Below are 54,747 nucleotides of genomic sequence, written 5' to 3'. Positions count from 1 at the left end.
AAATTGCCAAATTGACTATAAAAAATAACCTCTATATGCATCTAAAGAGAATGCTTAAACCAAAACAAAAAGATGCACATTTTGAAATCGTTTAAGCATTGGCCGTTTATTTGTATCTGTAGGAAATAAAACTTTTCTTTCTTTTATGAGTTGTTCCATGCTCTCAGGAATATAGGCCCAAACCCTGTTTGGATTATAGGGAAAGACATTACCAGTGCTAGGATCAATAAGATCATAGGCTTGATTAGGACGCATTGAGGCATTCATGCCAACGGTTAAATCACCGGTAATCCACGGACCTCTCAGATCATTGTCAGGATTTTGATATTTATCAAAATGTTTTTTTCTTCCCATAAATTCAGAAATTCCGCTACGCTGATAACAAAGTACATATTCATGATCTATGGAAATGTTATTTTCTGACATGCCTGATGATGCACGGCGACACCAAATGAGCTGCGCAATAAAATTCTCTTCACCAAAGACCTCATTACAAAGTTTTTTAAGATTACCCTGTTCATTATCATCAATAGAGATAAAAATGACACCATCATCGCGGAGCAGATTGCGCGCGAGTTTGAGGCGTGGATACATCATATTCAGCCAGTTGGTATGGTAGCAACCTGCACTGCTGGAATTTGTTCCTATTCTTTTGCCTTCATTACCAGTTGTCCTGTCATTTCAAGATAGTTCTGTACGCCATCTTTAAAATCATCTTTATAAACAAAATTATTCCCCGTATTATAGGGAGGGTCAATGCAAATCATTTTTATTTGACGGTGATAGGATTTTTGCAAAAGTTTTAAAACTTCAAGATTGTCACCTTCAATAAACAGATTTTGTGTGGTGTCCCAATCTAGACTTTCTTATTTGCAAGGGCGTAGTGCTCCTGTACTTGGTGTTTGAGCAAGACGACTTGCCGCACATTTCCCATGCCATGTGAAATTATAGTGCTCTTCATTCTTAACTAGGTAATTTCCTAAAAGCTCTTGAAGGGAGTCAAATTTAATTTTTCCCTCTGAAAATACTTCGGGGAACAGTTGTTTCAACTGTTTAATATTTTGTTCCACGATATCTATGTTTTTGTCGTCTAGCTTTTCCATATTGCTCACGTGTTTTTATTGCCTTTTAAGGTTGTGCTGGGTGCTTTGTGGTTTTTTGCACTTTCTTTCATAAAATAATTTGTTTTTACATTTATTAAAATGCATTTCCTATTTTACTTTTTTATATAGATTAACAAGTGAAGTTTTGTTCTAGTATTGCAATTTATAAAAGACTATTTTGGTCATTTCATGTGGGATTCCTTATGTCTGTATAATAAGCACAAAAGATTTACAAAAAATATTTTTTAAAATAACGTATGACTATAGAATTTTTTATATTTTGTCTGAGATATGAGAATTAGTCGCATTATTTTTTCAATAGTGGTAAATACTGTATAATTTTATCACCATTGCAAATGTTATAGTGTTTCAATAAAATATCTCATAAACTTGTGTTTTTCTCTTTACGCGAGAAGGAGAGTACGAGGCAAAACAGTAAAAATGCAGCAATAGAGAAGAGGAAAAATATGAGATATGTTTGGTTGAGGGAAAGAGCTCCTTTTGTTAGCGTATGGAGCAAATAGCCAGCAAATACACCGCCCAAAGCCCCACCTATTTGCTGTAATATGCGTGTGATAACCGCTGTATCTTTAACGTATAGACGATCGACATATTGAATGGGGGCGGATAGGCATACAATGGTGGCAATACCAAGCCCTATACCCCTTAGTAAGAAACCCAGCCCATCCATGCTTATTGTATAGCCAAAGCATAATAAGCCAAAGCTTGAGATCAACAAACCAATTCCTATCATGAAAAAGGGAGATTTTTCTTTCCATTTCTGGTAAATAAATTTTCTACCAATCCATGCACCTACCCCTTGTAGAGCAAGGAGGGCACCGATGATGAGAAGGCTTGTTTCATGGGGGGCTTTTAAGGCGATTGCTAGGGGGAAATAAACAAGAAAACTGTAAAAAAGAAAGGAGGCAATCAGCCCCATGATCATGAGCAATGTGTAGCGTACATTTGTAAATCCGCTAAAGACAATTAATTTGTTTTTTGCTTTCTGATTAGAAACAATGAAGAATATGAGAGAGATGACCGCTATCAATGCTATGAGAGAGAGAATGTTGTTGTTATTGAACTTTATGGCTTCTGTGAGGTAAAAAAATGAAATAAGGGATAGCGAAAAGGCTAAAAATGCCAGCACGTTAAATTTTGTTTTTACTGTTTCATTAGTTTTTAAATGTTTTATTCCAATGGTGAGTGCTAATAAAATGAGCGGAATATTGATAAAAAATAACAATCGCCAAGAGACATATTGAGCAATGGAAGCACCAACAAGCGGTCCAAAGGCCGGAGCGAAAACCGTTGGTACGGCGATTGTCCCCATGGCTTGGCGAACGCGGTCTTGTCCAAATTGTAAGGCAACAATGGTTTGGCTTAAGGGTAATAAAAGACCTGTTCCAAAACCTTGAACGATACGGGCTGAGATAATGCTGTGAAAATCATAGCTTAATCCAACCCCCAGTGATCCAAGCATAAAAATGCCGTTTGCAAGCAGCCAAGTCTTTTTAACGCCTATTCTCCCCTGCAGAAAAGCGGCTATCAAAAGTCCTGGAACGGTGGCGAGGAAATAGGAGGTTACAACCCATTGTATATTATTTTTACCGACTGAAAAATAATTGCTAAGATCAGGGAGGATGACATTCACAATGCTACCGTCTAACAAGGGCAGTATGCTGGAGATGATGACGGTATAGATGACGGACTTTTCTGATTTTGTATAGGAATCTCTTTTTTGCATTCTTATGCTCCTTGCTGATAGTCTTTGACAATATTGGGCACGCCCATAAATCGCAGGTTTTGAGAATAACCCTCTGTTTGTGAGGACTGTGCTATTGGCATGAATGTAATTGGGAGTGCTGATGGCCCCCTTGTGTACAATCCTTCTTCTTCTAAAAGAAAACCATCGGTTAAACAGATCTCAATGAGTTTATCGAGGAGTTTATTCGCTGTTAGCTCTATTTGCATGAGAGCAAAAGCAGAACCTACACAAATGTGCATGCCTGCTCCAAAGGCCAGATGGTTCGCGGTTTTTATAAGATCTGGCCTGGCTTTACGGATCCGTTTGCGTTCAGGGATAAAATGATTGGGGTTCATAAAAACATCAGGATCGCGATTTGCTGCTCCAATCATGCAAAAGACGAGAGAATTGGCTGGTAAAGAGATCCCTGCAAACTCCATTGCTTGATTGGTTTGGCGCGGTATAAGTTGAACGGGAGAAGTGAGGCGTAATGTTTCTGCGATCGCATCGCTAAGAAGTGTCTTATCTTTTTGGATTTTTTCTAATTCGTTTGGGTTTGTGAGTAAGTGATAAAAAAGATAAGCTAAAGTTTTATCGGCAGGCTCTATAGCAGCCAATAACATGTTGAGGACGAGCGCGACTATTTCAGAAGTTGTCATATGATTGCCATCATCTGTTTTCTGACATAAAACAGAGATTAAATCTTCAGATGAATTTTTATTCCATTCTTCTATCAGTGGTGTGAGATAAGAAATGATATTTTTGCTGCATGATAAGCTGAATTCTTTTTCTTCATCTGATTGGTTAAGGCTGGTGACAAAAGATGAGACTCTGGTGTGCCACAGCGATATATCCTTATAGCGATCTATCGGTAGACCTAAGACCATTAATGTAACAAGCACGCTATAATCTTTACCGAACTCGTTCATAATATCTATTCGTCCCTTAGTAAGATATGGCATGAGAAGTCGATCTATTGTTTCTTCAATAAGGGCAGCATAGCGCGTGCGAAACATTTTTCCAGTAAGTTTTGACAAGACAGTGTGTCGCTTGTTATGGTGTTCTTCTCCTTCCATTTGTGCTAAAACGCGATCGCCCATGACCGGCTCTGCTCGAACAGCTAAGGGAGCTGTTGTAAAGCGGACATCTTTCAAAATTGCGTTGACATCTTCATATCGGCCAAAAAAATAAGCCTTAAGATTTTCATCCCAAAGAACAGAGTTAGAAGAATGGAGTGCTTGGTATGTGTTATATGGATTTTTTTGAAAATTCTTGTCCATAACGTTGAATTGAATAATATGACGCATCATTTTCCCCCTTGATTTTTTTAATTATAAATTGGCTCTTTATTATAAGTCTGTGTACAGATTGAAACAATTCCGTGACCTTGCTGCTTATCAACACAAAGAGGCGATTTGCCTCTGAGTAATAATTCTCCTACTGGCCATTCACAATGATAGGCTAAAACTGAGCTCTCTATATTTAGTAAAGATGGCGTGTTGACGTAGAATGGTATTTCATCAAAAATATATTCAATAGAAATATCTGTTGTTTCCAAATTATTTATTTCGCCAGCTGATAACCCTACGCTTTTTGCCCGATTACCAACAGCTTGGATTGACATTTTTTTACATAATTCAATAAAATTCAGATTTTTTTTTGTATAGATCTATCGCTTTTGATTTGAGTATTTTGTAACTTTTATTTTCTTTGTATTGAGAGAAATCAAGAATACGAAATGACTTTTCTAAATTACTAAAATCTTGAATATTATATAATATACGTCTTATGCGATTGAGTTCCTTTTTTGTTTTTCTCTCTGCCTTAGCTTTAGTCGCTCCAGATGCTAATACAAGGAGCATTGCCGATTCTAGATCTGGGAGCAATACGTCAATACTATTGAATTTTTTTGCACTCCAATATATGAGTTCAGTGATATATTTTTCTGAAAACCTTGAGTTGAATGGGCTTATACCGATCATAAGATGCTGTTTCATTGCAATCAAACGAGAACAATTTTCTGATTGTCCCCTAATAGAAAATGAAAAATGATCGTTGGCATCTATTTTTTGTGAATCCACACTTCCCCCTACATCCGCGTTATACCACGACAAATGATTTTCATTTATTAAAATGAATAAATGACTAGTTATCTTATTGCATATCCTATAAAATAAATAAATTATTTTGTAAAGGTAGGTCGTTGATTGGTTAAGTTACCATAAGATATACAATACATAGGGATTTGTATCATTTTAGCCATGAATATGAACGTGTTTCCAAACTTAACAGCTTGGGGCTAATGTTTATCTCGTGCAGGAAGGTTTAAGAGAATGTTGGATACGCATCAAATTGAGGCTTCGGTAAATGGTCTGCTCGTATGGAAAAATATTTATTGAGAGTAAAAAGGTATAGCAAGAGCCTTTTATTGATAGAATTTTGACTTTTGACAAGGATATGTAATATTTATGAGCTTTGCGTAATATGCGTAATACTAGGAGAGAAAACTCTCAGTGATCATGAGAATAAATGAGACCATCATATTATATCATAGATTTTAGAGCTTATGAAATTTGAAGAAACGTATAATATCTATAGTAGTCTTATTCTAAAATTGACGAGAGAGCTTTTTCAGTTAAGGTTGTACGGATGCTTTGAGATTTTTCTCATGTTTTTAAAAGCTTAAAATTGGCTTTTAAAAAATTTTTGCTGCGTTGAAAAGAATAAAAAAATATCGCAAGAAAAAGCTGCACAGATAGTGCAGCTTTTTTTATGCTTGTTTTGCTTTAGAGGCACAAGTTTGTTAAATTTTTAAAATATCCTTACGGCTTCTGTAACCATAATAGCCACAAACACTGGAAATTATGGCGCCAATCAGACTGCCTAAAAAGCCCCACCATCCCATGTGTGATGCTGTGTTCGTGACTTTATCAGCCATGTGAAGAGCATCTTTTGTCCGAGCATCAAGCTTTTGAGATAAGGTATCAGCTTGTTTTTCTAGAGCTTTGAGGGCTTGCCCTGTTTTTTCCTCTGCACTTTGATAAAGTTGAACAGCGCGGGTGGTGGCTGTTTGTGCATCTGCACGGCTCATGCCATTGTTCATCAGGGCTTTGATGATATCGCTTTGATTAAATTTTTCTGTCAGAGCTTCTAGGCGATTGGAAAGGCGATCTCCTAGATTTTTCAAAGTGGCGCGATAATGTGAAGGATCATTTTTGAAAGCGGTTATCGCAGAACCAATATCATTGAGTGCTGCCTGATAAGTTTGTTTTAAGCGATCTAGATTGAGAGCTGGAATATCGCTTTTATTGAGAAGGGTGCGCAACTCATTGCCCAGTTGGTCAAAATTAATGTCATTGTCATTATTTGTTGCAAAAAACTTTTCAAAATTTTCGCTGTTAATTTTTGAAAATAGGGAGGGGAGGTTGTCGACGGTTTGTTGGATTATAGAAGTACTGTTTCCAACCGCTTTAGCTCCTATTTTTGCTGTACTTGAAACCACGTGGATGGCTTGGAGTGCCATTAGCAATGTTATGAGAGCCCAAGTGAGAAAGCCATGAAGAGCCCCAGCGGTTTCAGCAAAACGCCCAGCCACAAAGCCGCCTAAAGCAAGGCTTATCAGCATAACGATAAGAGAGCCAATGCCCATTGAGAGAAAAGAACCTCTAAAAGGGGAGGATGAAGTAAAGTCCATTTGGCTCAATCCTAAAGCTGCAATGAGAAAAGAGAGGCAGATTGAGACGGCAAGAGCCGTGACCAGTCCAGCAAAAATGGCTGACCATGAAATAGGGGTATGAAAGAATGAATATTTTGTTTCTTGAGATGTCTCTCCTAGAAAATTTGTATCAAAAGGTGTGTTTTCAGGAATGCGAGTTTCCATGTTTTATCTCCTTGAATATGCTGGAGATACAATGTTTTTTTGCCAATTATGTTCCAAAATTTATGCCTTATCATGGATAATTTAGCTGCTGCAAGGTGAATAGGAAAGATCTAAAGTTGAAGATTGGGAACATTATGGTGGAGCATTTTTTTACTTTTTTTTAAAACGTATTTATCAAGATTTTTTTTGATCAGCGATCAAGAGGCGTGAAAGAGATAAGGTATGTATGTTTGGCTTCACGAGGTTATTGACCGGAATCATATGGAATGTTTTTTGTTCGAATTTTATTGTAAGGCTTGAACTTTTATTTAATGAAAACGTCTTGGTTGATAAATATGCGATAAGCATTGCAAATGGGAATATCTTTCATAAGTTAAGAGCAAAATTTTTCTATGAGAGCAATAGTATGAGATCGCTTTCTGTGTGTGTTGAGGATTGTATTTTTTTGACAAATGTTTTTCTTTTTGATTGTATCGAAAAGTTTAAAGAGAGACCGTGTTAGGATATAAAATGTTTTGTTCAGTTTTTTTTAAAAATAGTGAAAAATATGGCCCCCTTTGTGTTGGTTTTGATCCGAGCCATAAAGTTTTACAATCATGGAATTTAAGCCCGGATTATAAGGGACTAAAAGATTTTTGTGATATCCTCTTAACAGCGGTTGTAGGGAAGGTGGGGATTATAAAGCCGCAGGTTGCGTTTTTTGAATTGTATGGTGTGGAGGGGCTTCAAGTTCTCAAAGAACTCATTGAAAATGCACAAAAACAAGGTTTGTTGGTCATTGCTGATGCAAAAAGAGGGGATATTGGCTCTACCGCTGAGGCTTATGGACAAGCTTGGCTTGGCGCTAATAGTCCTTTTAAAGCTGATGCTATAACAGTTAATCCTTTTTTAGGGTTTGATGCTCTCATTCCTTTGATAAAAATTGCAGAAGAAACAGAAACGGCGATTTTTATGGTTGTTCAATCGTCTAATCCAGAGGGAAGACACATTCGAAATGCCAGCATTGGCAATCAAACGGTTTCTGTTCATTTGGCGCAGCGTATTTTTGCATATAATAGCCAATCTTCAAGCCAATATCGTCATGTTGGCCCTATCGGGGCGGTGATTGGCGCAACATTAGGCAGTGAAGCAAAAGAGACAATTGAATCGTTAGAAAATAGCTTGTTTCTTGTTCCGGGCATTGGGGCTCAAGGGGGAACAATAACACAATTAACTCAGCAGTTTCCGCAAAGGCTATGGCAGAATATTATTCCTTCAATTTCAAGATCAATTACAGAGGTTGGTCGAAAGAGCGTTGATTTAAAAAATGTCATTCATAATTTTGCTGAGCAATCTAAAAACACGCTTCTCTCTTAAATTTTTGGCTCTTGCTCTTAGTGGTTTTATGGCGTTGTTTTCTGGAGAGAGCGTGTGCTTTTTCTCTTTCTGGAAAATTAATACCCAAATCTAACGTCGCTACATGTTGGAGACAAAAATTAAGGCAGATGAGGGCTCTATTGACTGTTGCGGCTTTTGTATAGCCAATGGAAGAAAGCTTATCAGCATATCTTTACGTCTGTATCATTTTTTTAACAGGCTGACAGTTTAATTTTAGAAGAATATGGCGTTTTAAAGGTGATAACACATCACTCGCCTTACCTTCTCTTTTAATTTTGCCTTACCGCTTGCAAAAGCGTTGAGAGTAATATCTTTTACATCATGAAGATTGCTTATCGCGTTCTTTAATGGGGGCATCGACCATCATATAATACAAAGTCGATATTGGGTTGTATATTCACGGGCTTGTTTAAAAAAATACCTCTCAAGGGTACGTTACATCCATTTTGCGACGGCGGTTTGTGAAGAGTATAACGATAAATCCATTGAGTATTGCTGTCATTATGCTTTATGAAGGAGTAAGCCAGTGTCATCACATGACTTTTCCAGCTTCCAAGGTTGCAGATCAATCCTTGGGATACTGGAAGCAATTCATGAAGAGGCATTTTTAGTCCTTATCTTTTCTCATTTTTATCTCCATGGCTCTCTTTATCTTTACCCTTATAAGAGATATGGTTTTGGTTGTTTCAACGGGCAGAGCTTTGAAATGAGAGAATCTTACGGTATTGAAAGTTCTAATTCCAGTTGAATAATGATAATTTATCATTATAAATCAATATATTACGATACGGTGGAGGGCTTCTCATTATAAAGAGGGATGCTTTTTATTCAGTTTTAAATATCCTTAAGAATTTTTAAGTTTATCCAAAAACAAATGTTCTTCGTGAGCTTTTTAAAGAAGCAGGTGTTTTTTTATTTGATGTTGCTATAGGGGGCGTTCTGCAAGTAAGTATTTGAAAAGACAATAATTTGAAAAAAGGGGAGCAGAAAAATACAGAGATATTGGAAAAGATTCATGCGAAGCGTTCTTTTAAAGGCGATGAGATAAGGGAAAATGTGCAAAAGGAAGGTTCAAAGGGCTCACAAGTGAGGCATAAGAATATTGGGGAATTATAAAACTTTTGATTGAGTGCATGCATACTTTCAATCAAATAAAAGGAGGGAGGGGAAGGCTGAGAGTGTCTATACAAATACATGGATTTTTGATTTTCCTTAAAAGTTAAAAATTTTGAATCCATGTTGATTTATCAATCATCTGGTTTTTTCTTAAAAAAGATTCCACCTTCTGACTTCGCAGGGGATCTCTATTTGCTCAATGTTGATGTTTTAATGGGATAGCAGAATAATCATTAGTCTGGAGCTTGCATGAGGGACAAAACAAAGGCTGTTTTGTATGGGGTAAGGATGCTGTCTAGGGGAAGAATGAAGGTGAGATTTTTTCATAAAACGCGGGGGGTGTGATTTTGATGCATGTGTGTTTAAGAATTTGAGAAGCCGATAACTTCTCATTAAAAATAAACTTTGAAAATTTTTTGAAAAACTATTTTTCTTGCAAAAATCCTGAAATTATTTTACACATTAAAAGATGTTTTGGGTCGCATACGCAACGACCAAGTGAGTCTTGAAAACCCTAGACCTTAGCGTGGAAATAACCCCACTGTTGTGGGTATCCTGGAATTCCGGGAGATTTTGCGTTGTCCAGGTGCATCTTACACACTAAAAGCAAAATGCTGGCTCGGATTCAGTTTTTTCAAGCTCCCGGAATACGCATAAGAGGCGCTCGCACTAGGTGGGGGCTTAAAGTGCAAACTCAGAACCTTAAACTTGATCTTTTTGTTGGAAAAAAATTTGCTTGAGGCGAAAAGTTTTGAGAATGTCTCAAAAAACATTAGGACACACCATTTAGGTGTAAGTTTCCAACAAATTCAAAAGTATGAAAACAGCTTAAACCGTGTGAGTGCAGAACGCTTAAAGGAAATTTCCGATATTTTGAATGTTCCTGTTGCCTTTTTTTACTGATATCGTCACAAAAGAAAACGCCCCGTACCATCATGATGAAATTGCATCAAGCAAAGAAGAATATTTGCTTTTAAAAAGTTTTAGAGTTCTGACCTCTGTCAAACAAAAAGCCATTTTAAAGTTGATTTCTGATCAAAATTAAAATGTTTTAAAGGATCTATGATGCCCCATTCTTTCATGGTTATTTTCAAAGACGAAGATTTTTAATCCATGCTGACTTTTAAAAAAATCATCTGTAAACAATACGGTATCTTTTTTAATGCATTCCATTTGGCTGATATTCATATGAATATACGAGTCACTTTTCTTTATAAGTGTTCATAAAAATGTTTAGCAACGTCTTATGGGGATAATGCTTCCATTTTCTCATGATGAAAGCGATTAATCGTTATGAGATGAGCTTTAAGCTGTGCTTCTTTTGACTGTTTTAGTTTCATAAAGCCCTTTCTTTTTTATTGTTTTGCTTTGTATTTAACAGTGCTAATCTGTCAAAAACTGTTTGTAAACTGTTTGCTGCCTTGTTTAGCTTATGCTTTTCTCTCTTCGTCTGAATATGTTGAGCTATGCTTTTTATAAAGATTTATGAAAGTGTCTCGAAATGTCTTTATGGCGATAATGCGCTTGTTTCGCTTAGACCTTTTAACGAGGAAAGGAGAAAGATTCTGAAAGTTCCACCAATCCGTAGACAATGGATTGTAAACAGTTGGGGGATATGAACAGTTCGGTTTTTCTTAAGCAGGTCTTAGAGGTTTACTTCGTATCACGATATTTCAAATGGTCATGTTTTACAATGCAATAGGATCAGCGTTCATTGTTTTGCTGGTTTTGTGAAAGCCACCCTTCATGGTATAAAATTTTCCTCATTGTAAAGTTTTTATGGTCAATCAAGATTATTTTTCTGCTCGTAATAAGGAGGGCTTGGGGGGGCGTAAAATACTTCAAGATAAAAATAAAAATGCTTTTTATGTCCTCTTTCACGTGCTAAAACCTTTTGCAACATTGAAGGATTCTATAAGCGTATGAGCGGCTGGCCGCTTTTATTGGGGGTGTTGAGAGGGATGGAGGTATCATGGACTTTATTCTTTTCATGAAGATTTGATCTTACACTCAGAGAAGTTTATGTAAATATCATGGTACGATTCATAAGGTTATTTTTGAAATGAATGTGAGGGTATAGAGAGCTATTTTTTTAACAAAGGGAGCAATTGGCAATATTTGGCAATATAATGATGTTCTTTATTGCGGGTATTTTTTTGTGTGTGGGCGTGATCTTATGAAGGGTAAAAATTTTTTAAAGATTGCTTTAAGGCGGATGGCTTTTGTCAAATAAAAGCTTCTAACATGTTGTTAAAAGCTTTGAGGGTGATAAAGTCATTGCAGCGTTTGTTTCTATGAGATAATGGTTATCCGTAAACACATATTGTTGCTAGAGAATAACATGTCATTGAAACAAGAAAAAACCAAAGCCCGGCTACCTCGTGGTTTTGTGGATCGTACAAGTGCACAATTATATGCCACTGAAACCATGATTGCACAAATTCGTGAAGTTTATGAACTTTACGGTTTTGAAGCACTTGAAACACCCATTTTTGAATATACGGATGTATTGGGGAAGTTTTTACCAGATTCAGATCGGCCCAATGCAGGGGTTTTTTCACTCCAAGATGATGATGAACAATGGATGTCGTTGCGTTATGATTTAACAGCGCCTCTGGCGCGTTATTTTGCCGAAAACTTTGAAACATTGCCAAAACCGTATCGTAGTTATCGGTTGGGGTTTGTTTTTCGCAATGAAAAGCCTGGACCAGGGCGGTTTCGGCAATTTATGCAATTTGATGCGGATATTGTTGGAACACCAACTGTTGCAGCAGATGCTGAAATTTGCATGATGGCAGCCGATAGTTTGGAAAAATTAGGTATTCAACCGCATGATTATGCTATTCGTTTGAATAACCGAAAAATTCTAGAAGGTGTTTTGCAGTTGATTGGCTTAGGGGAAACGGAACAGCTTGAAAAGCGCTTAACTGTTCTTCGAGCAATGGATAAATTGGATAAATTTGGTCCTGAAGGGGTGCGTTTGCTTTTAGGCAAGGGGCGTTTGGATGAAAGTGGTGATTTTACAAAAGGAGCGGAGCTTCAAGATAAAGAGATTGAATGTATTCTTTCCTTACTGACCGTTGAGGCAAAAACGGCAGAAGAAACGCTTGATGCTTTGAGAAAAGTCGTTGGTCAGAGTGTGCAAGGGCTTGAAGGGGTTCGTGAGCTTGAGGAAATGCAAACAATCTTTGCGGTTAATGGGTATCACAATCGCATTAAAATTGACCCTTCGGTGGTGCGTGGATTGGAATATTATACGGGACCTGTTTTTGAGGCGGCATTGCTTTTTGATGTTCTCAATGATGAGGGGCAAAAAGTTGTCTTTGGTTCTATTGGGGGGGGGGGCGTTATGATGGATTAGTTGCGCGTTTTCGCGGGGAAAATATTCCGGCAACAGGTTTTTCCATAGGGGTTTCACGGTTGATTGCTGCTTTGCAAAACCTTGAAAAATTATCCGTGAAAAATGCACTTGGACCCGTTGTGGTGCTGATGATGGACAAAGAGCCAGAAGCGGTTGCGCGCTATCAGAAAATGGTAATGCAATTGCGAAATGCGGGAATTTGTGCGGAACTTTATTTAGGGGCCGCGGGAATGAAAGCGCAGATGAAATATGCTGATCGACGTAAAGCGCCTTGTGTGGTCATTCAAGGGTCTCAAGAACGTGAGAGTGGGAAAATACAGATTAAAGATTTAATTGAAGGGGCACGTTTGTCTCATGAAATTAAGGATAATCAAACATGGCGTGAAAGCCGTCCTGCACAAGTAATGGTTGATGAAGAGCAATTGGTGCAGACAGTACAGGATATTTTGGCAGCCCAAAGGCGGTAATGGTTTAAGCAATTGGCTGCGACAGTGCAGGATAAGTTTTTGACTTTATGGCGTTGTTTTTCTTAAGAGAGCTTTTGTTATTGCTTTTCAATCAACGGCCAATCTCAAGGTAGCTCTCATGTTTTGAGACAAAGATTAAACCAGATTAAGAACTCTCTGAGCTATCTCAGCTTTTGTATACCAGATGGAAGCAGGGGTATTGGGTTTCTTTAGTTTGTATAGTCTCTGAAACAGGTAAACAATCTCATTTAGGGCAAATATAAAGACGTAATGGTAAAAAACAATGTCCATCTTTACTGTCCTTCTTTGGTTCTACTTTATGGCTTTCAAAAGCATTTAAAGCAGTATCTTTTTAATAATGAAGATGATGTATTGCCTTTAGTTTATTGCGTCTCTTTCATGGGGGTACGACCTTCATGTAAAACAGAACACCCTAAATGGAATATAATATAGGTATGTTTCATATTCACGAGCTTGTTTTTAAGAGACATCTCTCAAAGCGCACATCACGTCTATTTCATGGGCTGTACCCATGAATGCTATAACGATAAAGCTCCCATGGAATAATATACCCCCCTCATGAAATAATATAGAAGCCATTGAGCCCCTATCTTTACGCTTGTGAGGGAGCAAGCTGGCACCATTGCATTATTTTCCAGCTCTCAAATGTTTCTACAAACCTTGGCATTTCTCGACAATTTCATGAAAAGGCATTTTTATTGTACGAATCTTAGTTCTCATGGCTCCCCCACTTTTGGCATGCAAGCAAGTGATTTTGATTGATGCAACATAAACAGATTTGAAATGAGAGAATCTTACGATATTCGAGACTCTTCTTTAATATGAATAATGCTAAATTATCATTACTAATCAAATTATTATTACAAATAGATATTTTAAAAAATACAAACGACACAAATTCCCTTTTCTAGAGAAATTTGTGTCGTAAAACTTCAATCAACGATTTTGGGTTGGAATTAGTTTTTCAAGGCTTTTAAAATATTTTGTGGTGAAGAAACTTCATAAGGATCCGTTGCACAATTGTCTGAAAAACCTGCTTCTTCAAACCATTTTTCAATCACACCATCATTAATAACAGCCGCATAGCGCCATGATCGCATACCAAAACCAACATTGTCTTTGGAAACCAGCATACCCATTTTGCGTGTAAATTCACCAGAACCATCGGGAATTAATTTTACGTTTTTGATGTTTTGTGTTTTTCCCCAAGCATTCATGACAAAAGCATCATTGACGGAAAGGCAATAAATTTCATCAATGCCGACTTTTTTAAATTCATCATAGAGTTTTTCAAAATCAGGTAGCTGAAAGGTTGAGCATGTGGGGGTAAAAGCACCAGGAAGCGAAAAAAGAATAACACGCTTTCCTTTAAAGTAAGCATCGCTTTTCACTTCTTGCCATCGATAAGGATTATCGCCCCCCACTGATTCATCGCGGACACGTGTATGAAATGTGACATTGGGAACTGTTTTTTTCATCATATGGATGCTCCTGTATTTTTTACAAAAATTGTGTTTTAAAATAGCCTTCATCTTTAAAAGCGTATGGAAAGGAGCGTTTTAAATCAAAGGGCTTCTTTAAAAATTCTTAATCTTTAATAAGTGTGCAAATATTTCACACGTGCGTCAAGTGGAATTAATGGTCGACTTTGAATACGCTTCATCTTAAACTTAAAAGAAAGAATATGAAGGTATTACCATGACCATAAAGACAGTTTTGACCACGGCTTTTGAAGGGCAAAAACCGGGAACTTCTGGTTTGCGTAAAAAGGTATCTGTTTTTCAGCAACCCCATTATGTGGAAAATTTTATACAGTCTCTTTTTGATAACATTGGACCTCTTGAAGGAAAAATGTTGATTTTTGGGGGCGATGGGCGCACTTTTAATCGGACTCTTCTTCAGATTGTCTTGAAGATGGCAGCAGCACATGGTGTTTCTCGTATTAAAGTAGGAAAGGGTGGTATTCTTTCGACACCTGCTGTTTCGCATCTTATTCGTAAATACCATGCGCATGGTGGAATTATTCTTTCTGCAAGCCATAATCCTGGAGGGGTAGATGGAGATTGTGGAATCAAATACAATATTTCCAACGGTGGACCAGCACCTAATGCTTTATGTGAAGCTATTTTTGCTACATCGCAACGTCTTTCCTTTTATAAAATTTTTGAAGCTCCAGATGTGGATTTAGATCGGCAAGGGATGACCTTTATGGGAGCCATGCAGATCGAGATTATTGATCCTGTTGCTGATTATGTTGCTTTGATGCAGGAGATTTTTGATTTTGATTGTATTGCCAAAGCCGTGGCGGGCGGTCTTACTTTACGGTTTGATGCCATGCATGCGGTAACAGGGCCTTATGCTCATGAAATTTTTGAAAAATGCTTAGGATTTTCTAAAGGGACGGTGGTCAATGGTCTTCCTTTACCAGATTTTGGAGGCGGTCATCCAGATCCCAATTTAGTTTATGCTAAGCCTCTTTATGATTTATTGATGTCAGAGCGAGGACCAGATCTTGGCGCTGCATCTGATGGTGATGGCGATCGTAATCTTATTATTGGACGTGGGCAATTTGTCTCGCCTTCGGATTCTTTGGCGATTATGGTTGAGCATGCTCATCTCATTAAAGGATATCGAAAAGGCGTTGTGGGGGTTGCTCGCTCTATGCCGACGGGGCGTGCGGTTGATCTGGTTGCTGAAAAACACAGATTAAACTTTTTTGAAACACCAACGGGATGGAAGTTTTTTGGAACGCTTTTGGATGCGGGAAAAGTAACTTTTTGTGGTGAAGAAAGCTTTGGAACTGGCTCTCAGCATATCCGCGAAAAAGATGGTTTATGGGCTATCTTATTTTGGTTAAATCTTTTAGCGGTAACAGGAAAAACGGTTGCACAAATTGTTCAACAACATTGGCACAGCTATGGGCGCTTTTATGCACTGCGTCATGATTATGAAGAAGTTGAAGAAGACAAAGCTTTGGCACTCCTAGAGCACTTGCGGGAACACTTACCACACGCCGGAACAGAAATTGCTGGATTTTGGGTCAAAAAAGCAGACGATTTTACGTATCATGATCCTATTGATCAAAGTGTGAGCACACGGCAAGGTATCCGTATTTTTTTTGAAAATGGTGCGCGGTTGGTGGTTCGCTTATCGGGAACAGGGACGCTTGGCGCAACCTTACGGCTTTATTTTGAACAATATGAAGGTGATCCGCGCAAACATAATTTAAATCCGCAAGAAGTTCTTCAACCTTTGCAACAGGTAGCCCTAAAATTATTAAACATACAACAAGAATTGGGACGAGATCACCCTGATATTATCACATGAGATTATTGAAATATTTCTGTTTCTTGCACAGATATCATGATTGATCACATTCATGATTTTAAGGGAGGCATGATTTTAGGTGGGGGGATGAGCCATAAGAGAGGTTTCCATTGTTGCGGCGTTTTATTTTTCCACCTTTATATATCGATTGGGTTTCTAAAATTACTGGATTCTTAAAAATGGATGCGGTAGATGATGATCCATTGGAGCTTTTATGTCCAATGATTTCTGGTGGTTTGATAAGAATATTTATTTGATAGGAGGAGCATTCTTACGTCAAACAAAACATGATTGTTGTTGCAACTGCATATGTTTGTTTTTAAGAAGATTCTCTTAAATCTCCGGTCTTTGTGCATGCCATCCATCAAGAGGATAACGGCTAAGCCATTGAATACCATCATTGTTACGCGCTGTGAGGAAACAAAGTACTATCATCATTCACTTGGGGTTGCTCTAAGGTTGGTCCTTGCATTTGAGAGCGTTTAGTCTTTTTTAAAATCGTTGGCTCTTTCCATCTTGTAATATGTAAGCGAAAAGCTTTAGCTCATTTTATACTAAGAGAGTTTGAAAGAATCTTACGATATTTGAAAGCTCTCATTGAACATATAAAATCATTGACGATGATTATAAAGCAATAGGTTCTCTAGCATGATGATCGTTGTCTTTCTTAAAAAATAAAAGGGCAAGGTGTGCACATCACTTTCTTGTTTTTCAATGTTGTCATTGTTTTTAGCTTTTGAGAGCGTTGATAAGTTGATAAGAGATTCTTTTTTTAAGTGTTTTTTATCCATTGGTTTATTTTATTGCTCATGGGTTAGAAAATGATTTTGATTGATTGACAAGAAAGGATGACAATACATAAATCTTATGATGAGGGGATTGAAGGTGAAAAATGTGTAATCATGCTTATAAATACATCTATTGTATGGGGTGATTGTATGCATGAACACTGTTGAGAGGGGATATTTAAGAGAAGCCTTTTTCTAAAATAATGGACAATAAACACTTTTTTCTTTATGACCAGTTATCATGAATGGTTTTTCTTTAAAAAGGGAAGTTTATGACCCAATATCCCAAATGTCCTCGTTGTGATTGTCCTTATACTTATGAAGAGGGTGAAAATTTTGTGTGTCCTGAATGCGCCTATAAATGGCCCCAAAAGGACGATGATGCTATCCTTTCTCAGAGTGTTTATGATGCCAATGGTCAAATCTTGACAAACGGAGATACCGTTATGGTTATAAAAGATCTGAAAGTCAAAGGCGCTTCCTCTGTTTTAAAAGGTGGAACGAAGGTCAAAAATATTCGCTTGGTGGAGGGTGATCATAATATTGATTGCAAAATTCCTGGGATTGGTCAGATGAGTTTAAAGTCGGAGTTTGTTAAAAAAGTTTAAGTCTTTATCCTCTTACGATTGTTTTTACTGTTCGTTGTTTTTTTTATTTTTATCTTCAATAAGGTCTATTCTTTTCCAAGAGTTTTTTTCTTCTCTCAAAGATTGTGCTCATCGAATAAATATGTTTTTCCTTGGAATATAAAAGCCATATTTTGCTAGAGGAATATGGATGTTGTCTTTTCTTTCAAGCATGTTGGTTGGTTAAGGACGAGATGTTCATTGATAAAAAAATAGTCAAAGTGCGTGCTTTATAAGAAAAAACACCGTAAAGTGAGAAATTGATAACGGCTGAATTGAAGGAATTTTTCCGCTTTTTCTCAGATCATTTCCAAAACAATTCTCATAGATCTGGCTTTGATTGATGAACCTTTTAAGGTCTTGATACCTTTGGCATCTTCATTGATAAAGATGAGAGTGAAGGGAAATAGAGAGGGGAATTTTTGATTTCAAGAATAGGAAAAGCCGGTATGATATTTAAAAAAAACTTTTTTAAGATATTTAAACCTATTTTTGCGATGAAGCCCATGAATGGTATAAGACAAGCGCCGTTAAGCATTATAATTTATGAGTATTATCGTTTAAAAAGGTAAGCCAACACCGTTACATACTTTGCTGGTTCTCAATATTGCAACAGTTCGCTTTTATATTTACTCCTAGTTGCATCCTTATATCGGAAAATGTTCATAAGAGGTATTTTAAAAATCGTTTTTTTATCCTCCAATTTGTGATGTGTCCGCGAATGGTTTGGGTGGATGCAATAAACAAAATTGAAATGAGAAGATTATCAGAATGTTTATGCAAAGCGTAAAAGTGTGATCTTTATCGCTTGGGGGCTTACAACAATATTTTGCGGGATTTTATCATCGGAAACACTGAAAATGATGAGATAAAGGGAACAAGTGTGTATTCTGTCTTATGACTCTTTTCTGTTTTCTGTAACAGACCGCTATGTTGGAACGTAAAATTGCATGGCAAGTTCATGAGGAAAAATAAATTTAAAGCGCGCTCCAGCCGATGTATTATCCTTGCATGTCTATGATGGGCTCATAGAAACGATGCCTTAAAGGGGCAAAACCATTTTAAATTCTATGGGGTAAGTGAAAAGGGAACCTTATCATTTTCTCGTTTTTTTAAGCAGTATGGTATTTTTATAGCTGTATGGCTTTTGTTTAAAATTATTCAGGGATAAAATAGCGTAAGATTTCCACACGCTGTATTGTGTTTAAGCCTTGTTGTAGAAAGACATGTGTCGTCTTTTGACTCATTTCAAGGGCAATATTTATTGCGGCATGGCTTCAACACCTAAAACTTCAGGGATAAAATGGCGTAAAAGATTTTCAATACCATGCTTAAGTGTTGCTGTTGAAGAGGGACAGCCAGCGCAGGCGCCTCGCATATTGAGATAAACAATACCATTTTCAAAGCCGCGAAAAGTAATATCGCCACCATCATTGGCAACGGCTGGGCGAATACGTGTTTCAAGCAGCTCTTTAATGGTTAGGACAATATCTGCGTCTTTTTTGTCATAAAACTCTTCGTTAAGGGCATGAGCTTGGGCTTGTGTTGTCGCACTGGTAGTGATGACAGGCTCATTGGACAGAAAATGTTCCATAATTGTGCCTAAAATAACAGGTTTGAGATGTTGCCATTCCCCTTCTTTTTTGCTTACGGTAATGAAGTCATAGCCTAAAAAGACACCATTGACATTTTGAATATTAAACAGCTTAGCTGCTAAAGGTGAGTTTTTGGCCGCTTCTTCACGGTCACGAAATTCTAATACACCCTCGGAAAGTACCACACGCCCTGGTAGAAATTTAAGTGTTGCAGGGTTTGGGGTGGTTTCAGTTTGAATAAACATTGCCTCTCCTTTTATCATGAAGAATTAGATAAGATCAGACCATTTTAAAATATTATATTTTTTAGGCAATAGATTTAATATCTTCGTCGGCAAGATTGCTGGGAATGACAATGACAGGGATTGAAAAAGCTGTTCCTTTATTTCCGATTAATTGAACAAGGGGTCCTGGTCCTTCTGTATGTCCACTGGCGGCTAAAACAATCAGTGCAACCCTTTTATCTTCATCGATCAGTTTAGAAATTTCATCAATTTTCTTCCCCTCACGCACTACTATTTCTGTTTCAAGCGCATGGGAGGCGCGGACTTCACTGGCAATGTCTCCTAATATCTTATGAGCACTTTGCGTTGATTCTGTACGCATAACATTATTTACACCCAAAAAATGTTGAAATTCTGCACTATCAACGACGCAAAGCAAGACCAATGTTCTATTGGTATTTTGGGCATGTTGTGCGGCAAAAGCAACGGCACGCCGACATTCTGGAGTTTCATCGATGATGACGAGGTTTTTTTTCTTGGGTTCTTTTTTCGGATTTTTGGGTTTAGAAATCATGCACTTTCTCTATTTTGTACAAACGATTTTTTTTGCTCTCTACAGTTTTTGAGTTTATTGTTTTTATGTATTGTGCAAAAATCCAACAATTTCACGAATTTTTTTCATATTTTCTTCTGCGAGCATACTAGCACGTTCTGCGCCATCATGCAAAACAGAGTCAATATAACTGCTTTCTTGGTGAAGTCGACGTAATTCTTCTGTTATAGGTGCAAGCTTGTGGACGGCGAGGTCGGCTAGAGCTGTTTTAAAATGCGAAAATTGTTGACCAGAAAACTCTAAAAGAACCTTTTCTTTGTGGGTTTTGGCAAAGGCGGCATAAATACCAAGCAGGTTATCCACTTCTGGTCGTTCTTTTAAAGCAGCAAGGGAATCTGGAAGAGGCGCAGAATCCGTTTTGGCTTTGCGTATTTTTTGAGCGATAAGATCAGCATCATCGGTTAAATTAATGCGGGAGAAATCTGAAGGATCTGATTTTGACATTTTTTTTGTTCCATCACGCAAGGACATAATGCGTGGCGCTGTTGTCCCAATCAGTGCTTCTGGGAGAGGGAAAAAGCTTTGTCTTTTTTCTTTATCCGTTTGCATAGAGATGCCAAAATTTAAATCAGCAATACGGTCTGCATAATCATTGTTAAATTTTTGTGCAATATCGCGTGTGAGTTCAACATGCTGTTTTTGATCTTCACCCACTGGAACATGTGTTGCACGATAGACTAAAATATCAGCAGCCATTAACGTGGGATAGGCAAAAAGTCCAAGGGATGCTTTTTCGCGATCTTTTCCTGCTTTATCTTTAAATTGGGTCATGCGTTGAAGCCAGCCGATACGGGCAACACAATTCAAAATCCAGGCAAGTTCAGCATGTTGAAAAACACGTGATTGGTTGAAAATAATGTGTTTTTTAGGATCAATACCGGCGGCTAGAAAGGCGGCTGTTACTGTTCTGGTGGATTCGCGTAAAATCAGGGGATTGGGGTTAACGGTAAGTGCATGCATATCCACAACACAATAAAGGCAGTGATGAGAATTTTGCAGTTCAACCCAATTTTGAAGGGCTCCAAGATAATTGCCAAGATGTAAGTGACCACTCGGTTGTACGCCGGAAAAGACAAGAGGTGTAAAGGTATCCATAGGAGTGTGCTTTCTAATTTTAAGGTTATTTGTTTTATTGTTTTTGACAAAGTATAGATATTATGGACGTTTTTTCATTTTTTTAAGCATGTGAAAAAAGTAACGGGTGTTGAATAAAAAATAGGCAATAAAATAGATCAAGAATATGCCGAGCATGATTCCAGCTAAGGTGCCGGCACGCAAGAAAAAGGAAGCCCCTGAAGATAAAGGAAAAGATAAAAATCCACGCACATTCAAACCGTAATAGAGGGCTAGTGCACTCAAAAGGGAAGCGATCATGAGACATAATATTCGCTTTATCAGTTGGATGTCGTATTTCCAATAACCACGTTTGATAAGGATCCCCCAGAGCAATAGGGTATTGACCCATCCAGAAGTAATTTCAGCAATAACAATGCCGCGTGCTGAAAAAAGAGGAAATAATGTTAAGGCAAGGCTGATATTGATAAAAACGCAAATGCCTGTAAAAATCATCGGTGTTTTGGTATCTTCATGGGCAAAAAAATTAGGAATAAAAACTTTTATGAGAACAAAAGCTGGAAGTCCTAACCCATAAAGTCCCAATAATTGTGCAACATGCTGTGTTGATTGGGCAGTAAACTGGCCTCGCTCAAAGAGTAAACTGACAATGGGGGTTGAGAGCAGCAAAAAAGCGATGGAGGCGGGGAGTGTTAACAAGAGTGTGAGTTCAATAGAACGGTTTTGCAAATGGTGGGTTTCTTCATGTTTTTTGCTTCGTAAAGCGCGGGTTAATTCTGGCAAAAGAACAGTTGCAACAGCAATGGCAATCACACCTAGAGGCAGTTGATAAAGGCGATCAGCATACATCAAAGAAGAGACAGCTCCCGATTGACTAGAAGCAATGTTGGTATTGATGAGCAAGTTAATTTGCGTGATACCACCTGTGATGGCGGCGGGGAAAGCTAAGGTTAAGAGCTTGCAAACATTAGGGGTTAAATGGGGACGGCGGAAGAAAATTTTCATGCCACTTTGTCGTAAAGCAACAGCAATTAAGGCTAGTTGCAGAAGCCCTGCGGCCAAAACGCCCCAAGAGAGATTTAAGCCGATATGCCAAGCGTCAAGTTGATAGACCCAAGCATAGGCGAGCACACCAATCAGAATAATATTTAAAAAGAGTGGAGCAACAGCAGCAATAAAATAGCGTCGCAGAGCATTGAGCATGCCCCCCATCATCGCGGCGAGCGACATGCAGGTTAAATAGGGAAACATAATCGCGGTAAAGTGAATTGTGGCGTTAAATTTTGTGGCATCTTCGCTAAAACCTGGCGCAATAATGGTTCGTACTAAAAAAGGCATGCTCAGTTCCATCGCAATGGTTAACAATAAGAGCAGCGAAAAGAGAACACCAAAGACTTCTTCTGCAAATTTGCATGCTGTTTCTTGACCATCTTCAGTGATTTTTTTGGCAAAAAGAGGAATGAAAGCAGCATTAAAGGCACCTTCAGCAAAAAAACGGCGGAATGTGTTGGGAAAACGAAAAGCAGCATTAAAGGCATCAGAAACAGGACCAGTCCCTAGAGCTGCGGCCATAAGCATTTCGCGGACAAAGCCAAAAATACGGCTCATGAGAGTTCCAGAAGCAACTGTTGCAATTTTTTTAATCAATGTCATAAAGATCTATCGGGTTTGTGATAAAAGAAAAGTGATGACAGGAGAAATAAACCGTTTTAAATTGTGAAAATCTGATCTGTATACCCATACAAAAATATATTTTCAGCGTTTTACGACGGTGTTTGTCTTTCTGTCAATAATGATGCGTGAAGACTTTTTAAATGCTCCTTGTTTATTGTTGCATTACAATTTTTATGGTTGCCATAAAATAATTAAAATTTCTTTTTCAAAATGAAATATGGGTGTGATGTCATAACAGTTTAGGGATATAGAATGATCATTTCTCTTTTAAGGCATGATGTTTGTGAAGAGTGCATCCCAATGGCATTGTGTTTTACGTGAGGGGTGTAACCCATCTTTACGCTTATGACGTAACAGGTCGGTATCATCACACACTTGTGTTAGCCTTATAATGTTGTGACAGACTTTGCATGGAGAGCATTCATGAAAGGGCATTTTTACGCTTTGCTTCATCGTTTTTACCCATACGTTAATCCCATCTGTAACGTGTAAACGAATGATTTTGATTGATGCAACATGAGAGAGATTTATTATCAGAGAATCTTACGATATTGGAGGCTCTCATTTAATATACAAAATAGTGAATACTTAATTCATAAATCAATTTGTTATACTTCATTTAAAGAACGTAAAATAAAAGCGTGAAGGAATATGCAATTTCCATGATTTAAAAGACAGAGCTTTTATTGAGTAGACAGGGCTGTTAATGCTTTTAAAAGTTTGTCAGGCTGAGTTCAAAGGTTATGATAAAGCGCGTGATTGGTTTTCATCTTTACGGTTTGATGTTCTCGACAATAAATGAGGGAGTTCCATAAATAGATGTAGCAAGATGTGATCTTTCAATGGCGTTTTGCCTATTTCTAGCGCCACAGGCAATGAAAGGGATGAATTGATCTGTTCAAAAATGATCAATCCTTATCAATTTCTCTGTTCAGATTCCTTTTCATTGTTGAGAGGTAAAAGTTTCAGAAAATAAGTAAAATTTCTCCTTTATGGTTTTTACATCTCGTTGATGCACAATTGGTTTTCCGATGAAGGCAAACAAGTAAAGGCAATTTTTTTGCCGGAGAGGGCTTTTGGACAAGAAAATGCAAAAAAAATCAAAGCTTATAGAAATTTTTAGAGAGTCATGGCTTTTGCATGCTGTGTTTTGTGAGGTGGAATATTTTCTTGTTTCTTGATGGGGTGATGAACGTTTTCGGTCATTTTTTGTGTTTTACTTGCTTCTTTATCAATTGTGTTCGAACATGTTTTTTCAGTATTTTTCTTTATTAATGGATACGGGAGAGATTGATGCTGGTTTGGTGCTGAATGCTCATTCAATTGGCGATCATAAAAATTTATGGAGAGTATGTTTTGTTTTATCTCTTTTGTTTGCTTGATGATTTCCAGAATCTCTTTTGCTTTGACGGCTGATGTTCCAAGACTGTTGGCAAGTTTTTCAGGATTATTTTCCCTTATCGCGTCATGTTCGCTTGAGGATAAGCGTTCGTTGATTTTTTTGATATAAGTCTTTATTTCTTCTCTTAATTCAGGAGATTTTGATAACATTTCTTGCTGTTGTTCATTGGATAAGGAAAGGAGATTTTGCATCCAAATTTTAGGCATTTCTACTAACTGTTCACAGCGTTTTTGTTTTGCGTGATGGTTATGGAGAATGTCTCTTTCTGTTTGTTTAAAAATATCAATATAGTGCTCAATGGCGCGACAGAGGGGTAAAATATTGGCTTCAGCTTCAGTGCGCGCGCTGTTTTTTATGCCAAATATATTGCTCCCAGAAAATTTAGCAATAGATTGAGGAGATGTAGCAATTTGATGGGGGAGCTGTTCACTTGTCCTGTGATTTTCATGGATCTTTTCAATTTTTTCCTGCAAAATATGTTGATTGCCATAAATAATTTGGCACAAAGTTTCGATTTTTGTTCTTTTTGCTTGAAGTGATGCGTTGTTTTTTATCCTTTTAGCAATTTCGTTGCTTGTAAGAGGAGGGATTTTTTCTGCGGGGATCAGCACTTCTTTCTGGTGTTGAGCGCTTGGTGCTGTAAAGGAGGCGGCATCCCCCATTTTAAATGTTTGTATTGGTTCTGGTGTGCGCCTTTCTTTAAGTTTAGGTGATAAGGATACTTTCTCGAAAGGGGCGGTGTCCGTTGTTTTTGTCCCTGTGTCCCAAGATGCCACTGCTTTTTGCGGGCGCTGTTTTATTTTTTCTTGATGATCAGCGCGTGTTTTTTTTGTTATTTTGTCAGATATTTGATTATTTGTCGTTGTCTTGTTGGTCGGTAAATTGATTTCTTGGAAATCTTTTTGTGTTTGTCTCTTGGAGGAAACAGATTGAACTATTGGTTGTGCTCTTTGTTCTTTTTCTTGCAGGCTTTGGGGTACAACTTCAACGTTGTCATCTAAAGCATGAGGCACAACCCATGGCGAAAAATGGGCTTTTTCTTTTCTCTTTGTTTGAAGGGATACCTTGTCTTTGTTCTTTTCAGTTATTTCATCGTTTTTCAGAACGGCTCTTTTTTCTTCTGGAAGCAATATGTTTTGCTGTTTTTTTTTGCGAGCTTTGAGCTTTTGGTGCTGTAAAGGAGAAGGTGTCACCACTTGTTAATGTTTGTATTTGTTCTGGTGAGAGATGTTTTTTATTTCCTAAGATGAGAGTCCCCTGAACATCCATCATGAAGCCATTGGAGCCACATCCTCTATAGGATCCATGATAGATTTCTCCGTCTTTTGCAACGACAGCAAGATAATAATTTTTTTCACCCATTCCAAGCTTTCTCATAGCATTGGTGAATTCTTGTAAAATGAGTAGTTTTTCTGGATTGGTAATATCCTCAAGCAGATGCTTCATGGGCTCTGAATCACCACGTTCCATGGCGACTGCGCGGACAAAATCTTTGCGCTTTTTGCTCACGATAGAAAAGTCTAGTTTATTCAGCGAGCCTTTCAACAAACAGTCTCTTTGTGCGTCGATTACCCTCTCTGAAAGGATGTAAGTTATGCAAATTCCTCATTATTATAGCTGCATGTTCAACAAATTCTTCACGGCTTAAGTTTTTTAAATTGTTCTTTTCAGCAAGTGTTTTATCTAACTGTTCTAGTCCCTCTTGTATTTTTCTGCCAATCGCAAAAGGTTTGCTAAATTCTTTTCTTTTCAAAATGGGCATAGAAGCAACGCTGTTATCTGCAAATGTAAAAGGCTTTTCGCGGGTATGGCCTGCCCATTCAAATGCACGAGAAAAGAGGCGGTGATGAAGATATTTAAGATAGGAGGTATTAAACTGCTCTGGTGGTGGCTCTTGGCGAAGTTTGATCATTTCTTTTTTTACATCTTCAGAACAGCGTTCTTTTAAGATTTCTTTATCTTTAATGCGGTATTTATTTTTTAGCACTTTGCTATTGGGATAAAAGAAATTCTGCGCTGCTGCATTGATTTGCATAGAAATGGTTGCATTCATTACAGAGTGTTGTTCTTGCAATTCTTCCTGTGTGGAGGAGGCATCATGTTCTGTATTTTCTTTCATGCATATTTCCTTTCAAGTCTTTTAATATTTATTTTTTAAAAAAGCTTTTTTTTTACATTTTTTGCCTTATATCATTTTTCATAGCGTTTTCTTCAAAGAAGAATGCCGATTTGAATCATGAAAAAAGTTTGACCCTCTTCGCATGGCGCTCAAGTTCATGATAGAACAAAATCAACGTTGGTCATTTTTACGAAATGTTATCGTGAAGCTTTATCAATGCGTTTTGTTATATGATGGTTTATTCAAATTTTTCTGTATGTTATACACACATCCCTGATGCAATTTGTGCCAGATAATGGCACCAAAGCTTTGTATGAAAAGCCAACGGTTATGAGACTATCACGACAAAGCCATTGCTTTTGATGTTTCGACTCTACGCGCTCGAACAGGTGGTTGCTCTTCTTGTCGAGATGTTTCTGCAAGCTCTTGACGTCGCTTTGCTGTTGAGTGCTCAGGCAGCTTTGTGAGGTGCGATAAGTTTTGCTGTTTTTGCAGTTTTTTGTCGGGATCGGTAAGCGATTGATGGCGTTGTTGTTCTTGTTCTTCCTTATGGTTTTGTACAATGGTTTCTCTTAACTGCTTTATCGTTTCAGCATAATCTTTAATAGCAGTACAAAGGGTCGGAAGATTTTCTTCAGCGGCTTTGCGTGCTCCGTTTTTTATGCCAAGGGTTTTTCTCCCAGCAAGTGGAGCAAAAAATGTAGGATTACTTTCAATTTGAAAGACAAGCTCTTCTCCCATCCCTGGAATTTTTTGCATATCTTCCATTATATATTGCAAAATAAGTGGATCTTTATAAACAATTTTGCACCAATATTGGATCTCTCTTTGACCATATTGAACCGTTGGATCTTGTTGAACTCTACGGGCGATTTCTGGATTTGAGAGAGGCTTGATTGTCTTTTCTGAATTGAACGGGTTTTGTATATGTTGTTTGATTGAGCCTTCCTGTTTTTCTTGTTCATGCGTTTGCGGTCTTGTCTGGGAATGCTGTGAAATATTCTCTTGTAAGTATTTTGAAGTATAGAGATAACCATTAATAGCGTCACATAGAGAGGGAAGAGATTCTTCAGCGGTTTTTCGGGCTCCATTTTTTATGCCAAGAGCTTTTTTTCCCGCTAGCTTAGCAATAGACAGAGGGTTTTCTTTAATATCCCATAAGAGCTGTTCTCCCATAGCGGGGTTTTCTTTGATTGCTTCTATTTTTTGTTCTAAAATAAGCCGGTTACCATAAACCTTTTCGCATAAAAAGCGTATTTCCTCTTGATATGCTACGAGTAAGAGCTCTTTTTCCATTTTATTAAGGGATGTTTTTTGCTCCTGAGACGGTTTTGGCTGTTTAATTGCTGTTTGTGGAGAACCCGTTTTTTGGGCGACTGCGTCACTTTTTTGTCTATCTCCTTTACGGTGGGGTTTTCTTGAAGGAGGAACTGCATATGTTTCACTGTCTTGTGAAGATGAACTGCTTTGCTGTTTGAGTATCCTATGTGAGGATGTTTTGGGTCTAACATTTGGGGCGTGTGTTTCAGGATTTTGGATTTTTATGCCGTGTTGTAGTCTCTCTTTTGCACGTGGAGGTTTGGGCGGAGCAATTTCTGTCTGTAGAGGGGGAGTCTCTTTAATTTTTGCACCGCTTTGCACTGTGTCTCTTATGTGTGGGGGCGTTTGCGCTCTAGGTGTTGCATAAAGACCTTCGTTCTCTTGAGTTGTTGGTTTGTTTTGTAGCCTATCTTTTGCACGCGGTGGTCTTTGTGGCACGGTTTTTATGTGCGCGGAGGGGCGTTCGAGGGTTTCAAGCTCTTGGATTTTTGTGCTGGTTTGTATTTTATCTTTTGCACGCGGTGGTCTTTGTGGCGCTGCTTTTATGTGCGTGGAGGGGTGCTCGATGGTTTCTAGCTTTTGGACCTTTGCGTCGGTGGGGGGGTTTTCTCTTACGCGTGGAGGAGGGGTGGAAGCCATTTTGGGGTGGGATGGGGAGGCTTGGACTTGAGGGCTGGGTTGTTGCCTCTCTTTTGCACGTGGAGGTTTTGGCGGAGCGACTTTTGTCTCTAGAGAAGATGTCTCTTGGGTTTTGGCACTGGAGGGGGGAGTGCTAGGGGATATTGTGCTGGCTTGCGCTCTGTCTCTCACGCGTGGAGGTTTTGGTGGTGCAATCTTTGGGGTGGTTGACAAATTCTCTGAGCGTTTTTGTGCAGGTGGTTTTTGCGCGCTTTGAGAAACTTGGGAAGGGGAAGTTTTGGTGGATGATTGTTCAGCTTGTTGTTGAAATTTTGTCATCATTTCAGCTATTAAAGGGGAGGGGGTTCTTTTTTTCATGCATGTTTCCTTTCAAGCTCTTCCAATATTGTTTTGAATACTATTTAGAAACGCGAGTTGGCCTTTATTCTGTGTTATTATTTTTCACTTGGACTTTATGAGAGAAAATATGAAACTGAACGACTTGATGAGATTTCGCTTTTTGGATTCAGATCATAATCACTCTTTAAAGACTGTTTTGTCGATAGCTTAGATTAAGTGATGGGGGAATGAACTTGTTTTAACGTTCTCTCTTTCTTGGCGCAAATCACCTCTTTGCTGTGTTGTGCCAAGATGTTGAATTCAAGGTGAAAACTTATGTCTGTTTAGCTGGCAAAAGCCATTGCTTTTGAGGCGGTAGTTTTGCGAGGACGCAAATCTGTTTCTCTTTGTTGATTAGGGGGCGTTGTTCCTTCAAGAGTTACTGTTGAAGATTCAAGGTGTTGAGTAGATTGTGAGAGGTTTTGTTGCTGATGTAAGTTTTGTGCTCTCTCAGAGCCTCCTGCTTCATGGCGTTCATGTTGGGTTTGCTGAGATTTTGAAAGACTTTCTCTTAACTGCTTTACAGTCATTGCATAATTGTCTGCGGCGTCAATGAGGTGAGAAAGACCCGCTTCAGCATGTCTGCGTGCTTGATTTTTAAAGCCACAAAAGTTGCGCCCAGCGTATTTGTTAAAAGAGCGAGGATTTCCGGCAAGTTGTTGAGCGAGTTGTTCTATTGTTTCAGGGTTTTGGAAAAGCACTTCCACTTGTGATTGTAAAATATTTGATTGACCAAAAACAACACCACACCAATATTGGATTTGAGCATGGTGTCTTTTGACTTTTGAATGTTGGTGAATTTGGGTGGAAATATCTGTTTCTGAAAGGTTTTCTTTTTCCCTTTGAGAGTGATTGGGTTTTCTGAGCAGTTCAGTAACGGCGTCCTTGCCCATGAGGCGTTCATAGTTTTTGAGTTCTTGCTCTGGAGAGTGTGATAGGCTCTCTTTTGCCTGTCTTACCGCTTGTGTATAACAATCAACGGAGACACAAAGGGCGGAAAAACTCTCTTCTGCATGTCTGCGTGCTTGATTTTTGATGCCACATACATTAATACCAGAAAGTTTAGCGATGCTTTCGGGATAGGCTGCCATGCGCCATGAAAGCTCCTCTCCCGCTTGAGGATTTCTTTGAATTTCTTGCATTTTTTCTTGCAAAATGTTGGGGTTGCCATAGGCTTTTTCGGATAAACGTTCGATTTCTTCTTGAAATGTTTGAATCAATGAATTGTGTGGAAGCAATAAAATGATTTCTTCTTCTGAGAGGCGTGTTGCTGCTCTTTGGGCAACTTGTGAAGAAACTGTTGCACGTGTCTTTTCAGCTTCTTGCCGCCTTTCGGTCGAGCCGCCTCTTGTGAGAGGCGTTGTTGAATGCGCCATTCTAACGGATGCCTGTGCCCCTTCTTCTATAACCGTTGCTTCTTCTAAAAGAGAATGTTTTCCCTCATCTTCTTCCGGTATCGTTGATAGTCTTTTGCTTTTTGAAGGCGCTTCTTTAGGAAGAGGGGCGGGGTCTGAGACTTCTGCTGCTGCTTGTTCATAGAGTTCTATGATCTTTCTTATTGAAGAGGATGAAGAAGGATGAGGGTGATTTTTTTTCATGCATATTCCCTTTCAAAAATTGTTTTAGAAAACCTCTTTGGAGGTATTCTCGCCCTTTATGCTTTGGGTTGCTTTGAGACAAGAGAAGATATCGCACTGATATGCGCTCCAAAGATCTGCGCTATTCACCCTCAGCTTAATGGAGCTTTGTGTCTTTTCTACAGTTTTTTTGTGAAATTTTATCAATAGGTTACAATAAATAACAGGATCCACTTTTAGGTCTCTTTTAGGACTATTTTTGTAACATTTTAAAACAATTCTTGGCGCAATCGCAGGAAAACGATGAGCGCCAAAAATTAAATGAAAAAGAGATGATATAAAAAACAAAATGTTATCTGTTTTTATGTTTATGCGTCCTTACATGGCAAAAGACATTCCTTTTTCTCCGTATCTTTGTTGTCGTGGGCTGTGTTCTGGACTGTTTTGTTCTTGTCCTCTTGCGTGGTGATGATGACGGTGATGGCGTCTGTGTTCAGGGCTGCTTTCTGGACTTTCTTGTTTTTGACCTCTTTCCAGTTCACGTGTAAACTGTTTGTGGAGCTTTTGTGCGTTATGTATATGTCTTTCAAGAGCAGAGCAAAGGGGAGAAAAACCTTCTTCAGCCGCTTTACGATCAGGGCTTTTTACACCAAAGACCTGCCGACCAGCAAGTTTCCCTGGTCCTTCAGGTTGTTCTGCAAGGTCCCATAAGACTTTTTCTGCACCCTTAGGATTTTCAAGAATCTTAGCAAGTTGCTCATTCAAAGCATGTTGGTTCCCATAAACAGTTTCGCACCAGACTTGGACTTCTCTTACACCATATTGAAAACCTGTATCTTGTAAAAGCTTTGTCGTAACCACATCTTTTTGGGTTCTGGGAGGGGGCGTTGTTGCTCTGCCAACGCCTTCGTAGAGGGGATTTTCGCGTTGTTGGGGCTCTTGTCCGCCTTCAGCCCCCATGCCAAGAGTTGCATAGACAGTTTCTATTGGTTGATGGGGATGGCGCCTCTCTTCTGTTGTGGGGTCAATTTCCGCATAAAGGTGCTCGCCTTGACTTTGGGGCGCGCGCACATCCTGAGTGCTTCCGCTAGGTGAGTCATAGAGGGGGTTTTTTCGAGTTTCGGACTCTATCTCGCCCGTCGTCAGATTAACGACTGCATAGGGATCTACGAGGGTTTCTGGGGAGGGGGTACGCGAACCCCTCCCAACGGCTGCTGCACGGGTAGCTCCTAATGGGTATTGTGGGGCATAGATCGTGCCTAGTGGTGGATTTTGGGGGGCATAGACAGTTTCTAGTGGTTGTTGAGAGTGGGGCGTATCATAGGGACTTCTTTCCGGGTTTCTAGCATTTCTGCTTTGTATTTCTTCTGGACTTGGTATATGCGGACCTCTTCTTCTGTTTGGTTTATTTACTTGTGCGTAGAGGGGATCTGGGCTTTGAGTTTCTGGGGTCTGAGGGGTTGGTTGTGGGTAACTTTTTTTCATGGCTGTTTCCTTTCAATATTTTTAGAAAACCTCTTTGGGACATTCCCCACTTTTTTTGATAGTTTAAAAGAAAATATCAAATTGAATGGCCTCCAAAGATTTCGCGCTATTCACATCGATATATAATGGACATTTATGTCTTTTATACAGTTTTTTTGTGAAATCTTATCAATAAGTTAGAATAAATTACTGGATTCGTTTTTGGAATTACTTTTTGTAATATTCTAAAACAATTTATGGGGGCAATTGCGATAGAATAATTGGCGCGATGAAGAGTGGTGTCAAGATTTCGGTTGGAAGATAAAAGGGAGCACACCTTTTTAGCCGGTTAGAGCCAGCGATGAAGAACGGCTAACTTTTAAGCTGCGGGCTTGGCATTGTGCTTCTTGGGTGTTCTTGACAGTTTGTGCAATTTCTTTCGCCTTGCTTTCTGATATTCCAAGAAGACACGCCAGTCTTGTATGGTCGTTTTCTTGTATGGCTTTCCGATCTTCTGCGGAAAGACGACTTTGTAGTTGGCACGAAAAGGTATGGAGTTCTTGTCGCAGGACTGGAGAACACAATAAAACTTCCCTTTGTTGTTCTTCTGGTAAAGTAAAAAGGTGTTGTAAATTTTTTCCAGGTTTTTCGACCACGTGGCTTAGACGCTTTTGTTCTCTGTGGTGGTGTCCTAGAATTTCATCTTTTGTTTGTTGGGTTATTATGCCATAGTTTTTAAGGGCTTGACTGAGTTGTGGAACAGCTTGTTTGGCTTGTCTGCGATTTGGACTATTTATGCCAAATATTTTTCTCCCTGCAAGTTTAGAAATTACTTGAGGGTTTTGTAGAATTTCATCAGCAAATTGGTCTTTTAAGTTTGGAGCAGCCGTTATAATATCCAATGTTGTTTTTAAGGCTTGTGCTTTACCATAAACAATCTTTGATAGTTTTTCGATTTCTGTTCGGCTTGCTTCAACATAAACATCATTTGAAACTTTTGTGAATAACGCTTCATTTGTGAGAGGGGCTAATGTTTCTTTTGGGATCAGTATTTCTTTTACATTTTGAACATTGGATTTTTGAAAACAGAGGCGGGCACCGTTGTGTAATGTTTTAACCTGTTCTGGAGGAAGATCATCTTTGTGACCGACGACGAAAGCCCCATCGACTTCCATGACAAAACCTTCTGCTGAAGTGCCTCTAAAGATGCCTTCATAGAGAATGCCTTCCTTTGCTGCAACGACAACGCGATTGTTAATTTCATCCAATCCAGCTTCTCTCATTTGGGAGATGAATTCTTTTAAAACAAAGGCTTTTTGTGGATGGGTGATATCTTCAAAAAGATCTTTCATCGGTTGGGGATTGCCATGTTGCATGGCTTCAATACAAGCTGCTGTCATGCGTCCTTTTGTGATGAACGAAAAGTCAATCTGATATCCTGCTGCTTGTCCAAGTTTTTCCATAAACATTCGGTTAACGCGTCCATTGCCTTTTCGGAAAGGATGAGCATGCTCAAGCGCCATAAAAACATCAGCAGCATTTTCAGCAAATTCTTGGCGCGATAAGCCTTGTAAATTATTTTTTTGGCTTAGCATTTTTTCAAGTTGTTTGAGCTCTTTTTTTATCTGTGGTCCGATGGCAAAAGGAACGTCATACCCTTTGGGGCGCATTGCCGGCATATGAGCCTTGCTACCATCTTCAAAGGTAAAGGTTGTATCGCGGGTCTGACCTGCCCATTCAAAAGTTTTGTAGAACAAGCTCCAGTGGATTTGTTTGAGATATGCGGTATCAAATTTTTGGGGAAGTGGTTCATGACGAAAATTGGTGGCTTCTTGTGATGTATCTTGGGCACAGCGCTCATACAGTTTTTTAGGGGCTTTGATGCCATATTTATTTTTGAGTGTTTTGGTTCCTTTATAGAGATAATTTTGCTCTAACATATCGTTTCTCCTGAAAAGCTAGGGTGGTGGTTAAGGCGCGTCTTAAACGTGGGCCATGTTGAAAATCCCCCTTTGCGTGTTCTTTTGAGACTTTGAGTGTTATGAGAGAAAAGAGATCCCTTAAATTCATGCATATTGTCTTTTTATTTTTTTGTAGAGAGAGACGGCAAGTTTCCTGTAAAGGCGTTGCCTTCAAAAGTTTCTTGATGGGAATCTCAAAGCGTAGATATGGTTGGTATGCATTGTTTGGTGATGGGGAGGGCGCTTCATAAAAAATATTTGGCTGGCTTGGCACACGCATAACAACAGTCTTCAAGAATTTCTTTCCCCTATATTTTTCTTGCTCAGTCACGCGGGAATTCCTTACTTTATGGGCTTGTATGAAACAAAACCTGTGCTTTTATTCTTTGATGTTGTTTTTGTTTTAATGCATGATCTCCGGCAAGCAGCTGTTTTTAACTTTTCTGTGCTTTGAGTGCAAACAAGGTCTTTTCAGCAGCCGCTAACATTTCTCACCCTTTAAAATAGATCATGCGATCACATCGTAAAGGGGGGAGGCTTTACATAAGGATAATTTATTTATCTTGGTGCATTTTTTGAATAATTTCATGCGGTAAAATCAGTGTGAAATATTGATATAACCATAAAAATCTATTTTATCTAAGATAAACAAAATACGCCTTTTATAGTTACCGACAGCTGTCATCATGGATGGCATCCATGCTCTTTACAAAATTGATGATAGGGCACTTAAGTGCTCTTTTTTCATGGAGAGAACAGCGTCAAAACATTTCTTTTCCATGGGTGTTTAAATCATAAGGCCTTATACTTTTTAGCTGGCAATAGAGAGCGCATTTGAGCGAGTTTGTGCATATGTATAGCTTTGTTTATGCGCTTCTTTGGCTTTTTGAATAGTGTTGGTAATTTCTCGTGCTTTGTGTTCTGATACACCAATACTTTGGGCAAGTGTTTCATAATCTTTGTTTTTTATCGCACTCCACTCGTTTGTTGAGAGACGATGTTCTAAATTGGTTATAAAAGTGCGGAGTTCTTTGTACAATTGAGGAGATTGAGACAAGTTTTCTCTTTGTTGTTCTGGTGATAAGGCAAAAAGGTTTTGCAAGTTTTGACTGGGATTCTCTATCGCTTTTCCAAGGCGTTCCTGTTTAATTTTATGGTTTCGAGTGACGACGTTAGAGGTAGCTTCCACAGTATAGGCATAATTTTCAACTGCAAGAGAGAGATGATTGAGATAATTTCGAGCCTGTATACGTGCGGGATTTTGGAAACCGCATATACTCAAACCTGCTAGAGGAGCAATAGAGTGCGGTGCCTGTTGAATCTGATGAGCAAGCTGTCGGCCTAATTCTGGATTTTTAGTCATCTCTTCTATCTGTTGGTTTAATGTGTTTGCGTTACCATAAACAGCTTTTGCGTGTTCTCGGATTTGCTTTTGAGCTTGAAGGACATAACTATCTAACGCAACCGTTTTGTCACATTCACTTTTTGTGAGAGGCGCTAATGTCTCTTTTGGAATGAGTGTGGTTTTTAATTCTGCGGCTTTTGGGGTGGTAAAGGTAATGATATCACCGGGTTTTAATGATTTTAATCGTTCTGGGGTGAGATCATCTTTGTTACCGATGATGTAAGTACCTTGCATATCAAGCACAAAACATTCTGCATAACAACCTTTATAGGTTCCCATATAGGTTTCTCCTGCCTTTGCCGTCATAACAAGGCGCTCATTCACGTTGAGTCCCGTATTGCTTGAGTGGTCCATAAACTCTTTTAAAAGACGCATTCTTTCTGGATTGGAGATATCTTCAAAAAGATCTTTCAACAGTTGTGTATTGCTATATTGTATGGCTTCAGTACAGGCTGCCATCACACGTTGTTGTGTGGCAAGCGAAAAGTCAAGCGGATGTCCTGCGGCTTTGGCGAGTTTTTCAAAAAAGATTTGTTCTGCGTGTTCATTGCCATCTATGAATGGGTGAATTTTGTGAAGAGAATGAAATAAACTCGTTGCTTCCACGACAAATTCTTCGCGCGTTAAGTCTTGCAAATTGTCTTTTTCGGCAAGTATTTGCTCTAAATTTTGTAAGAGTTTGGGGATTTCTTCACTAGTTGCAAAATTATTGCCCCATTCGCTTCTTTTCATTTCTGGCATGGCAGCAACGCTACCGTCTGCAAATGTGAAGGGAGTATGGCGCAAATATCCAGCCCATTCAAAGGTATTTTTAAACAACTCATAATGGATATGGCAGAGATAAGAGCTATCAAAATATTCTGGTAGAGATTCTTCACGCAGATTCACTAACGCTTGTTCTCTATCATGTGAGCATTTTTCCAGAAAGCTTTTTAAATCTGTTTCTCCATATTTATTTTTGAGTATTTGAGTACCGGGATAGATATAATGATGGGGAGAAGCGGGGGATATATTTTTTGTTTTTGCTTTTGCTTTTGGCATTGTTCCATTCCTTATAATGTTACGCTGATCATGAGAGTGTTAAATTCTTCTCGTGAAATATTTCCCCTCGCGTATTTTTTAAGATTTTGAGCATTGAGTGAGGGAATAAAGTCCCCTCAAATTTATGGATGTTTTTGTTTGTATTAATCCTTCTTTTAGCGCTTTTGCTCTTCTGTTGTTTGAGATGATTTTCTTATAAACGCGTTGCCTTCAAAAGCTTTTTGATAGGTATTTCAAGGCAGAGATATGGTTTCATTGTTTGGAGATTTTGAGATGTTTTATAAAGGATATTAAGTTTTATGAGTGCATACATAAAAGCCCCTTTCAAAGAGTTTTTCCCCCCATATTTTTCTTGCTGGATCATATGGAAACTCCTTGTTTATGGTTTTTTATAAAACAGAATCTTTGTTTTACTCTTTAATATTGCCGTTCTTGTTTTGATGCATCATGGTCTCTATAAGAGAATGGTTTTTAGTTTTTTTTTGCGGAGCAAAGCGGTTTTTTGCAGCTGCGGCTAACATTTCTTTTCTTCTGAAATAGATGGCGCGACCACATCGCAAAGGAGGTTGCCCTTGCATAAGAATAATTTGTTCATCTTGACGCATTTCTTGAATAACTTCGTGGGGTAAAATGAGAGCTCTTTGTTGATAATTGATGTTGTAAGAACTCTTTCCTAAAGATAAGCCTCTTGATTTATTCGTTCCGGTGACTTCAACGGTCATTTGTCCACAGCGTTCTGAAATGTCTTTCGCTGTTTGAAGATCTTTAATGGCAGCATAGCTGACAAAGGAGCAGCTTTCAAACCATGAACGTGCTCCTGCTTCTCCAAAGTGATTGACTAACTGACCAGAGGATTGATAAAAAAGCATCAAGGACGTTCCGTATTTACGTCCACGATCACGTGCTTCTTCTAAAATATTCATATAGCCTAGAAGATCAACTTCGTCTAAGACAAATAAAACACGTTTTTTATAATTACCGTCTGCTGTAACCATGGCATTGAGAAAGGCACCAATAATCACACGTCCGATTGCTGGATAACTGTTTAAAATGCTGGCAGGGAGATTGAGAAAAACATCTGTATTGCCATCTGTGATATCTGAAGAGGAAAAATCATTGCCGCAAACAAGATTTGCGTAATTGGACAAAGAAAGCCATTGGGTATCTTTTGAGGCGGTTGTATAGACTCCTGAAAAGGTTTGTTCTGCCATTTCTGTAAAAATACCCACCATTTCACGAATAAAAGGAGAAGGGGTTGTGTCTTGAATCATGCGTAATTGATTGACAACGGCTGTTTCTGATTGAGAGAGAATTCCACGCAATGTTTTTAAATTGCGCTCCTCGTTTTCATATTCATCAGAAAATATGACGTGAGCAAGAAGAGCTGTTAAAAGATTATGGGCTTGTGTTGAGAAATATTCCGCTGAAGAATTGTCTGATTTTTTATCTGTAAGAAGCAATTTGGAAAAGCTAACAATATTGGCTTCACGTTGTGTGCGTGGTACGCTGTCATCTAAAAGCCAATCGATGACATTAAAACTTTTTGTTAAAAGTGAATTGGGATCAAGAACAATAACATTTCTATTGCCCATTTTTTGACGCGCAAATTTTACCATTGGAGCTACTTCTGTTGAAGGATCAAGACAAACAACAGAACCTGGATAGGTTAAACACGTAGGAACCACTGTGCTTGTGGTTTTATAACCACCAGAACCAGCAAAAAAGATCATATGGGTTGAACCAAAATCAAGATTAAAGGTTAGCAAAGGTGCACTTCCACCCTTTCCCCATGTTGCTTTATTGCCAGGGGCAAAGGGAATTTTGCATACATTATCTTGATCAACACGGTATCTTTCCCCCACAACAATTTGCCCATTGGCAGGAAAAATTTTTGCTGCTTCTCTTAAATTCATCCATGAGGCATCACCAAAAACACCTTTTCTTGCACGCTTGACCTTATTTTTAGGGGGAGAGGTTGTGATGAATTGAATGATGGAAAAAAAAGCACCAATGATAATGCCAAAGACAATCATGGGATCCATGAATTGAAGTGCATAGCTCCACGTTATTCCTTGTTGACCAACATAGGGGCTTAAACGTTTTATTTCACCTCCAATATAGTAAAGAGCAATGATGACAAAAAAGACTAGGGAAACAAAAGTGATTGTTTTACGTAAATGCAGTTTTTGCGAGAGACTATAAAACAGTGAAACAGCAGCTGTTAGGGCTAGAACTAATAAAGGCTCTGAACGAAGAGTCCAATAAACTTGATCACTCCTTAGTCCATTTGTTATTAGCAATAAAAAATGAGGGACAAGAAATATCGTTAAAGCACCTAAAGCAATGGGGGCTAAAATAAGGACCATTTGTGTCTTGGTATATTTCATTGTATTTTACTTTCAATTCTCTTTAGAATATGCTGTGAAATACTCTTTTTTAAAGGGTGTAATACTCTCTTTTTACAAAGGTGCAGATAACATTAATCCGTTTTCGTTTATGCACTCTTCTCGTGAAAGAGAAAGGTTTTATTCATTCTTAGCTGGCCATAGCGAGTACATTTGAACGGTTGACGGTGTGTGTATAGGTTTGCTGGTGTGCTTCTTTGGCTTGCTTAACGATTTGTGTAATTTGCTTGGCTTTATTTTCTGATACACCAAAGCTTTGAGCTAATGTTTCATACGCATTATTTTTGACAGTTTTATGATCAGTTTCTGAGAGACGGCTATTGATGTTTTTGACAAAGTTGGTCAGCTCTTTTTGAAGGATAGGATTTTTTGCTAAAGCTTCTTGCTGAATTTCTTTTGGCAAGGTGAGGAGATCTTGCAAGTTTTTACTTGGAGTTTCTACTATTTTTGCACGGCGTTTTTGTTCTGTTGCATGTTCTTGAGTAATTTCTTTTTTAGCATGTTGTACGGCATGCGCAAAATTGACAACGGCACTACAGAGCATCTCAACATGATTTTTAGCGTTTGCACGTGTCTGATTTTGTAGTCCACATAAACTCAAACCTGCAAGATGCGCAACAGAGTCTGGTGTCCTTTCAATTCGTTCAGCGAGCTGTTGGCTTAAGCTTGGATTTTTAATCATTGCGACTATCTGCTCGTCTAATGTTTTTTTATTACCATAAACAATTTTTGCCAACTTTTGAATTTGGTTTCGCGCTGTTTGGACACAAGCATCTTCTGCAACCATTTCGGCCATTTCATTTTTTGTCAAAGGGGCTAAGCTTTCTCCTGGAATGAGAATGCTGTCGGTTTTAGGGACTTTAAAGGTCAATTTTTCACCAGGTGTTAATGTTTTGAGTTGTTCTGGTGTGAGATCTGCTTTGTTGCCGATGATGTACATCCCTTCCACATCGAGCATAAATCCGTTTAAAGTCGCACCTTTATAAATTCCAGTGTAGATTTCATCTTCTTTTGCAGCCATAACAAGACGATTATTCACATTGTGTCCAAGCGCTTTTGAGTGGTTCATGAATTCCTGTAAAAGACATATTTTTTCTGGATTGGAGATATCTTCAAAAAGATTTTGCATCAGTTGTGTATTGCCGTGGTGTGCTGCTTCGTAGGCGGCCATCATGCGCTTTTGCGTGGCAAGTGAAAAATCAAGTTGATAGCCTGCTCCTTTGGCAAGATTTTCAAAAAAGAATTGTATTGCGTGTTCATTGCCATCTACGAATGGGTGTAGACTTTTGAGAGAGACAAAGAGTGGGAGTGCTTCTGAAATAAAATTTTCGCGTGTTAAGCTTCTTAAATAATCTTTTTCGGCAAGTGTTTTCTCGAATCTTTGTAAAGATTCGTGGATTTCCTCATCGTTTGCAAAAGCACCGTTCCATTCGGCTCTTTGCATTAATGGCATGAAAGCAATGCTTTCGTCTGAAAATGTGAAGGGAACAGAGCGGATTTTTCCAGACCATTCAAATGTGTTTTTAAATAACTGACGATGGATATAGCATAGATAATGGCAATTAAAATGTTCTGGAACAGATTCTCTACGCAGCCTTTTTAAGCCTTCTTCTATATCATGCGAACATTTTTCCCGAAAGAGATCTAAATCTGTTTCTCCATATTTGTTTTTGAGTGTTTGGGTGCCAGGATAGAGATAATTATGGGGCGAAGGGTGGTCTATATTTTTGGTTTTTGCTTTTGCTTTGGGCATTGTTAATCTCCTTATAGTGGCGCGTTTTCCATAAGCGTATTAAATTCTTCGAGTGAAATATTTCCTCTTGCGTATTCTTCTAAAATTTTTAGCGTTGTGGAATGAAGCTTTATCCCTTCTATCGTATGGGTGTTGAAGGCGGCATCAACGGCTTGGCGGCGTTGTTTTAATTCTTCCGCTGTCATCGATAAAAGGTTTTCTTTGTTTCCTGTTGTTTTGCTTTTCATGCATTTTTCCTTTTATGGGCGATGTATGTTCAATCGTTGCTTTAAAAGAGCCTTCAACCGTTTTAGTCCCCGCCAAAGATATTTCGTTGTTTGAAGGGATCATAATAAATTTCTGTGACCTTAAATTTTCCTTCAATCCGTTTGCATTGGATGATGATATCAATCATTGAAATCAATAGACCTCTAATATCATCACGCTCTAAATCACTTCCCCCGTCACTTTCTTTGACCAAAAGGGTCATTTGCTCAAAGGCTGCAAGAGCTGTTGAGGCATGAACCGTCGTAATGGACCCTGGATGACCTGAATTGACATTGCGGATATAATAAAAGGCTGTACCATCCCGAAGTTCTTGCAAAAGAATGCGATCAGGACGCATGCGTAAAGATGATTCAAGCAATTCTTTGGGACCAACGGAGGCTAAGCCTTGTCCATCTTTTGAATAGATCATTGAGACATGGTTCGGGTGTGGTATCATCAATTCTTGTGTGTCTTCAATGGTGATAATACGCTCGTTTTGAGGGATTTTGGCGATTAATGCTTTTGATAATGTTGTTTTCCCCGAACCGGTTTTTCCCGCAATCAAAATATTTTTTTGGCATTTGACAGCTTGATTTAAAAAGAAAACAAAGTCTTTATTGCAATAAGCGTTGGCTAAGTCATGCTCGGCGATTTTGAGTTCGTTAAAACGAGAAGGATAATCATTTAATGGTGTGAAAGAGACCTGCTCACATAATGAGAAGAGACCTTTGTGAGCGAGCTCTTCGAGAGAAAAACTTTGTGATGATGGCTTACGAATGGTCATACTAACCGTGTCTTTTTCGACAGCGGGGGGAATGACAATTTGAATGCGCTCATTGCCTGGCAGGGTTGCGGATAATATCGGGTTCTTGTCTGATATGTTTTGCTTGGAATAAGACGCGACAACCTTTGCAATTCCCATAAGCTCATTAAAAGACAGAGCCGGTGCTTCTATTGTTTTCCATCCATCAATCCCTTCTGTCATCACTTGATAGGGACGATTGATAACAATTTCAAAAAGACTCTCATCTTTCAAAAAAGCACTGATTGGCTCAAGTTTCGTGAGAACAATCGCGATAGTTTCATTGTTTATGGTGAGTAAGGTGTGGTTCATTCTAAAGGTATCGCAGAATTTTTGTAAAAGTTTTTTGAAACAGCTCGATTGATAATCTGTTTTTTATTTTCAATGGCTTTTAATCTATAAACGCTGGAAAAATCTAAATCACGGGCAACAAAAATGTTGACCATTTCCCCTTGGTTTTTGGATAAGGTGGGAGGAATATTGGCGTAATTTTCGACAAGGATATTGGCAATGTTTTGTCCAGAAGAGAGAGTGTCATTTTCTTCTTTGTCTTGTTTTTTGGCTAAACGTTTATTGGCATAGGTTGTTGCGTCTTTTATCAAGGATACCAGAAGAGCAGAGCCGATCCTCTCTAACCAATGATTATCAATATTACCGTCAATACCAGAACGTCCTAAACTGTCTGTTGCCGGTGAAGCTAAGGATATAATGACCCCATTGGGCGTTTTGGCTCTGTTCCATAGTACAAAAAGACGGGTTTGGCCTTTTTTTAATCCAGCGCGATATTCACCAACAATTTGAGTGCCTTTATCAAGAAGAACAACACGACTATTATCGGATAAAATATCTCTGGAGACAATACAACTGGCAAAGCCTTGTTGATCACTACTGATGGCTGTTTCTAAGATACAAGGGATAGACGTTCCCATCGTGATAATATAATTTCGATTGCCAAGGGTTGAAGCACGAACACCTTCAAGAACAGTGGGTTTGAGAAGATGATTAAAGCGTTGTGTTGTTTCATCAGGCTTGCTTTCCTGTTGGTGAGGCAAAGTTCCGTTATTGACTTGTGCATCTGTTTTGCCTTGCTGTGCATTTGCATAAGCTAATACAGGAGCACGTTGTGCGGCTTCCAACAGCGGATCATCAGAATTTAATTGATTGATGTTGGGGGATGGGAGCTCGACTTTGGGTAAAAGAGCCTTATTTTGTTGGGATTGTTCAAGGAGAGGGGGGACAGGCTTTGCAGGGCGAAAAAGCTCTGTTTGTTTGATAACTTTTCCTTCTTTTAAAGATTCAATTGGTTGTTTTTTGTCTGTGACAAGTGTTGAATAGGCTAAATAAAGACAGACACTGAAAAGAATAATAAGCGCAATTGCTTTGCCTACATTGTTCTGTTGACTTTTTCCTTGAGCATTTTTTATGGTATCGCGATCATTAATGTTTTTTTCATCCACGGTGTTATTCATGGCTGCTTCCTATGTTCACTTTACGTTGTACAGATGGTGATGTCGTTCCTGTTTCAGGGTTAATGCCTTCTGGAACAAACCTTTTATTAAAGATGCACAATACTTCATTCCCACGTCGTAGTGTGAATTGTGCTGCTGTTGCATGAACAATGACCTTGTTGCCTTTGATCGACTTGGGAATAAGGGATTCTTTCCCATCAGGCGATACAAGGTAAATGGCAGGGATTTCAATATTGCCTAAAAAGGTGAAGGTTGTTGTTTTCCCATTATCATAGACAGAAGCAGGTTCAATGAGGGATGAGCCCTGGGCTTCATAAGCCCAATTGCGTGGTCCAAAATCTTCATGGATATTTAAAATATCATTGACAAAGTTTTCTTCACGTTGTTTGGCTTTTTCAGCTTCGACTAATTTTTTGCGCAAAGCTTCATCTTCTGGATAACGAAATTTTACTAAGAAATAAGTCTCATTACCAGCTGAAACATCGCCTTCACGCACTTGCAATTCAAATTGATAAGAGCGTTGTGTTCCATCTTGGCGGCTTGTGACAATTTGTAAATTGGTCACAGGTTGGACTTCACGTGGTTTGAGAAAAAGAAAGTGCCCAGCCGGTGCAACTTGCCAAGCAATTGAATTTCCAATGCCTACATAAGTTACTTCTTCATCATCGGCAAATTCCAGTTGAACCGAAGAGCGAATGGAGCCAATGATTTGCACGACGTTGTAGGGGTCATAATTGACAAATCTGATGCGGTTGTCTTTACGTGCACTAACAGGCGCTGTTTCCGCAAATGAGAGGACTGTGTGAAAGCCTTGAATAATCGTAAAAATTAAAAAGAGTGTTTGTAAAAGTCTGATCATTTTATCACCTCTGGATCAGATCTATATTCCGATACTTGAAAACCAAGTGGGTTGATGAGACGATCAGACGTTGAAATGTGTGCGTTCACGTAAGAAAAATTTAAGATGGAAATCCAATGGGAAATATTTTCTTTTTCATTAAAGTCTCTGACCGTTTTATAGTAACGAACTTGGATAAGATCTTTGCTTATAAAAGAAATGGATTTGATTGCGACGGTCACAATCATGTTATGATAAATATTTTGCGGACTTTCTGGATTATTGCCTGCGTACCATTTTGCAAAACGGTTCTGTTCTTTTGGAGAAGATAAAAGAGAGATTAAGCGAAAATTATTTTCTGCTTCTGATGCTTGAAACCCCTCACGAGCACGAACATATTGGCCGGCGAAATAACGGGTTATTGCTTCATCATAATCGTTAGGAGAGTCTTTTAGGGCGCTTACAGTCTCAATGATGCCTGTTGAGTTATCAACGCGGATAACAAAAGGTTCTACCGTTTTCAAGGGTGTTAAAGCTGCAACAGCTAAAGCAAGCGCAATTGTCATCAATCCAAAAAGCACTGTTAAAGCCATGGAAATTTTCATCCGCACGCGCATGCCATGCATGCGGTCAATATCAAATGAGCGTGCTTCTTTTATATATTCTTCAAGGGCATCACTTTTCACGCGGAACCTCCACAGTTTTATCAGATCGTGCTTCAGAAATAATCGGCTTTAATAAAGCTGGATGAATTGCTAAGTTGGCTGTTGCTTTTTCACTTTCCAAAGTATTGAGAATGATGGGCGTGGTGACAGACTTTTCGACCTTTTCTGGGAAGGCAATGTTTTTATTGTCCCAATTCCACTTATCTTTATTTAAAGCACGTGTCTGTTTACCATTACAGCGTGGTGGTTTTTTCGGCCCACTCAAAGAAGCACAGCCGGAAAGAGCGATTGTTATGATCATAACAAAAGTTATGTTTCGTTTGATTTTTTGAACGCACAAATATCTTGGAATACAATGCATGAGAGCCTTTTATTTTAAACATTTTTACAAGTTTATGGGATGCAAGATTGTGATTGGTTTTGTTTTAAGACCCAAGATGTCGGGTCTTATATGGAACAAGATTATGGTGCGTGCGCTTGTTAGCGCACGCAAGGCAGAAACAAAAATTCTGCTTCTTTTGAGGTTCTTTATCTTAAAATCGACCACGACCACCTCCAGATCTTCCTGCTCTTGCTGCAGCACCTGCCGCTCCTTTAGCAGCATTACCGGCAGCCCCTGAGATTTGTAGTGCGGCACTTTTAACGGCATTACCACTTGTTCTGGCGCTATTGGCAAGCATGGTGAAAATCTGTCCACCTGAAGAGACACCAGCGTTAAAATATGGTCCACCAGAGGCTAGTGCTGTAGCGATACCAGGAAGCGCACGGAAGATAATAACCCCTATGATCGAAATGACGATGACAGGAGGAAAAAGAACGTAAATTGATTCATATGAAACGTTGAGAACTTGTAGGATAACTTGACATATAATAGTTCCAAGCATGATCACGAGAACTTGCAGAATGGTAAAATTGATTAAGGTTGTAATCCATGCATCGGTGTATTTTCGCGTTGCATTGAACAAATATAAACTAATGAACAGAGGCCCAAGACCTATAATCATAACCAGTGCAACTTGTGCAAACATTTGCACAATAAAACCACCTATACAAAAGAGAATAACGGCAAGAAGCATGATAGAACCAAGAAGGCCCACAACAATCTTTTCAAAAAACCAAGCATTGTATAAAACTTCTTGATAACGGTCACTTGCCTTTAACAAAATATAATCAAAAACATTGGAGTTTGCAGGATTGCTGTTCAACGCATTCCCAATGGCGTTGGATAAATCATTAAAGAAAATATCTTTAACATAGGTGTTAAATGTCTCTGCATTCGTTGCCATTGTTGTTACAATAACGATTTTAACAACATTATTGAGAAGACTGTGCATAGAAAGCGCAACGCGACCTGTCATAACATTATAGCCATACAAAAAAATAAAAATGATGGCAGCAAGATTTAAGGGCGCTGAAATAGCAGAAGATAACCCACTCACCGTTGTGTTCATCACATTGTCGAGGGGTTTTAAAATATACCCAGAAATGCTTGCAAAGGGAGAAAACTTATCAAATGTAGGGAAATTATAGTTTGACATCTGCGCCAGCACTCTCAAGTTTTTCTTTGAGTTCTTTTTCTTTTTCTTTTAATTGTGATTGAAGTATTTTATGCTTTTCTTGTACCTCTTCTTCATGTATTTCTTCTTTTGTTTTTGTATCTCTGGCTTGAATCATATCAAGAGCCTGAAGTTTTAAAATATTCGTTTGAAGATCGGCTTGAAGAAGAGAAACTTTTACCTGAAGTTCTTGCTGAAGAGCTTGAAGTTTCTGCAACTCTTCAGGCTTAGTTTCTTTTTTAGTGTCTGTTGTTGTATCTATTTGTGATTTAACTTGTGCAAGTTTAGCACTTATCTCTTTGATTTCTTTTGCAGTTTCAACGGCAGTTTTATAAATGGTTTCAGCGGTTTCTGATTTTGCTGCATTGAGTTTTTGTGTGGTGTCGAGTGCTTGTTTATAATATTCATCCGCTTCAGGTGCTGTTTGTGATAGCGCAGGCGAAATAAAGAAAAGATAACAGTGCCACTAAGCTATATTTTTTCATTGGTTTGTTCTCCTTTGATAAAATATGGGGAGCCATTTATCAGGATCTGTGCCATATTCGTTTATAATTTCATTCATGAGTTCAATATTTTTGGTTGTGCCGCTTAAGACGGCGATCTCATCATTCATTCCACGCAAATTAAGTTCTGCAACGACGGAATTTTGTCCTTGTTTGACAAGAAAACGACGCGATTCTCTGCTTAATTCCGACTGTATCAGTTCAAATTCACGCTCAGAGAGTTTGAAAGCTTCGACATAATCATTGTAATTTGCTTTTTGATTGGGAAAAAATATTTGGGTAGGGCATTGCTCAATAATTGTATGCGCGATGGTGGAGTTCAAAGCGTCTTTGGGGCTTTGTGTTGCAAAAAGCATCATACCATTTTGTTTACGGATTGTTTTGAGCCGATCTTGCGCAAAAGCTTTGAAGGAATCATCTTCTAAAGCTTTCCAGAACTCATCAACGACAATAATGATGCGCCGTCCATCAATCAGATCAAGAATGCGGTGAAAGAGATACATCATCAAAGGGCGCCGAATTTCTTCATTGTCTAAAAAATCGGTCATGTCATAGCCAATGAATTGTGCATTTAAATTGAGATCATCTTGATCATTATCAAAAACCCACCCTAAATCATTGCCTCTAATCCAGCGTTGTAGCCGTATGGCAATCCCTTCTTTGGATGTGTTGTCAAAAAATAACTGAAGGGCACCAAGAGAGCGTTGTGTTGGAGGGAGATTTTCCAAGGAATCGATAGCTTTGGCGATATCTTGTCGTTCTTCTTCGGTCACGGTCTGCCCTTCACTGCTCACGAGTTTTAAGATCCAATGACGAAGAAAGATTTTATTTTTTTCGTTGTATTCCATGCCCTTTAAGGGGGCAATACCGGTAGGCTGTCCATTTTTTAAAGGCTTATATTTTCCACCTCCGGCTCGTACAAAAATCTCTGCTCCTTGATCTTTGTCAAAAAAAACCATGGTTGGATTGTGTTTTTGTAATTGTGCAAGCAGAAAATTAACAATCACTGTTTTACCAGATCCCGATGGACCACAAACAAAAGTGTTTCCAAGATCACCATAATGAAAATTAAAATAGTAAGGTGAACCGGCTTGGGTTTTTAGCAATGCGACAGCTGCCCCCCAAACATTGCCGTTTAATTTGCCAACGGGGAAAGAATGAAAGGGCGATAAAGCGGCAAAGTTTCTGCTGGTAATGGCGCCTGAACGCGCACGATAGCTAAAGTTTCCAGGCAATTGCGCCCACCATGCGGCTTCTAACCCTAAATCTTCTCTGGCAATGACAGCCCCCCCATTGGTTAAATGGGAACGGGCTTTTGATAAGTTTTCAGTCAGTATTTTGGGGTGATCCGCAAAAACGGCTAAAGAAATGTGATGTTCACCCAAAACAAAACGGTTTGACTCCAAATCATCTAGGGCTTCGTCCAGCGCATCAATTTGTGAGCTCGCACGGTCGGCTGCATTAATCATTTGATTTTGCTTGCGGCTCATAATGGCACTGGCGGCCGCTTTACTTTTAAAAACAAAAGATTGGGTTAAGATGAATTCAAAGGGTACCGTAAGCAAGCCATCGGTCATCCCTGGGCGGGTTTTAGAAGGGTATTCTTTCCATCCAAACATGCCGACAAAGCGTTCATTGCTCTCATGGCGTATTTCGATAATTTCTTTCCCAAAAATAACACGATCTGAGTAAATCGTTGAGGCAATGGTTCCAAATGTGAGAGGAATACGTTCACGTCTTCCCCCTACCAGCTGGTGAAGAAATTCACTTTGTTGGGAAAATAAAATCCCTTCATGTTCATAAATTGATAGGAGACGGGGCTCATATTCTTCCAAACCTTGCATGAGATCTTGGCTTAACTCTTCGAGTTTATGAATAGCTTCTGCGTCAGGTTCAGATTGTGTTTTTTTTGCTTTGCTCAAGCGCTGAAAAAATGAAGCCAATTGTTCTGTTCTATCCACTGCTGGATTCCAAAGCAGTGAAATAAACAGATCATTTCGATACAGCTCTTGCGAAACCATTTTCTTTTTGTATTTTTCATCTAATGTTGTGGCAAAAGATGAAAGAAAATGCCCTTCTGGATAAATTGTTTCACGACGGCGAATGATGTGAGAATATAAAGCAACCCGTTCATCGGCGATATTTTTCAAAAGAGTGTTTAATTGGTTGTGTAAAGAATTGAGTTGATCAATATCTACCGTGTCAAAATTGACACCTTCAACAGCCATAACAACCATTAAACAGCGTGAATTTAACGCAATGACATGCTGGTTGATATGGCGGATATAGGGAATATATTCCTCAGGCAAACTTTCCCGTTTCATCATTGTTATCTGTTTCACCGGTTTTATTCCTTCAGCTTAGTTCCTTATAAGTGCGGATAAGGCGTAAGGGGGAAGTCGAACCGCCTCCCCATCGGCTGAGATTTTTTTGCTTTCCTCTTGTATTGAGCCACGCAAATAATAGGCGAAATTGGTTGTGATCATATTTTGTCACTTCACGCAAAATAAAGTGCATCCCAATTCCAAGACCAATCATGGTAAAACCACTGGTCAAAATAAAGAGAATGGAGGTTGCCATGGCATTAAGCGCCATCGCTTCCATTGTCACACCGGCAAACATGGCAGGCCGTGTACAGGCAAGGAAAAGAGTATCTTCGTTCATTTTATGTCGTCGTGCCCGCTAATTTACCGACGAGAGCGGGAGCCCCAAAAACAATACCAATACCAATAATACAGTAAGCTGCTTTGCGTAAATCAATAAAGCCGTACATCCAGCCAATACCCACCGCGGCAACACATATAATGGCAATGAGTTTTGCCGTTGAACCCGTCATCATTTTGACAATGTTATCTAAAACACCATCAAGATTTCCAAAACCACCCCCACTAGCAGTAGAAGCAGCATAAGAAAGATCGGACACAAACACTGCTGTAAAAAGCAGCATGGTTACGATAAAAACGATGTTCTGAAATCTATTATCTGTCATTTTACCTCTCTCTAACAAACAATATTTGTTCCTATGTTGACATTCCATTGTCTCTAACAACGGGAGAATTCTGTTATTTTGTGACAGCTTAAACTCCTCAATTTTTGTTTTTTAAAGTCTTGATCGTGGATCTCTTCACTCTCAAACGCTTCTTTTTAAAGAGACAGAAGTCTTTTCAAATTGAGATTGTATTATATGAAAATGGCAATTTTAAGTTGTGTTTCTTGATCAAGACAACAATATTAAAACGAGGTAAGAAAGAATATTATTCTTTACAAAATGTAGTTAATGTGTAACACAATATATTTTGATTTTTTCTTTAAAAACAAGGAGGTTACTGATAAATAATGTGAAAGGAGAGAAAAACAATGAATTTTGTAAGTGAGCGTGTCAAGAGATGTTATTTAAATTGATTGTTATTATTTACATTATGGGTTCTGTAATTTGGGGATTGATCCAATATAAAGATAAAATAGATTTCAGCGTTTTTAAAACATTTAAGATGCAAGATATTCAAGATGTTGTTGATCTCTACAAGGAAGAAAAAAAATTGAGTCAATTGATCACCAAACAGTCCTTAGAAAAAAAAGAACCATCTTCCTCTCTGCAAAAGAGTATTGCATCAAACGAAGTTGCAAATAATGCTGTTGTTTTTCATGGTAGGGCATCGGTTACCAGTGGGGTCACATTTAAATTACTAACACCTACTGCCCAATCTTGGCGATCCCATACGACGCGTGATATTCATCTTTATGGCGTGGATACATGTGCACCTCGTCAAAAAGCAAAATTAAAGGATCAAGAATGGCCCTGTGGTGTGGTTACAATGGCTTGGCTTGTCACCAAAACACTTGGTGTGGATGTATCCTGTCAGCAGGCTTTTATGCACAATGGTGTTTATTATGCGCAATGTTTTGTTCAAGGGGTTGATTTAGCTGAGGCAGGTCTTAGCGAAGGTATGTTGGTACTTTCAAAGGAGGGTAAAAATCCTATTCCAACACAGTATCATTATGCAGAAGAAAAAGCACGTGATAATAAGATTGGTCTTTGGTCAAGCAACTTCACCGAACCTGTCAAGTGGCGGCGAGATAATGGCTCTTACAACCCGTTTGCAAGCCCGTGATTGGCTTTAACGAATATACTGACTTAAACTTTTATAGAGAAAACTTTACCCATAAAATTGCAACAGACCATAGGGTAAATTGGAATAAACCGTGAGATTATTTTCGTTTTTGAAGTAAACGGATGCGTTATTCATTTTCAAAAGAGATTTGCTCTCAAAATAGTTTTTTTATCTTTGCTTATATGCTTTTATACTTTATAAAAAGAATGAGAATGTTATTTTGGGTGGCACAGGTTTTTTTTAAGTATTTATCCTTGAAGGAGAAAGTGGGAAGATAAAAAATGCTCAAAAAACGGGTCTCTAGAGCAAGATGGGTAAAGATAAAAAATAAATGATCCCCAAAATAGTATAATGTTTGATACAATAGATAGAATATTTCACAATGCTTGAAACAATTTATCGCAAGCGTTTTTTTATCAAAATTTTGTCTTTAGTGTTAGGCAATGCTGCTCACTTCTTCAAAAGTAATTAAGCTGTGGTCCTTGTTGCTCTATAAAACGATCTGCTTCTAAATTCAGTCGTTCCAAATAATGGATTGCTTTCAAATAGGCTTTTATGAAAAAAACTTCATAAAAATGATTTGTATTGTTGATTGCTTTTTCTATATTTTGAGATCATTAATAGGGGGAAAAATGACTAAAAATACAAATAGATAAAAGGGGTTGTCTTTTTCTTGGTATGGTTTTGTGGTTCATTGGGGGTGATATCAAGCATTATAATGCTTATAAATTTTCCTCAGGAAATAACAATTCCTATTACAATGTCTCTCTTTGAAATCCGTTGAATAAAAACATGCGCGCGTCTTCTTATTTTGTCATTTTTATTCAGTTTTGGCCTTTTTCTTCTCATTGTATTTTATGAAAAACTCATACAATAGCTATCTTGCGTTATTTGACTTTAGAGTGTTCACTATGAAAGAAAACAAGGAGTAATAACACTGTATCTTTATAAAATATGGAAATTCAAAACCCATTCTTGGGGGTAATGTTAACAGATAAGCTATTTAAAGAGGGCTAAAATGAAAAAAATTATTTTATTCTGCATGGCTCTATTATTGGTAGCGGGGTGTGAAAAAAAACGATAGTGTGGAAGATTTTAAAAAAGATGCAAAATTAAGAGAAGAATGGGGAAAGAAATGTTTTCTTATCAAGATAAGCTATTAAGGACTCTCAAATTGTCAAAATGTTGCTAAAAGCAAATAATTAAATATTTTTCTTACCAAAGCTTGATTCTACAGATCGTGGACACGGCTTTTAATCAGTACATATCTTAACAATGGATGTGATCGATAAGCTCCAAATAAAGAAGCTACTGTTCTGTTGGTTGTAACTTCTTTTATGTTTATAGAAGCAATTATTTTTATGGAAGTAATCGTTATCATTTGTTATTCTCGATGATTGTTCATGTATAATGGCAAATCGATTAAGCACCTCCATTTTTATGCTTGTGAAGAAGCAAGTTGGCATCATCAAACACTTGTGCCAGCCTTTGAGTGTTTGCGACAGTTCTTTCTTTTAAGACGATTCACGAAAAGCCCTTTTTAGTTTTTTCTTAATCGTTTTTACCCACACATTCATCCTGCTTTTAAGGTGCAAGTAGATGGTTGTGTTTGATTCAAACATAAAACAGATTTGAAATGAGAAAATCTTACGATATTTGAGGCTCCCATTCAATATGAAAACAGTATATTATCATTATAAATCAAGATATTATTAATGTGTATTCAACAATATTTTTTTGTTTCAACTTTATCAAATTGAGGATTATTTTTACGAGAGTATTGGATCGCGTTTTTTATGATAGGTGTTGGTGCAGTATTGAGATTTTAGAGGAAAAAAACCATCTCTAGAAATTTATAACAGATACTAAATCCTTATAGGAGGCATCTTACAAGTTTTTCGTATATCAAATGTATATTATCAAAAATAAATGGTGCTTCTATTGTGACGAGGAGGATCTTTTTAAAAATATGGATAAGTGTTTATCCTGCTGTGCCTTACATCACCATCATTTGAAGTGTGGTGATGTCGGGCATAAAGCTGTATGCATAAGGAGCTTGGTGAGAGAGTGTTGTAAATATTGAGGGGAGAGTGGCTTTAGAGCTTATGCTTCCTTCCTTTAGGGTGGTGCTATCAAGTGAACTAGGCGAGAGGTGAGATAAGACGCTGGACTGTTTACAGAGCAGCACGGGTGAGAACTTTCGTCCTTTGAGCGGAGGAAAATCAAGAACAGGATTTTAGGTATTTATCGCGGTACTTTTTAGTTTTTTCTTAAGTTTAAGTGCAGATTACCTTAAATCAAAAAGCATGCGTAACTGAAGAGAAGGCTGTCCTTTAAATATGCATGAATTGTTGAGAAAGAAAACCTTTAACATTCTAGGACATGATTTTAAAAGCTTTTATTTGGATCAGAGATTAATTGTAAAATGGCTTTGCGTTTTATTGTGGTGAGAATTCTAAAGTTTTTTAAAGCAAATATTCTTCTTTTTTTGAAGCAATTTCATCATGATAGTACGGGGCGTTTTCTTTTGTGATGATATCAGCATAAAAGAAGGAAACCGAAACATTTAAAATATCGGAAATTTCCTTTAAACGCCCTACGCTTACACGATTTAAGCCTTTTTCCTATTTTTGAATTTGTTGAAAAGTGATACCTAAATGATGTCCTAATGTTTTTTGAGACATTCCCAATATTTTTCGCCTCAAGCGAATTTTTTTGCCGACAAACAGATCAAGTTTAAGATTTTGAGTTTGCATTTGTCCCTTCCGGTTGCGAGCGCCCTCGCATTGGTATTCCGGGAGGTTGAAAATACTGAGCTCAGTCAGCTTTTTTCTTTTAGTACGTAAGACGCACCTGGATAGTGCAAAATCTACCGGAATCCTAGGATGTCCACAGAGTGGGATAAATTTATGTGTCGAGGTTTCGGGGGTGTTTTTCCTCTTGATCGGTGTGTATGCGATCAAAACATTTTTTAATGGGTAAAGTAATTTTAGGAGCTTGGCAATAAAAATAATTTTTCTTGAAATGGATAGATTTTTTTAAATGAGAAGGGGGCCTTTCAAATTTTCTCATATTTATTTGCCAAAATTATGCTATCAGCTTTGCTTTTGGTAAAGGGAGAAAACAAATCCATAGGGTTTAAGATTAAGCTCTCGAGGGCACGCTTAACGAAGATTCTAACGCATAACCAAAAAGGTTTGTTTTTATATGGTTTCAGAACTATGATGAGAGGGAAGCGCTCAATGAACACACAAAACACAACTAAAATAGAGCGGATTGGGCAAAATAGAATAGATTGGGTTGTTCGTATATTTATCTGCTTATTTTCAAGAGATCTTTCTCAGTGTTTACACTCATTTCACAACAGAACTTTGTAGTGCTTTATGAAGTGTATAAAGGTAAAGCTTTTATGGATAGGATAAAAACTATACTTTTATCTTTACTGAAAAAAAGATGCGCGACAGCATATATTGCTGGAGCATAATTTTTGTTCGTTCAAAATGTTAAGAAAATTTTTGCATTTGAGAGAAAGAGATATTTTATTCTTTATCTTTAAGTGTTTTTATTGTTCATTCCACTTATAAATGTGCAAACAGAGCATTTTGAGTGATTCAATATAAATAGATTTGAAATTAAGAAAAAATATTTTAGCTTTTCATTAAGCGTGAATAATAAATGATTGTTGTCAATCAATGATTTTATACTGAAAAAAGCGATTTTTAGGCGGGTTTTTATCCGTTGATTTTCAAGTTTAAGAACTTGAATATTTTCGCTAAAAAACTGAATCAATGCAGTTGTTATAAAGACTTGAAAGTTTTATGAGAAAATGGACATTGCGGAATGATAAGCTTTTGCTATAAAGCGTTTTAAAATTTTGTAGAACTTAACGATAACGGATTTATTTTATCATTTTTTATGATTTTTATAAGCGATACAAAGTTGAGATAGGATTTGAAAAAGCGGATGACAGAATTTTTATCTTTCGGTAAGTAGTTTTGAAGTTAAAAGACAGCTTGATAAATGATAAATAGAGATAGGTGCACCATGAATGAACTTACCCATATTGAGACTATTATAGCGCATTATGATGCTGTTTTTT

Annotated in this window: 37 protein-coding genes and 5 pseudogenes; 7 read left to right on the top strand and 35 right to left on the bottom strand. The window is 38.2% G+C overall.

The genetic code is table 11. The features are described from left to right. Window positions 1-54 precede the first annotated feature (54 nt). From FNZ60_RS10270 to FNZ60_RS07585, 7 genes are all read right to left on the bottom strand, one after another. On the bottom strand, window positions 55-597 hold the full coding sequence (locus FNZ60_RS10270) for a DNA methyltransferase (RefSeq protein WP_246054751.1): 543 nt from the start codon (window positions 595-597) through the stop codon (window positions 55-57). A gap of 269 nt (window positions 598-866) precedes the next feature. Next, on the bottom strand, window positions 867-1,103 hold the full coding sequence (locus tag FNZ60_RS10265) for a hypothetical protein (RefSeq protein ID WP_246054750.1): 237 nt from the start codon (window positions 1,101-1,103) through the stop codon (window positions 867-869). Window positions 1,104-1,485: 382 nt separating this feature from the next. After that, window positions 1,486-2,850 carry an MFS transporter gene (locus FNZ60_RS07605; protein ID WP_142417011.1) on the bottom strand — a complete coding sequence of 455 codons (1,365 nt, stop codon included), beginning with the start codon at window positions 2,848-2,850 and terminating at the stop codon, window positions 1,486-1,488. A 2-nt stretch (window positions 2,851-2,852) separates the two neighbouring features. After that, on the bottom strand, window positions 2,853-4,160 hold the full coding sequence (locus tag FNZ60_RS07600) for a cytochrome P450, cyclodipeptide synthase-associated (protein WP_246054749.1): 1,308 nt from the start codon (window positions 4,158-4,160) through the stop codon (window positions 2,853-2,855). A gap of 17 nt (window positions 4,161-4,177) precedes the next feature. Next, on the bottom strand, window positions 4,178-4,474 hold the full coding sequence (locus FNZ60_RS10475; RefSeq protein WP_142417010.1) for a tRNA-dependent cyclodipeptide synthase: 297 nt from the start codon (window positions 4,472-4,474) through the stop codon (window positions 4,178-4,180). A 13-nt stretch (window positions 4,475-4,487) separates the two neighbouring features. After that, window positions 4,488-4,931 carry a tRNA-dependent cyclodipeptide synthase gene (locus FNZ60_RS10470; protein WP_142417009.1) on the bottom strand — a complete coding sequence of 148 codons (444 nt, stop codon included), beginning with the start codon at window positions 4,929-4,931 and terminating at the stop codon, window positions 4,488-4,490. A gap of 722 nt (window positions 4,932-5,653) precedes the next feature. Next, window positions 5,654-6,730 (bottom strand): YrzE family protein, encoded by a 1,077-nt coding sequence (locus FNZ60_RS07585; protein ID WP_142417008.1) that lies wholly within the window; start codon window positions 6,728-6,730, stop codon window positions 5,654-5,656. Between the two features lie 510 nt (window positions 6,731-7,240). On the opposite strand from FNZ60_RS07585, the gene pyrF reads away from it, so the two are divergent. The 3 genes and pseudogenes from pyrF (at window position 7,241) to hisS (ending at window position 13,051) form a co-directional block, all read left to right on the top strand. After that, complete coding sequence (gene pyrF, locus FNZ60_RS07580; RefSeq protein ID WP_142417007.1) at window positions 7,241-8,086, top strand: orotidine-5'-phosphate decarboxylase; 846 nt, start codon at window positions 7,241-7,243, stop codon at window positions 8,084-8,086. A gap of 1,823 nt (window positions 8,087-9,909) precedes the next feature. After that, window positions 9,910-10,268, top strand: a pseudogene (locus FNZ60_RS07575) (helix-turn-helix domain-containing protein). Between the two features lie 1,296 nt (window positions 10,269-11,564). Next, window positions 11,565-13,051 (top strand): annotated as a pseudogene (gene hisS, locus FNZ60_RS07570) (histidine--tRNA ligase). A gap of 977 nt (window positions 13,052-14,028) precedes the next feature. On the opposite strand, the gene FNZ60_RS07565 reads toward hisS, so the two are convergent. Beyond that, entirely contained in the window at window positions 14,029-14,553 is a 525-nt protein-coding gene (locus FNZ60_RS07565; protein ID WP_142417006.1) for a peroxiredoxin, read from the bottom strand. 217 nt (window positions 14,554-14,770) lie between these two features. On the opposite strand from FNZ60_RS07565, the gene FNZ60_RS07560 reads away from it, so the two are divergent. From FNZ60_RS07560 to FNZ60_RS07555, 3 genes are all read left to right on the top strand, one after another. Further along, a complete protein-coding gene (locus tag FNZ60_RS07560; protein ID WP_142417005.1) occupies window positions 14,771-16,399 on the top strand; it encodes an alpha-D-glucose phosphate-specific phosphoglucomutase in 1,629 nt (542 codons plus the stop codon). 113 nt (window positions 16,400-16,512) lie between these two features. Then, window positions 16,513-16,656 (top strand): hypothetical protein, encoded by a 144-nt coding sequence (locus FNZ60_RS09750; protein ID WP_185913529.1) that lies wholly within the window; start codon window positions 16,513-16,515, stop codon window positions 16,654-16,656. 803 nt (window positions 16,657-17,459) lie between these two features. Further along, window positions 17,460-17,795 (top strand): zinc ribbon domain-containing protein YjdM, encoded by a 336-nt coding sequence (locus tag FNZ60_RS07555; RefSeq protein WP_142417004.1) that lies wholly within the window; start codon window positions 17,460-17,462, stop codon window positions 17,793-17,795. Between the two features lie 1,279 nt (window positions 17,796-19,074). Here FNZ60_RS07555 and FNZ60_RS07550 read toward each other — a convergent pair. From FNZ60_RS07550 to FNZ60_RS07440, 26 genes and pseudogenes are all read right to left on the bottom strand, one after another. Further along, a complete protein-coding gene (locus FNZ60_RS07550) occupies window positions 19,075-19,653 on the bottom strand; it encodes a NifU family protein (protein ID WP_142417003.1) in 579 nt (192 codons plus the stop codon). 61 nt (window positions 19,654-19,714) lie between these two features. Beyond that, complete coding sequence (locus FNZ60_RS07545) at window positions 19,715-20,206, bottom strand: universal stress protein (RefSeq protein ID WP_142417002.1); 492 nt, start codon at window positions 20,204-20,206, stop codon at window positions 19,715-19,717. Between the two features lie 63 nt (window positions 20,207-20,269). Beyond that, entirely contained in the window at window positions 20,270-21,340 is a 1,071-nt protein-coding gene (trpS, locus tag FNZ60_RS07540) for a tryptophan--tRNA ligase (RefSeq protein ID WP_142417001.1), read from the bottom strand. A 60-nt stretch (window positions 21,341-21,400) separates the two neighbouring features. After that, entirely contained in the window at window positions 21,401-22,972 is a 1,572-nt protein-coding gene (gene murJ, locus FNZ60_RS07535; RefSeq protein ID WP_142417000.1) for a murein biosynthesis integral membrane protein MurJ, read from the bottom strand. Between the two features lie 1,140 nt (window positions 22,973-24,112). Next, window positions 24,113-25,525, bottom strand: coding sequence for a BID domain-containing T4SS effector (locus FNZ60_RS10255; RefSeq protein WP_246054748.1), 1,413 nt, complete (start codon window positions 25,523-25,525; stop codon window positions 24,113-24,115). Continuing rightward, the gene (locus FNZ60_RS10250) at window positions 25,485-25,940 is read right to left on the bottom strand and encodes a hypothetical protein (RefSeq protein WP_246054747.1); all 456 of its coding nucleotides are present in this window, start codon (window positions 25,938-25,940) and stop codon (window positions 25,485-25,487) included. Before FNZ60_RS10250 ends, FNZ60_RS10255 begins: the two co-directional genes overlap by 41 nt. Beyond that, window positions 25,921-26,514, bottom strand: coding sequence for a Fic/DOC family protein (locus FNZ60_RS10245; protein ID WP_246054746.1), 594 nt, complete (start codon window positions 26,512-26,514; stop codon window positions 25,921-25,923). Before FNZ60_RS10245 ends, FNZ60_RS10250 begins: the two co-directional genes overlap by 20 nt. Before the next feature lie 339 nt (window positions 26,515-26,853). Further along, complete coding sequence (locus FNZ60_RS07525) at window positions 26,854-28,830, bottom strand: BID domain-containing T4SS effector (RefSeq protein ID WP_142416999.1); 1,977 nt, start codon at window positions 28,828-28,830, stop codon at window positions 26,854-26,856. Window positions 28,831-29,135: 305 nt separating this feature from the next. Further along, a complete protein-coding gene (locus FNZ60_RS07520; protein ID WP_142416998.1) occupies window positions 29,136-30,449 on the bottom strand; it encodes a BID domain-containing T4SS effector in 1,314 nt (437 codons plus the stop codon). Window positions 30,450-30,806: 357 nt separating this feature from the next. After that, window positions 30,807-31,913, bottom strand: coding sequence for a BID domain-containing T4SS effector (locus FNZ60_RS07515; protein ID WP_142416997.1), 1,107 nt, complete (start codon window positions 31,911-31,913; stop codon window positions 30,807-30,809). A 320-nt stretch (window positions 31,914-32,233) separates the two neighbouring features. After that, window positions 32,234-33,832, bottom strand: a complete 1,599-nt coding sequence (locus tag FNZ60_RS07510) for a BID domain-containing T4SS effector (RefSeq protein ID WP_142416996.1) — start codon at window positions 33,830-33,832, stop codon at window positions 32,234-32,236. A 512-nt stretch (window positions 33,833-34,344) separates the two neighbouring features. Continuing rightward, window positions 34,345-34,470: pseudogene (locus FNZ60_RS10240) on the bottom strand (type IV secretory system conjugative DNA transfer family protein); the annotation flags it as partial. A 194-nt stretch (window positions 34,471-34,664) separates the two neighbouring features. Continuing rightward, a complete protein-coding gene (locus tag FNZ60_RS07505) occupies window positions 34,665-36,299 on the bottom strand; it encodes a BID domain-containing T4SS effector (RefSeq protein WP_142416995.1) in 1,635 nt (544 codons plus the stop codon). 410 nt (window positions 36,300-36,709) lie between these two features. Beyond that, window positions 36,710-38,686 carry a Ti-type conjugative transfer system protein TraG gene (gene traG, locus FNZ60_RS07500; protein ID WP_142416994.1) on the bottom strand — a complete coding sequence of 659 codons (1,977 nt, stop codon included), beginning with the start codon at window positions 38,684-38,686 and terminating at the stop codon, window positions 36,710-36,712. Between the two features lie 148 nt (window positions 38,687-38,834). Then, window positions 38,835-40,457: a BID domain-containing T4SS effector gene (locus tag FNZ60_RS07495; protein ID WP_142416993.1), complete on the bottom strand. Its 1,623-nt coding sequence runs from the start codon at window positions 40,455-40,457 to the stop codon at window positions 38,835-38,837. Window positions 40,458-40,468: 11 nt separating this feature from the next. Next, window positions 40,469-40,684, bottom strand: coding sequence for an antitoxin VbhA family protein (locus tag FNZ60_RS07490; protein WP_142416992.1), 216 nt, complete (start codon window positions 40,682-40,684; stop codon window positions 40,469-40,471). 62 nt (window positions 40,685-40,746) lie between these two features. Beyond that, the gene (gene virB11 / locus FNZ60_RS07485) at window positions 40,747-41,817 is read right to left on the bottom strand and encodes a P-type DNA transfer ATPase VirB11 (protein ID WP_142416991.1); all 1,071 of its coding nucleotides are present in this window, start codon (window positions 41,815-41,817) and stop codon (window positions 40,747-40,749) included. After that, window positions 41,814-42,974 (bottom strand): type IV secretion system protein VirB10, encoded by a 1,161-nt coding sequence (gene virB10, locus FNZ60_RS07480; RefSeq protein ID WP_142416990.1) that lies wholly within the window; start codon window positions 42,972-42,974, stop codon window positions 41,814-41,816. The genes virB11 and virB10 overlap by 4 nt, the downstream gene beginning before the upstream one ends. After that, on the bottom strand, window positions 42,967-43,833 hold the full coding sequence (virB9, locus tag FNZ60_RS07475; protein ID WP_142416989.1) for a P-type conjugative transfer protein VirB9: 867 nt from the start codon (window positions 43,831-43,833) through the stop codon (window positions 42,967-42,969). The genes virB10 and virB9 overlap by 8 nt, the downstream gene beginning before the upstream one ends. Next, window positions 43,830-44,534 (bottom strand): VirB8 family type IV secretion system protein, encoded by a 705-nt coding sequence (locus FNZ60_RS07470; RefSeq protein WP_210243982.1) that lies wholly within the window; start codon window positions 44,532-44,534, stop codon window positions 43,830-43,832. The genes virB9 and FNZ60_RS07470 overlap by 4 nt, the downstream gene beginning before the upstream one ends. Continuing rightward, complete coding sequence (locus tag FNZ60_RS07465; RefSeq protein WP_142417012.1) at window positions 44,488-44,802, bottom strand: type IV secretion system protein VirB7; 315 nt, start codon at window positions 44,800-44,802, stop codon at window positions 44,488-44,490. The genes FNZ60_RS07470 and FNZ60_RS07465 overlap by 47 nt, the downstream gene beginning before the upstream one ends. Before the next feature lie 208 nt (window positions 44,803-45,010). Next, window positions 45,011-46,015 (bottom strand): TrbL/VirB6 family protein, encoded by a 1,005-nt coding sequence (locus FNZ60_RS07460; RefSeq protein WP_142416987.1) that lies wholly within the window; start codon window positions 46,013-46,015, stop codon window positions 45,011-45,013. Further along, window positions 46,002-46,518 (bottom strand): annotated as a pseudogene (locus FNZ60_RS07455) (type IV secretion system protein VirB5). Before FNZ60_RS07455 ends, FNZ60_RS07460 begins: the two are co-directional and overlap by 14 nt. Beyond that, the gene (locus FNZ60_RS07450) at window positions 46,515-48,869 is read right to left on the bottom strand and encodes a VirB4 family type IV secretion/conjugal transfer ATPase (RefSeq protein WP_185913532.1); all 2,355 of its coding nucleotides are present in this window, start codon (window positions 48,867-48,869) and stop codon (window positions 46,515-46,517) included. The pseudogene FNZ60_RS07455 and the gene FNZ60_RS07450 overlap by 4 nt, the downstream one beginning before the upstream one ends. Window positions 48,870-48,891: 22 nt before the next feature. Further along, on the bottom strand, window positions 48,892-49,200 hold the full coding sequence (locus FNZ60_RS07445) for a VirB3 family type IV secretion system protein (protein WP_142416985.1): 309 nt from the start codon (window positions 49,198-49,200) through the stop codon (window positions 48,892-48,894). Window position 49,201: 1 nt separating this feature from the next. Next, on the bottom strand, window positions 49,202-49,525 hold the full coding sequence (locus FNZ60_RS07440; RefSeq protein WP_142416984.1) for a TrbC/VirB2 family protein: 324 nt from the start codon (window positions 49,523-49,525) through the stop codon (window positions 49,202-49,204). Window positions 49,526-49,922: 397 nt separating this feature from the next. Between FNZ60_RS07440 and FNZ60_RS07435 the strand changes: the two genes are divergently transcribed. Then, window positions 49,923-50,648, top strand: a complete 726-nt coding sequence (locus FNZ60_RS07435) for a hypothetical protein (protein WP_142416983.1) — start codon at window positions 49,923-49,925, stop codon at window positions 50,646-50,648. A gap of 2,388 nt (window positions 50,649-53,036) precedes the next feature. Here FNZ60_RS07435 and FNZ60_RS07425 read toward each other — a convergent pair. Then, window positions 53,037-53,404 (bottom strand): annotated as a pseudogene (locus tag FNZ60_RS07425) (helix-turn-helix domain-containing protein). Window positions 53,405-54,747: the final 1,343 nt, after the last annotated feature.

The organism is Bartonella massiliensis, assembly GCF_902150025.1.
GTDB classification, from domain to species: domain Bacteria; phylum Pseudomonadota; class Alphaproteobacteria; order Rhizobiales; family Rhizobiaceae; genus Bartonella; species Bartonella massiliensis.
The sequence above is the reverse complement of the archived record's forward strand: the minus strand, read 5'-3'. Positions and strand labels throughout refer to the sequence as shown.

Excerpts from the sequence above, each read along its gene's own strand:
- FNZ60_RS10270 (WP_246054751.1), bottom strand. The coding sequence starts at position 597 with ATGATGTATCCACGCCTCAAACTCGCGCGCAATCTGCTCCGCGATGAT.
- FNZ60_RS10265 (WP_246054750.1), bottom strand. The coding sequence starts at position 1,103 with ATGGAAAAGCTAGACGACAAAAACATAGATATCGTGGAACAAAATATT.
- FNZ60_RS07605 (WP_142417011.1), bottom strand. The coding sequence starts at position 2,850 with ATGCAAAAAAGAGATTCCTATACAAAATCAGAAAAGTCCGTCATCTAT.
- FNZ60_RS07600 (WP_246054749.1), bottom strand. The coding sequence starts at position 4,160 with ATGATGCGTCATATTATTCAATTCAACGTTATGGACAAGAATTTTCAA.
- FNZ60_RS10475 (WP_142417010.1), bottom strand. The coding sequence starts at position 4,474 with ATGTCAATCCAAGCTGTTGGTAATCGGGCAAAAAGCGTAGGGTTATCA.
- FNZ60_RS07585 (WP_142417008.1), bottom strand. The coding sequence starts at position 6,730 with ATGGAAACTCGCATTCCTGAAAACACACCTTTTGATACAAATTTTCTA.
- pyrF (WP_142417007.1), top strand. The coding sequence starts at position 7,241 with ATGTTTTGTTCAGTTTTTTTTAAAAATAGTGAAAAATATGGCCCCCTT.
- FNZ60_RS07565 (WP_142417006.1), bottom strand. The coding sequence starts at position 14,553 with ATGATGAAAAAAACAGTTCCCAATGTCACATTTCATACACGTGTCCGC.
- FNZ60_RS07560 (WP_142417005.1), top strand. The coding sequence starts at position 14,771 with ATGACCATAAAGACAGTTTTGACCACGGCTTTTGAAGGGCAAAAACCG.
- FNZ60_RS07555 (WP_142417004.1), top strand. The coding sequence starts at position 17,460 with ATGACCCAATATCCCAAATGTCCTCGTTGTGATTGTCCTTATACTTAT.
- FNZ60_RS07550 (WP_142417003.1), bottom strand. The coding sequence starts at position 19,653 with ATGTTTATTCAAACTGAAACCACCCCAAACCCTGCAACACTTAAATTT.
- FNZ60_RS07545 (WP_142417002.1), bottom strand. The coding sequence starts at position 20,206 with ATGATTTCTAAACCCAAAAATCCGAAAAAAGAACCCAAGAAAAAAAAC.
- trpS (WP_142417001.1), bottom strand. The coding sequence starts at position 21,340 with ATGGATACCTTTACACCTCTTGTCTTTTCCGGCGTACAACCGAGTGGT.
- murJ (WP_142417000.1), bottom strand. The coding sequence starts at position 22,972 with ATGACATTGATTAAAAAAATTGCAACAGTTGCTTCTGGAACTCTCATG.
- FNZ60_RS10245 (WP_246054746.1), bottom strand. The coding sequence starts at position 26,514 with ATGAAAGAAAATACAGAACATGATGCCTCCTCCACACAGGAAGAATTG.
- FNZ60_RS07525 (WP_142416999.1), bottom strand. The coding sequence starts at position 28,830 with ATGAAAAAAAGAACCCCCTCCCCTTTAATAGCTGAAATGATGACAAAA.
- FNZ60_RS07520 (WP_142416998.1), bottom strand. The coding sequence starts at position 30,449 with ATGAAAAAAAATCACCCTCATCCTTCTTCATCCTCTTCAATAAGAAAG.
- FNZ60_RS07515 (WP_142416997.1), bottom strand. The coding sequence starts at position 31,913 with ATGAAAAAAAGTTACCCACAACCAACCCCTCAGACCCCAGAAACTCAA.
- FNZ60_RS07510 (WP_142416996.1), bottom strand. The coding sequence starts at position 33,832 with ATGTTAGAGCAAAATTATCTCTATAAAGGAACCAAAACACTCAAAAAT.
- FNZ60_RS07505 (WP_142416995.1), bottom strand. The coding sequence starts at position 36,299 with ATGCCAAAAGCAAAAGCAAAAACAAAAAATATATCCCCCGCTTCTCCC.
- traG (WP_142416994.1), bottom strand. The coding sequence starts at position 38,686 with ATGAAATATACCAAGACACAAATGGTCCTTATTTTAGCCCCCATTGCT.
- FNZ60_RS07495 (WP_142416993.1), bottom strand. The coding sequence starts at position 40,457 with ATGCCCAAAGCAAAAGCAAAAACCAAAAATATAGACCACCCTTCGCCC.
- FNZ60_RS07490 (WP_142416992.1), bottom strand. The coding sequence starts at position 40,684 with ATGAAAAGCAAAACAACAGGAAACAAAGAAAACCTTTTATCGATGACA.
- virB11 (WP_142416991.1), bottom strand. The coding sequence starts at position 41,817 with ATGAACCACACCTTACTCACCATAAACAATGAAACTATCGCGATTGTT.
- virB10 (WP_142416990.1), bottom strand. The coding sequence starts at position 42,974 with ATGAATAACACCGTGGATGAAAAAAACATTAATGATCGCGATACCATA.
- virB9 (WP_142416989.1), bottom strand. The coding sequence starts at position 43,833 with ATGATCAGACTTTTACAAACACTCTTTTTAATTTTTACGATTATTCAA.
- FNZ60_RS07460 (WP_142416987.1), bottom strand. The coding sequence starts at position 46,015 with ATGTCAAACTATAATTTCCCTACATTTGATAAGTTTTCTCCCTTTGCA.
- FNZ60_RS07445 (WP_142416985.1), bottom strand. The coding sequence starts at position 49,200 with ATGAACGAAGATACTCTTTTCCTTGCCTGTACACGGCCTGCCATGTTT.
- FNZ60_RS07440 (WP_142416984.1), bottom strand. The coding sequence starts at position 49,525 with ATGACAGATAATAGATTTCAGAACATCGTTTTTATCGTAACCATGCTG.
- FNZ60_RS07435 (WP_142416983.1), top strand. The coding sequence starts at position 49,923 with ATGTTATTTAAATTGATTGTTATTATTTACATTATGGGTTCTGTAATT.